Genomic DNA, 57,671 nt, shown 5'->3' on the forward strand with positions numbered 1-57,671 from the left:
GCGCTCGACAAGACGACGTACGAGGGCACCTTCGTCGGCAACTTCTCCGGGCTGGCCCCGGACCGGGACGGCACCCTCGCGGCGGTCTCCGACAGGTCGGTGCTGTTCTCGCTCGACGGGCGGACGCTCGAGCCGCGCGGAACGCTGCCCCTCGCCGACGAGAACGGCGCCGCGCTGGACTCCGAGGGTCTGGTCGTCGACCGGGACGGGACGTACCTCGTCTCCTCGGAGACCGAGCCCTCCGTGCGTCGCCACTCCCGCGACGGCCGCGTGCTCGACCGGCTGCCCGTGCCGGACGCCCTGCGGGTCGCCCCGGCGGGCCGGGCGCCCGTCAACGGCACGTTCGAGGGGCTGACCATGACACGGGACGGCCGCACGCTCGTCGCCTCCATGGAGTACGCCCTCGGTGGAGACAGCGCCGGGATCGTGCGGGTCCAGACCTGGCGGCGGACGCACGACGACCGGTTCCGGCCGGCCGCGCAGTACGCCTACCGCACCGACCCCGGCCTCGGCGTCCCCGAGATCACCGCGACGCCCGACGGCCGCCTCCTCGTCCTGGAGCGCGGCTTCACCGCCGGTGTCGGCAACACGGTCCGCCTCTACCTCGCCGACCCGCGCCACGCCACGGACGTCAGCGGGGTCGAACATCTAACCGGGCAGGATGGGGTGCGGCCGGTCCGCAAGACGCTGCTCGCCGATCTCGCCGACTGCCCCGATCTCGGCGCCACCGCCAAGCAGCCGCAGCCCAACCCGCTGCTCGACAACATCGAGGCCATGGCCGTCACCGGCCGCTTCCACGGCCGCCTGAACGTCCTCCTCGCCAGCGACGACAACCAGAACCCGGCCCAGACCACCCGCTTCTACGTCCTGCGCGTACGCCTCTGAACCCTCACGCCTTGTTGCGGAGGGATGAAATCCGCTTCCGCCCGCGTTGGTGCCTTCCGGAAGATCAGGCCGAAAAACGGAGGGCACCCGCGTGAGCACGCAACGGGGATGGGCGCGACGGCTGTGGGGATACGCCTGGCGCTACCCCAAGGACGTCGTCCTCGCCCTCGGCTCCTCCCTCGCGGGCATGGCCGTCCTGGCCGTCGTCCCGCTGATCACCAAGGTGATCATCGACGACGTCGTCGGCGACAAGACCAAGGGCATGGCCCCCTGGGCCGGTGCCCTCATCGGCGCCGCCCTCCTCGTCTACGTCCTCACCTACATCCGCCGCTACTACGGCGGCCGGCTCGCCCTCGACGTCCAGCACGACCTGCGCACCGAGATGTACGGGACGATCACCCGGCTCGACGGGCGGCGGCAGGACGAGCTGTCCACCGGCCAGGTCGTCGGGCGGGCCACCAGCGACCTCCAGCTGATCCAGGGCCTGCTCTTCATGCTCCCGATGACCATCGGGAACTTCATGCTCTTCCTGATCTCCCTGGTCATCATGGCGTGGCTGTCGATCCCGCTCACCCTGGTCGCCCTCGCCGTGGCGCCCGCGCTGTGGTGGATCGCCAAGCGCAGCCGCACCAAGCTGCACCCCGCCACCTGGTACGCGCAGGCGCAGGCCGCGGCCGTCGCGGGGGTGGTCGACGGCGCGGTCGGCGGCGTACGGGTGGTCAAGGGCTTCGGGCAGGAGGAGCAGGAGACGCGGAAGCTGCGGGAGGTCGGGCGGCGGCTCTTCGCGGGGCGGCTGCGGACGATCCGGCTGAACAGCAGGTACACCCCCGCGCTCCAGGCCGTCCCGGCCCTCGGCCAGGTCGCCATGCTGGCCCTCGGCGGCTGGCTCGCCGTACGCGGTGACGTCACCCTCGGCACCTTCGTCGCCTTCTCCACCTACCTCGCCCAGCTCGTCGGCCCGGTCCGGATGCTCGCCATGGTCCTCACCGTCGGCCAGCAGGCCCGCGCGGGCACCGAACGCGTCCTGGAGCTGATCGACACCGAGCCGGCCCTCGCCGACGGCACCAGGGAGCTGCCCGCCGACGCCCCCGCGACCGTCGAGTTCGACGACGTGTCCTTCGGCTACGACCCCGGCAAGCCCGTCCTCGACGGCCTCTCCTTCGAGATCCGCCCCGGCGAGACCCTGGCCGTCGTCGGCTCCTCCGGCTCCGGCAAGTCGACGGTCTCCCTGCTGCTGCCGCGCTTCTACGACGTCACGCGCGGCGCCGTGCTGATCGGCGGCCACGACGTGCGCGAGCTGACCCTCGACTCGCTGCGCGCCGCCATCGGCCTGGTCCCCGAGGACTCGTTCCTCTTCTCCGACAGCGTCCGCGCCAACATCGCCTACGGCCGCCCCGACGCCACCGACGAGGAGATCGAGCGGGCCGCCCGCGCCGCCCAGGCGCACGGCTTCATCAGCGACCTGCCCGACGGCTACGACACCGTCGTCGGTGAGCACGGTCTCACCCTCTCCGGCGGCCAGCGCCAGCGCGTCGCGCTCGCCCGCGCCATCCTCACCGACCCCCGGCTGCTCGTCCTCGACGACGCGACCTCCGCGGTGGACGCGCGCGTCGAGCACGAGATCCACGAGGCGCTGAGGCAGGTCATGGAGGGCCGCACCACCCTCCTCATCGCCCACCGCCGCTCCACCCTGAACCTCGCCGACCGCATCGCGGTCCTCGACGGCGGCCGGCTCGCCGACCTGGGCACCCACGAGGAGCTGGAGCGGCGCTCGGCCCTGTACCGGCGGCTGCTCACCGACCCCGACGAGCTGGGCGGCGTCTCCCCGGGCCACACCCCGCCCGCCGCGCCGCAGGACGAGGACACCTCGGTCCGCGAGGAACTGGACGCCGAGTTCGACGCCGAGCGCGGGGTCACCCCGAGGCTGTGGACCGGCGACCGCGAGCCGAAGGACACCGCGCTGTCCGGCACCCCGGCCACCCCGGAGCTGCTGGCCCAGGTGGACGCCCTGCCCCCGGCGACCGACATCCCGGACGTCGACGAGGCGCGGGCGGTGCGGCCGGAGGAGTCGTACGGGCTCAGGAGGCTCCTCAAGGGCTTCGGGCTGCCCCTCCTCGTCAGCCTCGCCCTGGTCGCGGTGGACGCGGGGACGGGCCTGCTGCTCCCCGTGCTGATCCGGCACGGCATCGACAGCGGTGTCTCGGAGCTGGCCCTCGGCGCGGTCTGGGCGGCGTCCGCGCTGGCCCTGGTGGTGGTGCTCGCCCAGTGGGCGGCGCAGATCGGCGAGATCCGGATGACGGGCCGCACCGGCGAACGGGTCCTGTACGCCCTGCGTCTGAAGATCTTCGCCCAGCTCCAGCGGCTCGGCCTCGACTACTACGAGCGGGAGCTGACCGGCCGGATCATGACCCGCATGACGACGGACGTCGACGCCCTGTCGACGTTCCTCCAGACGGGCCTGGTCACCGCGTTCGTCTCGGTCGTCACGTTCTTCGGCATCATGGTCGCCCTGCTGGTGATCGATGTCGAGCTGGCACTCGTCGTCTTCGCGACGCTGCCGCCGCTGATCGTGGCCACGTTCTTCTTCCGCCGGGCGAGCGTGAAGGCGTACGAACTCGCCCGCGAGCGGGTGTCCGGCGTCAACGCCGACCTCCAGGAGACCGTCGCCGGACTGCGGATCGTGCAGGCGTTCCGGCGCGAGAAGGACGGCGGACGCCGGTTCGCGGAGCGCAGCGACGGCTACCGGCGGGCCCGGGTGCGCGGCCAGTGGCTGATCTCGATCTACTTCCCGTTCGTGCAGTTCCTGTCGTCGGCCGCGGCGGCGGCCGTGCTGACCGTGGGCGCCGGGCGGGTCGACGCGGGCACCCTGACCACGGGCGCCCTGGTGGCGTACCTGCTGTACATCGACCTGTTCTTCGCCCCCGTGCAGCAGCTCTCCCAGGTTTTCGACGGCTACCAGCAGGCGAGCGTCTCGCTGGGCCGGGTCCAGGAACTCCTGCGGGAGCCCACGTCCACCGAGTCCGCCGGGGAACCCCGCGCCGTGTCCTCGCTGCGCGGCGAGATCGCCTTCGAGGGCGTGCACTTCCGGTACGGCGACGACGAGGCGGCCCTCACCGGCATCGACCTGCGCATCCCCGCCGGGCAGACCGTGGCGTTCGTCGGCGAGACCGGCGCGGGCAAGTCGACGCTGGTGAAGCTGGTGGCCCGGTTCTACGACCCGACCGCGGGCCGGGTCACCGTCGACGGCCGTGACCTGCGCACCCTCGACCTCACCGCCTACCGGCACCGGCTCGGCGTCGTCCCCCAGGAGGCGTACCTCTTCCCCGGCACCGTCCGCGACGCCATCGCCTACGGCCGCCCCGACGCCACCGACGCCGAGGTGGAGGCCGCCGCCCGCGCGGTCGGCGCGCACGAGATGATCGCCCGCCTGGAGGGCGGCTACCTCCACGAGGTCGCCGAGCGCGGCCGCAACCTCTCCGCCGGCCAGCGCCAGCTGATCGCGCTGGCCCGCGCCGAACTCGTCGACCCGGACGTCCTGCTCCTCGACGAGGCCACGGCCGCCCTGGACCTGGCGACGGAGGCCCAGGTCAACCAGGCGACGGACCGTCTGGCGGGCCGCCGTACCACCCTCGTCGTGGCCCACCGCCTGACCACGGCGGCCCGCGCCGACCGGGTCGTGGTGATGGACCACGGGCGGGTCGCTGAGGACGGCACCCACGAGGAGCTGCTGGCCCGCGGCGGGCGGTACGCCGAACTGTGGCGCACCTTCGTCGGCGAGGACACCCCCGTGGGGGCCTGACCGCCGCCCGGCGCAACCATCCGGCGTACGCTGCGCGTCCGTACATCCGTACGTCAATCTGCCGAGGGGTGCGGCACGGGAGGGGACGACTGTGGACTCGGGTGCGATACGACGGCGGCTGGCCCTCGGTCTGTGCGTGCTGACCGCGGCCGGACTCCTCGCGCTCGCCGCGCCGGCCGAGGCCCACGCCGCCGCCGCGCCGTGCCCCGGCCGCAAGGTCAGGACACTGCCCTTCTCCACCGGCTCCGTGCACGTCTACAAGAGCGGCGGTTACGTGTGCGCGGCCACCTACGCCAAGAACCCCGGCCCCCTGCGGACCATGAGCGTCAGCGTGCAGGCGCGCGGCCACCGCCCCGTCCCCCACAAGGGAAAGCACCGCTACCACACCCCGGGCGTGAAGGTCTACGCCGGGCAGCGCTGTGTGTGGGTGAAGGGCTCGGCGGGGCGGGGCTCGGTCGACTCGGGCTGGATCCTCTGCTGAGCGAAGCACCTGGCGCATAGCGCCCGTTACCGAACATCCCCTGGTGTGAAGCGGGTTGACTCCGATAGCTTCCGGCGCACATCTGTTCTCACAGGGGAGGGTGCATGCGCAAGGCGCTCAGATGGCTGCTCGCGCTCACGGTGTTCATAGGCACCTTGAGCACGGCGGGGACGGCCACCGCCGTCCAGCCGGAGGCCACCGACATCAAGGACCGGCTTCTGGCCGTACCCGGCATGAGCCTGATCGAGGAGAAGCCGTACCCCGGCTACCGCTTCTTCGTCCTGAACTACACCCAGCCGGTCGACCACCGCGATCCGGCCAAGGGCACGTTCCAGCAGCGGATCACCGTCCTGCACAAGGACGTCTCCCGCCCGACGGTCTTCTACACCAGCGGCTACGGCGTCTCCACGACCCCCAGCCGCCGCGAGCCGACCCAGATCGTCGACGGCAACCAGGTCTCCATGGAGTACCGCTACTTCACCCCCTCCCGGCCCAGCCCGGCCGACTGGAGCAAGCTGGACATCTGGCAGGCCGCCAGCGACCAGCACCGCATCTTCAAGGCCCTGAAGCCGGTCTACGACAAGAAGTGGCTGTCCACCGGCGGCTCCAAGGGCGGCATGACCGCGACGTACTACGAGCGCTTCTACCCCCGCGACATGGACGGCGTCGTCGCCTACGTCGCCCCCAACGACGTCGTCGACAAGGAGGACTCGGCCTACGACCGGTTCTTCGCCACCGTCGGCACCGAGGAGTGCCGCGACCGGCTGAACGGCGTGCAGCGCGAGGCGCTGGTGCGGCGGGACGTCATGGAGCAGCGGTACGCGAAGTACGCGGCCGAGAACGGCTACACCTTCCGCACCGTCGGCAGCCTCGACAAGGCGTACGAGGCGACCGTCCTCGACTACGTCTGGGGCTTCTGGCAGTACAGCCTGCTGTCGGACTGCGGCACCATCCCCGCGGACGCGCAGAACGCCACCGACGACGAGATCTGGAACACCCTCGACGCCGTCGCCGGGTTCTCCTTCTACACCGACCAGGGCCTGGAGCCGTACACGCCGTACTACTACCAGGCGGGCACCCAGCTCGGCGCGCCGACCATCCGCTTCCCGCACATCGAGAAGCAGTACATCCGCTACGGCTACCTGCCGCCGCGCTACTACGTGCCGCGTGACATCGAGATGCGGTTCCAGCCGGGCGCCATGCGCGACGTGGACACCTGGGTCCGCCACAACGCCCGTCACATGCTGTTCGTCTACGGCGAGAACGACCCGTGGGGCGCCGAGCCCTTCCGCCTCGGCAAGGGCGCCCGCGACTCGTACGTCCTGACCGCACCCGGCGCCAACCACGGTGCCCGCGTCGCGGGCCTCGTGGACGACGAGAAGGCCCTCGCCACGGCGAAGATCCTCGAGTGGGCGGGCGTGGCCCCCGCGGCCGTCCAGGCCGACCCCTCGAAGGCCAGGCCCCTGGCCACGTTCGACGCCAAGCTCGACAAGAAGGGCACGGAGCGGACGCTGCGTCCGTAAGTCCCCCGCGGCGCCCGCTCCTTGTGCCTCACGGTGGCTGCAGGGGGCGGGCGCAGCCCACGGGGAACCGGGTCCCGTACCCCGAGGGCAGACCCCCGGCCGCCGCCGGTGACGCGCTCGGGGACGGTGCCGCGCGGTCGTCGTCCCGCGTGTCCGGCGGCCCCTGGCAGCCCGTCAGCAGCGCCATGGGCAGGACCGGCACGACTCCCCGTAGGTCTAGTACGTCAGGCCGTGCCCGAGGGGGTACAGCACCCGGGACGGATCGTCGGCCCGCTGCACCGGTACCGGGAGCTTCCCGCGCGGCTCCACCGCTCCGGCGATCACCCGGGCGGCGGCCCGCACCTCGACGTCCGTCCAGGAGTACGTCGCGAGGTACGCGCGTACGCCCGGCAGCCGGGCCGCGTCGTACGGGTTGCGCACGGCCACCGCCACCACCGGGCGGCCCGTCGCCAGCAGCCGCTCGACCAGTGTTCTCTGGGGGCTCGTCGCGGTGACGTTGTAGGTCGCCACGACCACCGCGTCCGCCTCCCCGGCCGCCGCGACGGCCCGCTCGGTCACCGCCGCGGACGGCGCGGTCCCGGTGGACAGCGCGGTCGCGGTGAATCCCAGCTCCGTCAGGGCCCGCGCCAGCACACCGGTCGGCGGGCCGGTGGTGCCGGACGGGGAGGCCGGGTCGGCGCCGACGACCAGCAGGCGCGGGGTGTCCTTCGGGACGAGCGGGAGGAGCCCGCCCTCGTTGACCAGCAGGGTCGTGGTCCGCTCGGCGATCCGGTCGGCGGCCGCGAGGTGCTCGGCCGTGCCGACCTTGTCGCTCACGGCGTCCTCGTCGGTCCACGGGTCGTCGAGGAGCCCCAGCTTCGCCTTCAGCCGCAGCACCCGCAGGATCGATTCCTCCAGGCGCTCCTCCGTCAGCTCCCCGTCCTGGACGGCCTTCAGCACCGCGTTCCAGGCCAGGTCCAGCCTGGGCGCGTTCAGCAGCTGGTCCACGCCCGCCTTCAGCGCCAGCACCGGCACCCGGTCGTCACCGTACTTCTGCCGTACGCCCGCCATGTCGAGCGCGTCGGTGACCACCACCCCGTCGAAGCCGAGCTGTTCGCGCAGGATGCCGGTGAGGATGGGCCGCGAGAGGGTGGCCGGGTCGCCGGAGTCGTCGAGGGCCGGGACCAGGATGTGCGCGGTCATGACGGAGTCGGTACCGGCCTCGATCGCGGCGCGGAACGGCGGCGCGTCCAGCGACTCCCACTGCGCGCGGGTGTGCTTGATGACCGGGAAGCCGTAGTGGCTGTCGGTCTCGGTGTCACCGTGGCCCGGGAAGTGCTTGGCGGTCGCCGCGACACCGGAGCGCTGGTAGCCGGCGGTCTCGGCCGCGACCAGCCGGGCCACCGCCTCCGGATCGGCGCCGAAGGAGCGCACGCCGATGACCGGGTTGGCCGGGTTGACGTTCACGTCGGCGACGGGGGTGTAGTCCTGCCGTACGCCCATCGCGCGCAGCTCCTTGCCCGCGATCCTGCCGAGGGTGCGGGCGTCGGTGCGCGAGCCGCCCGCACCGATGGCCATCGCGCCCGGGAAGAGCGTGGCGGGCTTGCCGATCCGGGCGACGATGCCGTGCTCCTGGTCGGTGGAGATCAGCAGGGGCAGGCGGTGCGGGAGGTCCAGGGACGCGCGCTGGAGACCGTTGGAGAGGGCGGCGATCTGGTGCGGGTCACGGGTGTTGTGCGCCCAGGCGAAGTAGATGACCCCGCCCAGCCGGTAGCGGGCGACCAGTTCGGCGGGGGTGCGGACGCCGAACTCGCGGAGGTTGGCGTCGATGTCGGCCTGGTCGGGAGCGGTGGCGGAGTGGCCGTAGGCCCGGGAGACGAAGAGCTGGCCGACCTTCTCCTCCAGGGTCATCCGGGAGATCAGGCGGCGCAGCTTCCGGTCGCCGTGCGCGTGGGCGGGGCCGCCGACCGTGAGGGCCGCGGTGACGCCGGCCGTGGCGGCGAGGACCGTGCGTCTGGAGGGTTTCGCGGTGTTTCCCGTGCTGGTGTCGGGCACGTGCGCTCCTTCCGGAGGAGGTGGTCCGCTGAAGGAAACTTCCGAGGGGTCACCAATATCCGGGAAGTTTCTGCCAGTCAAGGGAACGCACAGTACCCAGCGAGGACGCCGCCGCCGGCGCACGGGAGGGCGGCACGCCGATGGCGGCATACCGTCGGCCGCGCCCGCGGCGGAGAGGGTGGTCGGCGTTCGCGGTCGGCAGCGAGGCCGACACCGTGGCACGGTGACTCTCCGGCGGTCCGGCGGTCCGGCGGTCCGGCGGTCCGGCGGTCCGGCGGTTGGACGCCGGCGGTCCCGGCCGGGTTCCCGGCCCGCCGCGGTTCGGCCGGATCCGGGGCCGGTGGGGGCGGGCGGGGCGCCGCGTCGCATGGTCCCCGCCGCCCGGGGCCCTTTCCCGGACGTTCCGGCGGGCCCGGCTCGAAGCCCTGCCGGGGTCTGGCTCGCGATGCCCCGTCGACCGCCTGGTACGCCCTGCCGAGGACCGGCCCAGGACGGCCCGCCGGTGGACACCCCTGGGCGCCCCACCGGGCCGGGCCGGGCTCCCGCCGGGTTCGGCCGGGCTCCCGGAGGGCCGGGTCCGGTCCCTGTCGGGCCCGGTCCGGCCCCGTCGGGCCCCCGCCGGGTTCCGCCAAGGACTCCCGCCGGGCTCGGCCACGGACTCGGGTCGGCCCGGCCGGACGCCCGGCGGGTCCGGCCCGCGCGGGTCCATCTCATGGACGGTGCCGCGCGGGGGCCGCGGTTGGGCGATCATAAGGACATGCCCGCAGTCGACATCCCCGGTTCCAAGTCCATCACCGCTCGCGCCCTCTTCCTCGCGGCGGCGGCCGACGGCGTCACGACTCTCGTCCGGCCCCTGCGGTCGGACGACACCGAGGGCTTCGCCGAGGGCCTGGTGCGGCTCGGCTACCGGGTCGGCCGCACCCCGGACACCTGGCAGATCGACGGGCGCCCCGAGGGCCCGGCCGTGGCGGAGGCCGACGTCTACTGCCGGGACGGCGCGACCACGGCCCGCTTCCTGCCCGCTCTCGCCGCCGCCGGCCACGGCACCTACCGCTTCGACGCCTCCGAGCAGATGCGCCGCCGCCCCCTGCTGCCGCTCACCCGCGCCCTGCGCGACCTCGGGGTGAAGCTGCGCCACGAGGAGCGGGAGGGCCACCACCCGCTGACCGTCGAGGCGGCGGGGGTGGAGGGCGGTCAGGTCACCCTGGACGCGGGCCTGTCCTCGCAGTACCTGACGGCGCTGCTGCTGCTCGGCCCGCTCACCCGGCAGGGCCTGCGGATCACCGTCACGGACCTGGTCTCCGCGCCGTATGTCGAGATCACCATCGCGATGATGCGTGCCTTCGGTGTGGAGGTGCGCCGCGAGGGCGACACCTTCGTCGTCCCGCCGGGCGGCTACCGCGCCACCACCTACGCGATCGAGCCGGACGCCTCCACCGCCAGCTACTTCTTCGCCACCGCCGCGCTCACCGGCGGCGAGGTCACCGTGCCCGGCCTCGGCGAGGGCGCTCTCCAGGGCGACCTGGGCTTCGTGGAGGTGCTGCGCCGGATGGGCGCGCACGTGGAGATCGGCGCCGACCGCACGACCGTGCGCGGCACCGGCGAACTGCGCGGCCTCACCGTCAACATGCGGGACATCTCCGACACCATGCCGACCCTCGCCGCGATCGCCCCGTACGCCTCCGGCCCGGTGCGCATCGAGGACGTCGCCAACACGCGCGTGAAGGAGTGCGACCGGCTGGAGGCCTGCGCGCAGAACCTGCGGCGGCTGGGCGTGGCGGTCGAGACGGGCCCGGACTGGATCGAGATCCGGCCCGGTACGCCCGCGTCCGGCGTCGAGATCGCCTCCTACGGCGACCACCGCATCGTGATGTCCTTCGCGGTGGCGGGCCTGCGTGCCCCCGGCATCTCCTTCGACGACCCGGGGTGCGTCCGCAAGACCTTCCCCGGCTTCCACGAGGAGTTCGCCGAACTGCGCGCGGCTATCGGCCTCGGCTGACCTCGCGGGCGGTGGCCGCCAACTGCTCCCGCAACGGCGGCGAGCACTCAGCCTCGACGCGGGTTACGGCCCGTGGCCCCGCCGTCCTGGGCCGGTGGGCCTGGACGCCGGCGCCCCGCTCACGCCGAATCGTTGAGCAGCCGTGCCAGATGGTCCCGGCCCGCGCCCAGCAGGCCGGGCAGCGGGGCCGCCGACTCGTACCAGCGCTTCTCGTACTCCCAGCACAGCCAGCCGTCCCAGCCGTGCCGGGACAGCACCTCCACCACCTCGGCGACCGGCAGCACGCCCGCGCCGAGCGGCAGCGGGGTGGCGTCGTCGGCGGAGGCGATGTCCTTGACCTGGACATAGCCGAGGTGCGGGGCGAGGGCCGCGTAGGTCTCCGAGGGCTGCTCGCCGCCCAGCCAGGTGTGCATCACATCCCACAGCGCGCCCACGTGCCGGTGCCCGACCGGGCCCAGGATGCGGATCGCGTCGGCGCCGGTGCGGTGCGAGTCGTGGGTCTCCAGCAGGATGCGCACGCCCGCGTCGGCGGCGAGTTCGGCCGCCACCCCCAGCCGCCGGGCGGCCACCGCGTCGGCCTCCTCCGACGGCCGGCCCACCGCGTCCGCGCCGGGGAAGACCCGGACGAACGGGGCGCCCAAATCGCGGGCCAGGTCCAGCAGGGCGCGGATCTCCGCCAGCACGGGCTCGTCGTCGCCCGGCGCGGCCACCCGCGTGTACCCGGCGAGGCCGAGCGGTTCGACACCGGCCGCCTTGAACTCGGCGGCCACCCGCGCGCGTTCGTCCGGGCCGAGGCCTGGGTGCACCGGTTCCTCCGGGTGCACGCGCAGTTCGACCCCGTGGTAGCCGTGTTCCGCCGCGAGGCGCAGCACATCGGGGAGGGGGAGACCGGGGACGCCGAGAGTGGAGAACGCCAGCTTCATACTCAGCGACCCTACTCGTCACTCCGCCCGCGCCGCAGCTCCAGCCGCCAGTCCTGCCCGACGAGATCCTTGCCGAAGGAACGGTGCGGCTGCTCGGCGACGAGCGCGAATCCGTGCCGCCGGTAGATCCGGCGGGCGGCCGTGAGCACGTCGTTCGTCCACAGCACCAGGTCGTGGTAGCCGGCCCCGCGCGCGAAGCCGACGACCGCCGTGACCAGCCGGTCGCCGATGCCGAGGCCGCGCGCGCCGGGCTCGACCAGCAGCAGCCGCAGCCGGGCCGTGCCGGGCGCCTCGTCCCGTACGCACATCACACACCCCACCGGCCGCCCGTCCAGCTCGGCGATCCACACCCGCTCCCGACGCGGGTCGTGGTCCTGCGCGAAGTCCGCGACGATCCGCGCGACCAGCGCCTCGTAGTCGGTGTTCCAGCCGTACTCGGCGGCGTACAGCGCGGCGTTGCGCTGCACGATCCAGCCCAGGTCGCCGGGGGCGGGCGGGCGCAGCACCACGTCCTCGGGGCGGGGCGCCCGGCCGCCCGACAGCAGCGTCCGCACCGTCAGCAGCGCCTCCGCCAGCCGCGGCCGGTCCTGCGGCGCCACCCCGGCCAGCAGCGAGCCGACCGTCTGCCGGGCCCGCTCGTCCAGCAGGCCGGCGGTCGCCCGCCCCCGCGCCGTCAGCCGGATCCGCCGCCGCCGCGGATCCCGCTCCGACGGACCGCGCTCGATCAGCCCGTCCGTCTCGAACTTGTTCAGGATGCGGGTCAGATAGCCCGCGTCCAGGTGCAGTCCGGTGCGCAGGTCGGCGACGTCGGTACGGGGCGAGTGCGCCAGCTCGTAGAGCACGCGGGACTCGGTGAGGGTGTACGGGGCGTACAGATGACGGCCGTAGTCCAGCGCGCCGATCAGGTGGGTGTAGAAGCGGTTGAAGGAGCGGATGTCTTCGACGGTCATGCTCGCCCCCGATGTCTCCCCGATGGCCGACCCCGTTGAGTGGTCTTTGACTCAGTCAGAGGTTTCTCCGGTTCGAGCGTAAGCGCGGGACCCGCTCCCGTCCACGGCTCGCGCTACTCGGCCGCCCGCCGGTACACGTTCACCAGCGTGCCGGCGTCCGACCTCGTCGTGGAGACCAGCTCGAACGGGAACTTCCCGCCCCCGTCCGGGAAGATCGACTTTCCGCCGCCGAGCACCACCGGCATCACGATCAGCCGCAGCTCGTCGACGAGACCCTCGGTGATCAGCGTGCGGGCCAGGGTCGGGCTTCCCATGAGCAGCAGCCCGCCGTCGTCCCCCTCCCGCAGCTTCCGCAGCTCGGCGACCGCCTCGGACCCCGGGATGCGGACGGAGTTCTCCCAGGTCGGTTCGGTCTCCTCGAGGGTGTCGGAGACCACGTACTTCCGGAGGGAGTTCATCCGGTCCGCGAACGGGTCCCCGGCCCGCTCCGGCCACGCCGACGCCATCGTCTGCCACGTGCGCCGCCCGAACAGCAGCGCGTCGGCGCCCTCCAGCGCCGCGTCGAAGGCCCCGCCGACGATCTCCGGGTCGAAGTACGGGTGCGTCCAGCCGCCGTGCGCGAACCCGCCGTCGGTGTCCTCCTCCGGCCCGCCCGGAGCCTGGACGACGCCGTCGAGGCTGATGAACTCGCTGATGACGATGCGCATGGTGGTGTCTCCCGCGTCGGTGGATGCCGTTCGGAAGATAGACGGCCGCCGCCGCGGAAAGTAATCGCTCCGGTTCCACGGGGGGGCTGTAACTACTAGTATGTATAACAGCCTGTCTCTCCGGCTGTCCGGTTCTCGGAGGAGGTCCCCATGCCCCTGGTCCGCATAGACGCCCTCGGCGCCGACACCCAACGCCTCGCCGCCCTCGGCCGGGCCGTCCACGAGGCCCTGATCGAGGTCATCGGCATCCCGCCGGACGACCACTTCCAGATCCTCACCGCGCACGACGGCGCGACCGGCGCCCTCCGCCACGGCGACTATCTCGGCATCCCGCGCGACGAGGGCATCGCCTACATCGCCATCACCCTCCGCGCGGGCCGCACACCGGACCGCAAGCGCGCCCTGTACCGCCGTATCGCCGAGCTGGCCCGTGTCCACGCGGGCACCGAGCCGCGCAACGTCTTCGTCACCCTCACGGAGAACGAGCCGATCGACTGGTCCCTGGGGGAGGGGGAGGCGCAGTATGCGCCTGGCGAAGCCTAGTCGGACTTGTCTCGCCGCGGCCGGCAGGGCCGCGGCGGTGGTTCCCGCACCGGGTGCCCCACCATCGCCCCATGGCACCGGTGCCACTCATGTCACGCCACCGGAGCCACCGGTGCCGTCCGCGCCGCGTCAGCTCCGCGGCACCCCCGACGACCCCCGCACCATCAGCTCGCCCCGCGCCGTCGCGACCCCGCCCGGCGGCGGTTCCTCGCGGCCCATCGCGATGCGCCCGGCGCGGGCCCCCGCCTCGGCCAGCGGCAGGCGCACCGTCGTCAGGGACGGCACCGCGTCGATGCTGAAGGGCAGGTCGTCGAAGCCGGCGACGGAGACGTCCTCGGGGATGCGCAGGCCGGACTCGCGCAGCGCGGCGCAGGCGCCCAGGGCGACGGAGTCGTTCGCGGCGACCACCGCGGTGATCGTGGGGTCGCGGCGCAGGAGTTCCAGCGTGGCCTCGTAGCCGGAGCGGCGGTCGTAGCGGCCGTGGACCGTCCAGCGGGGGTCCTCCTCGATGCCCGCGGCGGCGAGCGCGGCGCGGTGGCCCTCGAGCCGGTGCCGGGTGGTGGTGCGCTCCTCGGGACCCGCGATGTAGCCGAGCCGCCGGTGGCCGAGGCCGATGAGGTGCTCGGTCAGCTGCTTGCCGCCGCCCCGGTTGTCGAAGGTGAGGGCGACGGCGTCGGTGCCGGGTGCGGGCGGGCGCCCGCACAGCACGACCCGGGTGCCGGCCTCGCTCAGCTTGCGCAGCTTCGCCGCGACGGCCGCGGCGTGCGGCGCGTTCTCCATGGCGCCGCCGGTGAGGACCACGGCGGCGGCCCGCTGCCGTTGCAGCAGGGTGAGGTAGGTGAGTTCGCGCTCCGGCGAGCCGCCGGTGTTGCAGACGACGGCCAGCCGTTCGCCGCCCGCGCGTCCGCCGGGGCCGCCGATCTCGGACTGGATGGCGCTCGCCATGATCCCGAAGAAGGGGTCGGCGATGTCGTTGACGAGGATGCCGACGAGGTCGGACGTCGCGGCGGCGAGCGCGCTCGCGGGGCCGTTGAGGACGTAGTCCAGTTCGTCGACCGCCTTCAGGACCCGCTCCCGGGTCGAGGCGGCCACGGGGTAGTTCCCGTTCAGCACGCGCGACACCGTCGCGGGCGAGACCTGGGCGCGGGCCGCCACGTCCGCCAGGGTCACCGTCATCTCGTCGTCCTCCGGTCGTGCGTCTCGCGCATCTGTCGTACCTCGCCGTACGTCGTCGGCGTTCTCGCCGTCGGTGTGCCGGGCGTCGCGGGGGAGGGCCCTCCCGTCCCGACGTCGTACACGGCCGCCCGGCCGCTCGCGGTTCCGTGCAGACCATAAGCCCGCGGGCCCCACCTGTTCGCCCCCTCGAACAGGCCGAGTGTGCGGTGGTCTTGTCCGGACCCCTGCCGAGAGGCTAGCTTCTCCTCACATAGAAAGCGCTTGCTGTACCGCTCACCAGTCACGGCCAGGGGGCGTACGCGGCGCGCCTCCACCGCGTACGACGCCTGGGAAGGGACCGACGTGACACGCAAGACGGTGCGTATCGCCATGAACGGTGTGACGGGGCGCATGGGCTACCGCCAGCACCTCGTCCGCTCCATCCTCGCCCTCCGGGAGCAGGGTGGCCTCGACCTCGGCGACGGCACCGTGCTGTGGCCCGAGCCGATCCTGCTCGGCCGCCGCGAGCACGCGCTCAAGGCGCTCGCCGAGAAGCACGGCCTGGAGCACGTCTCCACCGACCTGGACGCCGTCCTCGCCGACCCCACCGTCGACATCTACTTCGACGCGCAGGTCACCTCGGCCCGCGAGGACGCCATCCGCAAGGCCATCGCGGCCGGCAAGCACGTCTACACCGAGAAGCCCACCGCCACCGGCCTCGACGGCGCCCTGGAACTGGCCCGCCTCGCCCACGAGAAGGGCATCAGGCACGGCGTCGTCCAGGACAAGCTCTTCCTGCCGGGCCTGCTCAAGCTCAAGCGCCTCATCGACGGCGGCTTCTTCGGCCGGATCCTCTCCGTGCGCGGCGAGTTCGGCTACTGGGTCTTCGAGGGCGACTGGCAGGCCGCCCAGCGCCCGTCGTGGAACTACCGCGCCGAGGACGGCGGCGGCATCGTCGTCGACATGTTCCCGCACTGGGAGTACGTCCTGCACGAGCTGTTCGGCCGCGTGAAGTCCGTCCAGGCCCTCACCGCCACCCACATCCCGCAGCGCTGGGACGAGGAGGGCAAGCCCTACGACGCCACCGCCGACGACGCCGCCTACGGCGTCTTCGAACTCGAAGGCGGTGCCATCGCCCAGATCAACTCCTCCTGGGCGGTCCGCGTCCACCGCGACGAACTGGTGGAGTTCCAGGTCGACGGCACCGAGGGATCGGCCGTCGCGGGCCTGCGCACCTGCCGCGTGCAGCACCGCAGCGCCACCCCCAAGCCGGTCTGGAACCCGGACATCCCCGCCACCGAGGTCTTCCGCGACCAGTGGCAGGAGGTCCCCGACAACCAGGACTTCGACAACGGTTTCAAGGCCCAGTGGGAGCTGTTCCTCAAGCACGTCTACGCAGACGCCCCCTACCACTGGGACCTGCTCGCCGGTGCCCGCGGCGTCCAGCTCGCCGAACTGGGCCTGAGGTCCTCGGCCGAGGGCCGCCGTCTCGACGTGCCGGAGGTCTCCCTGTGACCATCCAGCTCCCGGACGCGACCGGCGGACTGCGCGCCTACGAGCCGCGCGCCGAACCCCTCGCCGTCACCCCCGGCGCCCCCTTCACCTCCCGTACGGTCTTCTCCGCGGCGCACGTCGTCGCCGACCCCTACGCCGACGTCACCCCCGACTCCCCGGCCGCCGTCGACTGGGACGCCACCCTCGCCTTCCGCCGCCACCTGTGGTCCCACGGACTCGGCGTCGCCGAGGCCATGGACACCGCCCAGCGCGGCATGGGCCTGGACTGGGCGGGCGCGGCCGAACTGATCCGCCGCTCGGCGGCGGAGGCCAAGTCGGCCGGCGGCCGCATCGCCTGCGGCGTCGGCACCGACCAGCTCGCGGGGGGCACCCTCGCCGAGGTCCGCGCGGCCTACGAGGAACAGCTGGCGGTCGTGGAGGAGTCCGGCGCCCAGGCCATCCTGATGGCGTCCCGCGCCCTGGCGAAGGCCGCGTCGGGCCCCGAGGACTACCTGGAGGTCTACGGCCACCTGCTCCGCCAGGCCGCCGAACCGGTGATCCTGCACTGGCTGGGCCCCATGTTCGACCCGGGCCTGGAGGGTTACTGGGGTTCGGCCGACCTCGACGCGGCCACCGGCACCTTCCTGGAGGTCATCGCCGCCCACCCGGACAAGGTCGACGGCATCAAGGTGTCCCTCCTGGACGCGCGGCGCGAGATCGACCTGCGCCGCCGCCTCCCGCAGGGCGTCCGCTGCTACACCGGCGACGACTTCAACTACCCCGAGCTGATCGCGGGCGACGAGCAGGGCTTCAGCCACGCCCTGCTCGGCATCTTCGACCCGCTGGGCCCGCTGGCGGCGGAGGCGGTCCGCGTCCTGGACACCGGGAACACGGCGGGCTTCCGCGACCTCCTCGACCCGACGGTGGAGCTGTCCCGCCACCTCTTCCAGGCCCCCACCCGCTTCTACAAGACGGGCGTGGTCTTCCTGGCCTGGCTGGCCGGCCACCAGTCGCACTTCACCATGGTCGGCGGCCTCCAGTCGGCCCGCTCCCTGCCGCACTTCGCCCGCGCCTACGAGCTCGCCGACGGTCTCGGCCTGTTCCCCGACCCCAAGCTGGCGGAGGAGCGGATGAAGACCCTGCTCGCGATGTACGGGGTGACCCAGTGACCGGTCTCGAGCGCTTCAGCATCAACCAGATGACGGTGAGGCAGCTGTCCCTGCCCGACCTGGCCGACGCCTGCACCGGCCTGGGCATCCGCAACGTCGGCCTGTGGCGCGAGCCCGTGCAGTCGTACGGCCTGGAGGCCACCGCCGAACTGGTCCGGGACGCGGGCCTGACGGTGACCACCCTGTGCCGCGGCGGCTTCCTCACGGCGATCGACCCGGCGGAACGGGCCGCGGCCCTCGCGGACAACCGGCGCGCGGTCGACGAGGCGGCGACCCTGGGCACCGACACCCTCGTCCTGGTCTCCGGCGGCCTGCCCGCCGGCTCCAAGGACCTGCGCGGCGCCCGCGAACGCATCGCCGACGCACTGGCCGAACTCGGGCCCTACGCCGAGCGGCACGGCGTACGGCTCGCGATCGAGCCCCTGCACCCGATGTACGCCGCCGACCGCTGTGTGGTGTCGACCCTCGCCCAGGCCCTCGACCTCGCGGAACGCCTCCCCGCCCACCAGGTCGGCGTCACCGTCGACACGTACCACATCTGGTGGGACGACCGCGCCCCCGAGCAGATCGCCCGCGCGGGCGCCACCGGCCGCATCCACACCTTCCAGCTCGCCGACTGGACCACCCCGCTCCCCGAGGGCGTCCTCAACGGCCGCGGCCAGATCGGCGACGGTGCCATCGACATGCGCGAATGGAAGGCGTACGTCGAGGCCGCCGGATACACCGGGCCCGTCGAGGTGGAACTGTTCAACGACGGGCTGTGGGCCCGGGACGGGCGGGAGGTACTGGCGGAGACCGCCGCGCGTTTCGTCGAACACGTGATGGAGTGACCTTCTCCGTGTGATGCTCGGAGGCATGTCGGCACAACTGGGCACGGTCACCGCACTCTGGCGTTACCCCGTCAAGGCCATGCTCGGCGAACGCCTCCGCGCCGCCGATCTCACCGCCCACGGCTTGGCGGGGGATCGGCGGCTGGCGTTGCTGGACCCGGAGAGCGGGGAGTTCGTCACCGCGATCCAGGCGCGGCTGTACCAGACGGTGCTCAGGTGCGCCGCGGCCCTGGACGAGGCGGGCGGCACCCGGATCACGCTGCCGGACGGCGGCGGCACGCACAGCACCGCCCCGGACGTCGACGCCGTCCTCTCCGGCCACGTCGGCAGGCCCGTCACCCTGGCCCCCACACCCGTGCCCGCGTCCCTCTTCGAGGGGGCGCCGGTGCACCTGCTCACGACGGCCACGCTGAAGCGGCTGGCCGCCGAGAACCCGCGTGGTCTCGCCGAGCCCGAGCGGTACCGGCCCAACCTCCTGATCGACACCGGCGGCGACGGGTTCGTCGAGAACCACTGGATCGGCCGCGAGGTGCGCGTCGGCGACGAGGCGGTGCTGCGGGTGGCCGCCGGGACACCCCGCTGCGCCATCCCGACCTTCGTCCACGGGGCCCTGCCCCGCGACCCGGAGGCGCTGCGCGTCATCCGCCGCGCCAACGCCGTCCCCGCCCGGCCCGGAAGGGACCCAGAGCCCATCGCCGGTGTGTACGCGGAAGTGGTGCGGGCGGGAAGGATCGCCGAGGGGGACCCGGTGAGAGCCTGAGGAAGAATCTCGGCACTCGCGTGCAACCCTTCGCCCACCTCGCCGGTCGTATGTGGCATCAGGACTTCTGGAGGGGGATCCGGGGGGATCACGGGGTTCTGACGGAGGGGGAGAAGCCGAGGGGCCCGGTCGCGACCGGGCCCCTCGAAGCATCTGCGGCACGCCTCGTCTAGAAGAACACCCCGCACCGCAGCAGCACGTTCGCGTACGGCCGTGCCTCCCCGGTGCGGACGACCAGCCGGGCCTGCGCCGACAGTTCCTTCAGGCGTTCGTGCGGGACCAGCGTCAGCCGAGGAAAGCGGTCCGCCAGCAGGCGTGCCGCCGCCGGATTGGCGTCCCGGATCTCGGTCGCCGCCGTCGCGCCCTCCACGACGAGTTCGTCCAGCAAGCCCTCCAGCACTTCCCCGAACGACGGCACCCCGGCCCGGAAGGCCAGGTCGACCACGTGCGGGCCGTCCGGTATCGGCATCCCGGCGTCGCACACCAGCACCCCGTGGCCGTGGCCGAGTCCGGCCAGTGCCCCGGCGAGCCGGCGGTTGAGGATTCCGGCCTTCTTCACAGCGCCGCGACCTCCGCCGCGGTCGGGTAGGACTCCTGCGCGCCCGCGCGGGTGACGGCCGCCGCGCCGACGCGGGCCGCGTACGCCGCCGCCTCCGCGAGCGGCTCCCCGGCCCCCAGCCGCCAGGCCAGCGCCGCCGTGAACGCGTCGCCCGCGCCGGTGGTGTCCACGGCCTCGACCTGCACGGACGGCACCCGGGCGACCCCGTCGGACGACGCCACCAGCGCGCCCGCCGCGCCCAGCGTCACCACCACCGACCGGGGCCCCTTGGCGAGCAGCAGCCGCGCCCAGTCCTCGGGCTCCTCGCTCACCTTCGCCTCGCCGAGCAGTACCTTCGCCTCGTGCTCGTTGACGATCAGCGGATCGCAGGCGGCCAGCACCTCCGTGGGGAGCGGGCGCGGCGGGGAGGGGTTGAGGACGAAACGGCTGTCCGGGGAGAGGTTCCGGACGACCTCCACGACCGTCTCCAGCGGGATCTCCAGCTGCGCCGAGACGACCCGGGAGGCGTGGAAGAGGCTGCCCGCCGCGCGGATGTCGTCGGGCGTCAGCCGTCCGTTGGCGCCGGGCGACACCACGATGCTGTTGTCGCCGGACGGGTCGACGGTGATCAGCGCGACGCCGGTCGGGGCGCCGCCGACCAGCACGCCCACCGTGTCGACCCCGGCGGCCCGCTGCGCATCCAGCAGCAGCCGGCCGTGCGCGTCGTCGCCGACCCGGGCCAGCAGCGCCGTACGCGCGCCGAGCCGGGCCGCCGCGACGGCCTGGTTGCCGCCCTTGCCGCCCGGGTGGACCGCCAGGTCGGAGCCCAGCACCGTCTCGCCGGGGCCCGGCCGGCGGTCCACGCCGATCACCAGATCGGCGTTGGCCGACCCCACGACCAGCAGGTCGTAGTCGTTCATCACATCTCTCCCCTGGTAGCGGATCGGGGCGGGCGGTCGCCGCCACCGTACGACGCCCGCCCGCCCGCTGCCGTGTCCCGCCCGCCGAAGCGGGCACGTCGTCTGAGCCGCAGCCGCAGCCGCAGCCGCAGCTGTCTCAGCCGCCGAAGCCGGCCACGTTCTCCTTCGTGACCACCTTGACCGGCACCTTCACCAGTTCCGCGGTCTGCTCGCCGTCGGCCGCCCGCAGCGCGTTGTCCACCGCGATCCGGCCCAGCTCCTTCGGCTGCTGCGCGACGGAGGCGTACAACGTGCCCGCCTCGACCGCCTTCAGGCCGTCCGGCGTGCCGTCGAAGCCGACGACCTGGACGGACTTCCCGGCCTTCGCGCCGAGCGCCTTGATCGCGCCGAGCGCCATCTCGTCGTTCTCGGCGAAGACTCCGTCGATGCCGGGGTGCGCCTGGAGCAGGTTCGTCATCACGTCGAGGCCCTTGGTGCGGTCGAAGTCCGCGGGCTGCTTGGCGACGACCCTGATGCCCGGGAACTCCTTCAGCCCGGCGGCGAAGCCCGCGCCCCGCTCCCGGCTGGCGGAGGTGCCCGCCTGGCCCTGGAGGATGACGATGGTGCCCTTGCCGCCCAGCTTCTCGGCGAGCGCGCGGGCGCCGAGCCTGCCGCCCTCGACGTTGTCGGAGGCGACCAGCGCGGCCGTGTCGGCCTTGTTGACGCCGCGGTCGACGCCCACGACGGGGATGTCCGCCTCGTTGGCGGCGCGGACCGAGGGCCCCGCCGCGTCCGAGTCGACCGGGTTGACGATGATCGAGCCGACGCCCTCGCTGGTGAAGTTCTGCAGCTGGTTGGCCTGCTGGGAGGCGTCGTTCTGGGCGTCCGTCACGGTCAGGTCGACGCCGAGCTTCTCCGCCCGCTCCTCCGCGCCCTCCCGGATCTGCACGAAGAACGGGTTGTTGAGCGTGGACAGGGACAGTCCGATCTTCTCCGTCCTCGCCGCCGACGAGCCACCGTGCAGCAGCGAGGTGGCGCCGACGACCGCCGCGGCGACCACGGCCGCGAGGACGTACGTCAGCGCCTGCCTGCCCCTGTCGCCGCCGCCCCCGGCGGTCACCGGGGTCGCCCCCGCCTTGCGCCGCACCGTGTCCAGCAGCACCGCCAGCGCGATCACGACACCGATGACGACCTGCTGCCAGAAGGCGGAGACGGAGAGCAGGTTGAGCCCGTTGCGCAGCACCGCCAGGATGAGCGCGCCGATCAGCGTGCCGGAGGCCTTGCCGGTGCCGCCCGCCAGCGAGGCGCCGCCGATGACGACCGCCGCGATGGCGTCCAGCTCGTAGCCCTGCGCGGCCTGCGGCTGCGCGGAGGAGAGCCGGGAGGCCAGGACGACGCCGGCCGCCGCCGCGAACAGCCCGGACAGCGCGTAGATCGCCAGCTTCTGCTTCTTCACCCGCAGGCCGGAGAGGCGCGCCGCCTCCTCGTTGCCGCCGATCGCGTACATGGAGCGGCCGATGTACGTGCGGCCCAGCACGAACGCCGTCAGCAGGCCCATGACCACCATGACCAGCACCGGGACCGGCAGCCAGCCGCCCAGCGTGTCACCGAGGTGCGAGACGGACTCCGGGAAGGCGATCGGTGAGCCCTGCGAGATCACCAGGGACAGACCGCGGGCCACCGACAGCATGGCCAGCGTCGCGATGAACGGCGGGAGTTTGCCGTACGAGATCAGGAAGCCGTTGACCAGGCCGCAGCCGATGCCCGTGGCGACGGCGAGGAGCACCGCCAGGGCCACCGGCACGCCCTCGCTGGTCGCGCTCCAGGCGAGGACCGTCGCGGACAGCGCCGCCACCGAGCCGACCGACAGGTCGATGCCCGCCGAGACGATGACGAAGGTGACGCCGAAGGCGAGGATCGCGGTGACGGCCGCCTGGACGCCGATGTTGAGCAGGTTGTCCGTGGTCAGGAAGTCCCCGGACAGCGCGGACAGCGCGACGACGAGGACGATCAGCGCGGTGAGCGCGCCGTTGTCGAGCAGCAGGCGGCGCAGGCCGGCCGGGCCGCCCGAGGTGCTCTTGAGCGTGTCAGTGGCCACGGGGGGCCTCCGTTTCCGTGTTGCTGGGGGTGCTGACGGCGAGCGCCATGACGGCGTCCTGGGTGGCCCGCTCGGCGGGCAGTTCACCGGCGATCCGGCCCTGTGCCATGACCAGGACCCGGTCGCTCATGCCGAGGACCTCCGGCAGATCGCTGGAGATCATCAGGACCGCGGCGCCCGCGGCCGTCAGCTCGTTGATCAGCTGATAGATCTCGACCTTCGCGCCGACGTCGATGCCGCGCGTCGGCTCGTCGAGGATCAGCACCTTGGTGTCGGCGAGCAGCCACTTGCCGATGACGACCTTCTGCTGGTTGCCGCCGGACAGCGTGCGCACCTGCTGGCCGAGGCCCGCCATCCGCACGCCCAGCTGCCGCGCGATGCGCGCGGCGGCCTCGCGCTGCCCCTTGAGGTCGACGAGCCCCGCTCGGGTCGCCCCGCGCAGGGTGACCAGGCCCAGGTTCTCCTCTACGGAGGCGTCCAGCACCAGACCCTGCCCCTTGCGGTCCTCGGGCACGAGCCCGATCCCGGCGGCCATCGCGGCGTTCACGTCGTGCCGCCTGAGCGCGGCGCCCGACACCTTCACCGTGCCCTTGTCGTACGGGTCGGCGCCGAACACGGCCCGCGCGACCTCCGTCCGCCCGGCGCCGACCAGCCCCGCGATGCCGACGACCTCACCGGCCCGCACCTCGAAGCCGACGTCGTGGAAGACGCCGTCCCGGGTGAGCCCTTCGACCGACAGCAGCGCGGGCCCGGCCTCGGCACGCGCGCGCGGGTACTGCTGCTCGATGGACCGTCCCACCATGAGGCGGACGAGTTCGTCCTCGGGCGTGGAGGCAGGCACCTGCCCGACGCTGCGCCCGTCACGGATGACGGTCACCCGATCCCCGAGAGCGGCGATCTCCTCCAGGTGGTGGGTGATGAAGACGATGCCGACGCCGTCCTCGCGCAGGGTGCGCACGATGGCGAACAGCTTCTCGACCTCTTCGCTGGTCAGCACAGCCGTCGGCTCATCCATGACGAGCACGCGCGCGTCCAGACTGAGCGCCTTGGCGATCTCGACCATCTGGAGCCGTGCGATGCCGAGTTCGCGCACCCGCGCGCGTGGGGACACCTTCACGCCCACGCGCTCCAGCAGGACGGCGGCCTCCGCCTCCATCCGCTTCCGGTCGATCATCCCGAGGCGGCGCGGCTGGCGACCCAGGAAGATGTTCTCGGCGACGGTGAGATCGGGAACCAGGTTGAACTCCTGGTAGATGGTGGCGATCCCGAGCCGCTCGGCGTCCTGCGCCCCGTGGATGCGCACCTCCTCGCCGCCGACCAGGACGCGCCCGGCGTCCGGCCGGTGGGCGCCGGAGAGCATCTTGATGAGTGTGCTCTTGCCGGCGCCGTTCTCCCCGAGCAGCACATGGACCTCGCCCCGGCGCAGGTCGAAGTCGACGCCGTCCAGCGCGACCACGCCCGGGAAGGCCTTCCGGATGCCCTCGATACGCAGCAACTCGTGCGGGTCATCGCTCACGACCGGCTCCTGTTCTCAGCGGGGGACTCGCCGCACGAGCGGCGTACGACGAGTCGGGCGGGGAGGGTGACGGACTGCGGGGGCCGCCCCTCGATTCGGTCCACCAGGGCGCGTACGGCGGCCCGGCCCAGCTGGCCCGTCGGCTGGGCGATCGCGGTGACCGGCGGATCGGTGTGCACGAACCACGGGATGTCGTCGAACGCGGCGAGCGCGATGTCGTCGGGAACGCGCAGCCCGCGCGCGCGAACCGCGTCCAGCGCGCCGAGCGCCATCAGGTTGTCGGCGGCGAACACGACCTCGGGCGGCTCGGGCAGATCGAGGAAGCCCTCGGTGACCCGCCGCCCGCTCTCGGCCTGGAAGTCGCCCTGCCCGATGTACTCGTCGGGCAGCGGCAGCCCGTACTCGGCGAGGGCCTCGCGAAACGCGTCCACCCGCTCGCTGCCGGTCGTGGTGGCCGCGGGCCCCGCGATGATGGCGAGCCGCCGGTGCCCCAGCCCGTGCAGATGCGCGACGAGATCCCGCACGGCGGCGCGACCGTCGGCGCGCACGACGGGCACGTCCACACCGGGAATCCACCGGTCGACGAACACCATGGGCGTACCGGCCCGCGCGGCGTCCAGCATCAGCGGCGAGCCACCGTCGGTGGGGGACACGAGCAGCCCGTCGATACGGCGGTCCAGCAACGTCCGTACGTGATGGTCCTGGAGGTCGGGCCGCTCGTCGGCGTTGCCGATGATGACGCTGTACCCGAGGGCGCGGGCCTCTTCCTCCACGGACCGGGCCAGCTCGGTGAAGTAAGGATTCAGCACGTCACTGATGACCAGCCCGAGGGTGCGGGTCTGGTCGGTGCGCAGCGACCTGGCGACGGCGTTCGGCCGGTACCCCAGCGCCTCGACGGCGGCCAGCACGCGCGCGCGTGCCTCGGGGCTCACGGACGGGTGCTCGTTCAGCACCCGCGAGACCGTGGCGACGGAGACGCCGGCCTCGGCGGCGACGTCCTTGATGCTCGCCATCGCCTGTCCACCTCCTCGTGGAAAGCTCATGGAATCGATTACATCGACCTGCACGGAGGATTGGAATCGATTACACGGGGGTTAATCAAGCCCTCGACGGGAGGCCGAGACAGGATCGTGATGTACGGCGCTCAGATGAGCGGCGCCGGGGTCGCGGGCCGGGCACACCGGGATCAGGCTGGAAGCAGGGGAGTCGTCGAGGTCCGCTCGGACCGGAACCGGAGGAGCCATGACGTCCGCGACCCGGAACGACGTCCCCGTCGCACTCGAAGGCGACGGGCTGGAACTGCGCATGAAGCCGCTCGGAGGCGGCATGTCCATCGGCTACCTCACCCTCCCCCGGGGCACGGACATGGGCCCGGCCCTGAAGGGCATGCCCGACGACGCCTGCCAGTGCCCGCACTGGGGCTACGTCCTGAAGGGCCGCATCCGGATGCGCACGGCCGGGGGCGAGGAGACCTACGAAGCGGGCCAGGCGTACTACTGGTCGCCGGGCCACGTCCCGGTCGTCGAGGAGGACTGCGAACTGGTGGAGTTCTCCCCCACGGAGGAGTTCGAGAAGGTCATCAACCACGTGGTGTCGCAGGCCGGCTGAACCGCAGGTGGCTTCAGAGGTTGCCGTGGGGGCCGCCCGCTTCTCGGCCGGTGTCGTGCTTCCGCGACCCGGGTCGGCTCAGCGGCTTGTGGCCGGTGGGCGGGTTCCTCGCTGGGGGTGATCGGAACCTTTGGGCAGCGGGCGGAGGGGAGGCTTCGGGGCGGGGGCTGGTGACGCACTGTGCTGGCCGTGTGGCTGGCCCAGATCTTCCAGTCAGCCGTGCGTGCGGTGCGCGGGACGTAGTCAACCCCACGGTCACAGGCTCACTCCGTTGCGAACAACTCCGCCGCGTCCGCGGCATGCACGGCTCGCTGGGCCCAGAGCTCCAACTGGTCGAGGTCGGTGCAGGTGTCGACGCGCTGCCGGATGTCGTCGGGCACCGAGACCCCGCGCCACTCCAGGATGCGGAGCACCATCTGCCGCCGATCCTCGATACGGCCCTCTTCCCGCCCTTCTTCCCGCCCCTCCTCGCGCACCTGCTCGGCCAGCGGGTGTCGCCAGAAGTACTGGATCGCCGCCATCAGGTCCCTCCACATCTGCTTCGCCCGGGGGTCGGCCAGGCATGAGTCGACGAACTGCACGAAGACCGCGGCACTGTCGGAGTCGATGGTCCGCAGGGCGGATGCCAGGGATTCCAGTATGGCCGGGGCTTGCGGGCCACGCCCGTGTGTCATGGCCGAGAGCACCGCGAGGGGTGCGTCCCTCTCGGCCTGCCGCTCGTCCGCGATCACGGGCACGTTGTCCGGGCCCAGCACGAGCGGCCGTGCCGTGAGTGAGTTCAGGGCCGGCTGCCCCGCTCGCGGTCGTTCACCTTCCCCTGCGACTCGACCACGAGGAGGTACGTCCCCTCGTCCGTCTCCGCCCGCAGCAGCGTGTCCACCCGGCGTTCCACCGGTTCGATCTCCGTCAGATCGACGTTCAGCGCCGCGATCTCCCGAGGCTCGGGGAACGGCACGTGCAGCGCCTCATGCGACGAGCCGACCATCAGGAGGCCTCCAGCTCACACCACACGTACTTCCCCCGGTTGCCGAATCTGGACAACGGCTGCCACCCCCACAGGTCGGAGCAGGCCCGCACCAACGAGAGCCCTCGCCCTCCCTCCAACTCCGTCACCTGGTCGAGGGTCATGGGCGGCTCGGGCGGTTCGGGGTCCGCGTCCCAGGCCCCGATCCGCAGCGTCCCCGGCGGCGCCCAGCGCACCCGTAGCGCGGCCGGCCCTTTGGTGTGCCGTACGGCGTTGGAGACCAGCTCGGTGGCCAGCAGCTCGGCGACGTCAGCGCGGCCGATGAGTCCGTGCATGGTCAGGATCAGGCGGAGGGTGCGTCGGCAGACGGTGACGGCGCGGACGTCGTTCGGGATATAGAGGGAGTACTCCCATGGTTCGTTTTCGGGCATGCGTCAACTCCGGTTGGTCAGTGGGGAGTCATGCGGGGGCGAGTGGTGTCGTTGCCGCAGCCGTCATGGCAGGACGGAGCGGTGCGCTTCCGGAGCCCGGTTTCACTCAGTGAGTGTCGTGTCACCGACGGTAGACCTAATTGTTTAAGTTCCGCAAGTCGATCGCGTACCCTGAACCCCGAACGAGTCGGCCTTGTCAGGCTGTTGGGAGAAGCAGGCGATGGCACTGAGGAGCGAGCCGACGGCGCGACAGATGCGCCTTGCGGTGGAACTGCGCAGGCTCCGCGAGGCGGCAGGCCTCACCGCCCGCGAGGCGGCGACCCTGCTCGGGGTCAGCGCTCCGCAGATAAGCCAGATCGAGGCCGGCCTCACGGGTGTGAGCGAGAAACGGCTGCGCCGCCTCGCGGCCAACTACTCCTGCCCCGATCTGGAGTTCGTCGATGCCCTCGTAGGCATGGCGCGTGATCGGACCACCGGCTGGTGGGAGGAGTATCGGGGTCTCCTGCCGATGCCCTTCCTGGACCTTCCCGAGCTGGAGCACCATGCGAGCTACCGATGGGATGTGGACTTCCTGCACGTGCCGGGCCTTCTGCAGACAGAGGACTATGCCCGGGCGCTCTTCTCCTATGTGAATCCCGAGTTCCCGGAAGAGGAGGTGGAGCGCTGGGTGGAACACCGGATGAGGCGGAAGGTCGTGATCGAGCGCCCCGACCCGATTCCCTACGAGGCTGTGATCCACGAAGCGGCACTGCGTATCAGGGTCGGTGACCGTACGGCAGCGCGGGCTCAGCTGACTCAGGTCCTGGAGCTGTGCGAGGCCTCGCACATCACCGTGCGCGTCGTTCCCTTCGACCTCGACGGCTTCGGCGGAGCCGGTAGCGCGATGGTGTACGCGGGCGGCCCGGTGCCTCGGTTGGACACGGTGGTGCGCGACGGTCTCAACGGTCCTGTGTTCATCGATGCGGAATCCCAATTGGATCGCTATCGAACCCTTTTCCGTAGGGTGAAGGCGGTGTCACTTGAGCCCAGCCGCTCGCGTGACTTCATCCACAAGCTGGCGAAGGAGCTATGAGGACATGACGACCCCCGACATCTGGCGAAAGTCGTCCTACTCCGGTGGTGGACAGGGCGATGCCTGCGTCGAGATCGCCCACCGCCCCACCCACATATCCATCCGCGACTCCAAAACCCCCACCAGCCCCCACCTCACCTTCGCCGCGGAAACCTTCTCCACCTTTCTCCAAGCCCTCAAAGTGCCTCCCCAGGCCTGACCCACCCCCGCTGTCACACCCCACCGGTACCGTCGGATCATGACCAACCAGTCGGGGACCTCGCAGACCGGCGAACGGCGCCTGGCCGTCCTCGAAGGCGTCCTGGAACGCATCACGTACGCCAACGAGGAGAACGGCTACACGGTCGCCCGGGTCGACACGGGCAGAGGCGGCGGAGACCTGCTGACCGTCGTCGGTGCGCTGCTCGGTGCGCAGGTCGGCGAATCTCTCCGCATGGAGGGGCGCTGGGGGTCCCACCCCCAGTACGGCAAGCAGTTCCACGTGGAGAACTACACCACCGTGCTGCCGGCCACGGTCCAGGGCATTCGCCGTTATCTCGGTTCCGGCCTGGTCAAGGGCATCGGCCCGGTCTTCGCGGACCGCATCACCCAGCACTTCGGGCTCGACACCCTGAAGATCATCGAGGAGGAGCCCGAGCGGCTCATCGAGGTGCCCGGGCTCGGGCCGAAGCGGACGAAGAAGATCGCCGACGCCTGGGAGGAACAGAAGGCGATCAAGGAGGTGATGCTGTTCCTCCAGACCGTCGAGGTCTCCACCTCGATCGCCGTGCGGATCTACAAGAAGTACGGGGACGCGTCCATCTCCGTCGTCAAGAACCAGCCGTACCGCCTCGCGGCCGACGTCTGGGGCATCGGCTTCCTCACCGCCGACAAGATCGCCCGGTCGGTCGGGATTCCGCACGACAGCCCGGACCGGGTCAAGGCGGGGCTTCAGTACGCGCTCTCCCAGTCCGCCGACCAGGGGCACTGCTATCTCCCCGAGGAGCGGCTCATCGCCGACGCCGTCAAGCTCCTCCAGGTCGACACCGGGCTCGTCATCGAGTGCCTCGCCGAGCTGGCGACACCGCCCGAGGACGGCGGTGACCCCGGGGTCGTACGGGAAAAGGTGCCCGGCTCCGACGGCGACGCCGCCGAACCCGTCACCGCCGTCTACCTCGTCCCCTTCCACCGCGCCGAACTCTCCCTCTCCGCCCAGCTGCTGCGCCTCCTGCGCACCGGCGAGGACCGGATGCCGGGCTTCCGGGACGTCGACTGGGGCAAGGCCCTGGACTGGCTCAAGGGCCGTACCGGCGCCGACCTGGCCCCCGAGCAGGAGGCGGCCGTCAGGCTGGCACTGACGGAGAAGGTCGCCGTGCTCACCGGAGGGCCCGGCTGCGGCAAGTCCTTCACCGTGCGGTCCATCGTCGAGCTGGCCCGCGCCAAGCGGGCCAAGGTGGTCCTCGCCGCGCCGACCGGCCGGGCCGCCAAGCGGCTCGCCGAGCTGACGGGGGCCGAGGCGTCCACCGTCCACCGCCTGCTGGAACTCAAGCCCGGCGGTGACGCGGCCTACGACAAGGACCGCCCGCTGGACGCGGACCTGGTCGTCGTCGACGAGGCGTCCATGCTCGATCTCCTCCTCGCCAACAAGCTGGTCAAGGCGGTGCCGCCGGGCGCCCATCTCCTCTTCGTCGGCGACGTGGACCAGCTCCCCAGCGTCGGCGCGGGCGAGGTCCTGCGCGATCTGCTCGCCGACGGCGGCCCGGTCCCGGCCGTGCGCCTCACCCGTGTCTTCCGGCAGGCCCAGCAGTCCGGTGTCGTCACCAACGCGCACCGGATCAACGCGGGGCGGCATCCGCTCACCGAGGGGCTGAAGGACTTCTTCCTCTTCGTCGAGGACGACACGGAGGAGGCGGGGCGGCTCACCGTCGATGTCGCGGCCCGCCGGATCCCGGCCAGGTTCGGGCTCGATCCGCGCAGGGACGTGCAGGTGCTGGCGCCGATGCACCGGGGACCGGCCGGGGCGGGCACCCTCAACGGGCTCCTCCAGCAGGCCATCACCCCGGGCCGGCCGGACCTGCCCGAGAAGCGGTTCGGCGGACGCGTTTTCCGGGTCGGCGACAAGGTCACTCAGATCCGTAACAATTATGACAAAGGGAAGAACGGCGTCTTCAACGGCACCGTGGGCGTGGTCACCTCGCTCGATCCGGTCGACCAGCGCCTGACGGTGCTGACGGACGAGGACGAGGAGGTGCCGTACGACTTCGACGAGCTGGACGAACTGGCGCACGCCTACGCGGTCACGATCCACCGGTCGCAGGGCAGTGAGTACCCGGCCGTGGTGATCCCGGTCACCACCGGCGCGTGGATGATGCTCCAGCGCAATCTGCTCTACACGGCCGTCACCCGGGCGAAGAAGCTGGTCGTCCTCGTCGGGTCGCGCAAGGCGATCGGCCAGGCGGTGCGCACGGTGTCGGCCGGACGGCGGTGCACGGCGCTCGACTTCCGGCTCTCCGGCGGACCGTCGGCGGCGTGAGATGGGGCATCCGGGGACGCTGTCCGTGAGCCGGGCAGAAAAATGATCGATCAAACGAGTCGCAAACGTCACACAGCCCTTCCGGATGCGGGATCAAGGGGGCAGGATGAGCAAGTTGGAGGCACTGAGTGCCGCCAATAAGCCCAATGGTCGACCCCGAGTGCACTCTCCTGAGCCAAATGGGGGATGGTAGAGACAGTCAGGGCACCTCGAAGATGAGGCACTACGTCGGTGAGGGAAGACGTGAGCGACAACTCTGTAGTACTGCGGTACGACGGTAACGAGTACACCTACCCGGTGATCGACAGCACCGTCGGGGACAAGGGCTTCGACATCGGCAAGCTCCGCGCCCAGACCGGTCTCGTGACCCTGGACAGCGGCTACGGCAACACCGCCGCCTATAAATCCGCCATCACCTACCTCGACGGCGAGCAGGGCATCCTCCGGTACCGCGGCTACCCGATCGAGCAGCTGGCCGAGCGCTCCACCTTCCTGGAGGTCGCCTACCTGCTGATCAACGGTGAGCTGCCGACCGTCGACGAGCTGTCCGCCTTCAAGGACGAGATCACCCGGCACACCCTGCTGCACGAGGACGTCAAGAACTTCTACCGGGGCTTCCCGCGGGACGCGCACCCGATGGCGATGCTGTCCTCGGTGGTCTCCGCGCTGTCCACGTTCTACCAGGACAGCCACAACCCGTTCGACGAGCAGCAGCGCAACCTCTCCACGATCCGTCTGCTGGCCAAGCTCCCGACGATCGCGGCGTACGCGTACAAGAAGTCGGTCGGCCACCCGTTCGTCTACCCGCGCAACGACCTCGGCTATGTCGAGAACTTCCTGCGCATGACCTTCTCGGTGCCGGCGCAGGAGTACGACCTGGACCCGATCGTGGTCTCGGCGCTCGACAAGCTCCTGATCCTGCACGCCGACCACGAGCAGAACTGTTCGACCTCGACGGTCCGCCTGGTCGGCTCGTCCCAGGCGAACATGTTCGCGTCGATCTCGGCCGGCATCAACGCGCTGTGGGGCCCGCTGCACGGCGGCGCCAACCAGTCGGTGCTGGAGATGCTGGAGGGCATCCGCGACGCCGGCGGCGACGTCGACTCCTTCATCCGCAAGGTGAAGAACAAGGAGGACGGCGTCCGCCTGATGGGCTTCGGCCACCGGGTCTACAAGAACTTCGACCCGCGCGCCAAGATCATCAAGGCCGCCGCGCACGACGTGCTGTCCGCGCTCGGCAAGTCCGACGAGCTGCTGGACATCGCGCTCAAGCTGGAGGAGCACGCGCTCGCCGACGACTACTTCGTCTCGCGCAACCTCTACCCGAACGTCGACTTCTACACCGGCCTGATCTACCGGGCCATGGGCTTCCCGACCGAGATGTTCACGGTCCTGTTCGCCCTCGGCCGGCTGCCGGGCTGGATCGCCCAGTGGCACGAAATGATCAAGGAGCCGGGTTCCCGTATCGGCCGCCCGCGCCAGATCTACACCGGCGTGGTCGAGCGCGACTTCGTCCCGGTCGAGGCGCGCTGAACCGCCACTTCCGAGGGGCGCTGAGCGGATCTCGGCGCCCCTGCCCCGTGCGTACCACCCCCGCGCACGGCGTGACGCGCGCATAGCGAAAGGCGCCCTGGTGCGTCGGTCCCCCCACGGGCCGACGACCAGGGCGCCTTCCCATGTCCCGGTGCGGATTCCCCCCACGGGATCCGGCCGGGCGCCTGTGAGACAGCGCCTGAATCGCTGTGTGAGCACAATGAGCAAAACTCACCGTGCTCGGGTCGTACCTCTTCGCCTTGTGATGCCGTCGGCTGCGGTCTGCCGGGACAGCGCACGCTGGGATGGCCGCTCAAAGCTTCCCGGTGTACGTGCCCCGGCAACGCTCCCCCAAGCTCTCAACTGCGTTCGAGCACGGAGGTACCCCCACCCGGGGAAGTCCCCCAAGACATCCCCAGACGCCAGCCGGCGCCCCCCAAGACGCCTTCTGACATCGCCAACTTAGACCTTCGAATCCCTTCGATGGTTACGTTCACATCACTGTGATCTGCGTCTCTTGCATATGTCCTGTTAGATGCGTAAGAGGCCGATACGTCGAACGGGGCTCAAGCGTAAGGATGATGCGCGAGCCTTGTGAAGAGCTTATGTGAGGCTTGCGCCGGATTGAAGAGGGGTCTCGCGGAAGGTCCGCAGCCGCAAGCTGTTCGTGACCACGAAGACCGAGGAGAAGGCCATCGCCGCGCCCGCGATCATCGGATTCAGCAGCCCCGCCGCGGCCAGCGGCAACGCGGCCACGTTGTAGCCGAACGCCCAGACGAGATTGCCCTTGATGGTGGCGAGGGTGCGCCGGGAGAGCCGGATCGCGTCCGCCGCGACCCGCAGATCCCCGCGGACCAGCGTCAGATCGCCCGCCTCGATCGCCGCGTCCGTCCCGGTCCCCAGCGCGAGCCCCAGATCGGCGGTGGCGAGCGCGGCGGCGTCGTTGACGCCGTCGCCGACCATCGCGACCGTACGGCCCTCGTCCTGGAGCCGCCTGACGACCGCCACCTTCTCCTCGGGCAGCACCTCGGCGATCACCTCGTCGATGCCGACCTCCCCGGCCACGGCCTCGGCGACCCTCCGGTTGTCACCGGTCAGCAGCACCGGCCGGAGCCCCAGGGCGCGCAGCTCGCGCACCGCTTCGGCGCTGGTCTCCTTCACCGCGTCGGCGACCGCGAGCACCCCGTGCGCGGCCCCGTCCCAGCCGACCACGACGGCCGTCCGGCCGGCGCTCTCGGCCCGCTCACGGGCGTCCGCCAGCTCCGGGGGCAGGGCTCCGTCGAAGAGCCGCCCCACCGTCACCTCATGGCCCTCCACGCGCCCGCGTACGCCCCTCCCCGGCACGTTCTCGAACCCCTCGGCCACCGGCAGCTCCCCGGCCCGCTCGGCGGCGCCCGCGGCCACCGCGCGGGCGACGGGGTGCTCGGAGGCGTGCTCCAGGGCGCCCGCGAGCCGCAGTACCTGCTTCTCGTCGGCGCCCTCGGCGACATGGACTTCCTGGAGGGTCATCCGGCCGGTGGTCACGGTGCCGGTCTTGTCCAGGACGACGGTGTCGACGCGGCGGGTGGCCTCCAGCACCTCGGGGCCCTTGATGAGGATGCCGAGCTGGGCGCCGCGCCCGGTGCCCACCAGCAGCGCGGTGGGCGTGGCCAGGCCGAGCGCGCAGGGGCAGGCGATGATCAGCACGGCCACGGCGGCGGTGAACGCGGCGACCGTGTCCCCGGTGGCGCCGAGCCAGCCGCCGAAGGTGGCGGCGGCGATCAGCAGCACCACGGGCACGAAGACCGCGGCGACCCGGTCGGCGAGCCGCTGCACCTCGGCCTTGCCGTTCTGCGCGTCCTCGACCAGCTTGGCCATCCGGGCGAGCCGGGTGTCGGCGCCGATCCGGGTGGCCTCGACGACCAGGCGGCCGGCGGCGTTCACGGTGGCGCCGGTGACGGCGTCCCCGACGGTCACGTCCACCGGCACGGACTCGCCGGTCAGCATGGAGGCGTCCACGGCGGAGGTGCCCTCGACCACGGTGCCGTCGGTGGCGATCTTCTCGCCGGGCCGGACGACGAACCGGTCACCCACCGCCAGCCGCCCGACCGGGATGCGCACCTCGCGTCCCCCGCGCAGCACCGCCACGTCCTTCGCGCCCAGCTCCATCAGGGCCCGCAGCGCGGCCCCGGCGCGGCGCTTGGCGCGGGCCTCCAGGTAGCGGCCGAGGAGCAGGAACGCGGTGACCCCCGCGGCGACCTCCAGATAGATCGTGGCGGTGCCGTCGGTGCGGGAGACGGTGAGGTCGAAGCCGTGCCGCATGCCGGGCATGCCCGCGTCGCCGAGGAACAGCGCCCACAGGGACCAGCCGAACGCGGCGAGGGTGCCGACCGAGACGAGGGTGTCCATGGTGGAGGCGGCGTGCCGGGCGTTGGTCCAGGCGGCCTTGTGGAAGGGCAGGCCGCCCCAGACGACGGCGGGCGCGGCGAGGGTCAGCGAGAGCCACTGCCAGTTGTCGAACTGGAGGGCGGGGATCATCGCGAGCAGCACGACGGGCACGGCGAGCAGCGCGGAGACGACGAGCCGCTGCCGCAGCGCCGACAGCTCCGGGTCCGCCGCCGGGCCGTCCGGCCCCATGTCCTCGGGGTCCGGGGCGGGGGGCGCGGGTTCCTCCGCGGTGTAGCCGGTCTTCACGACGGTGGCGATCAGGTCGGCGACCTCGGTCCCGGCGGGGTAGGTGACCCTGGCCTTCTCCGTCGCGAAGTTCACCGTGGCGGTGACCCCGTCCATGCGGTTGAGCTTCTTCTCGACGCGGGCGGCGCAGGCGGCGCAGGTCATGCCGCCGATCAGCAGCTCGACCTGGGACGTCGGCGGTGCGTCCATGGGAGTGTCCGCGGGGGTGTCCGTGGGGGTGTCTGTGGTGGTCATGTCCGGGCTCCAGACGACGGACCGGACCGTACCCGACCAGTGTGCTCGGTCGGTACGGCCCGGTGTCGAGGGCGGGTGGGTCAGGCGCGGCCGGCCAGCTCGTAACCGGCCTCGTCGACGGCGGCGCGCACGGCTTCCTCGTCCAGCGGCGCCTCGGAGACGACGGTGACCTCGCCGGTGGCGGCGACGGCCCGCACGGACGTCACGCCGGGAAGCTGGGTGAGTTCGGCGGAGACGGAGCCCTCGCAGTGGCCGCAGCTCATCCCGGTCACCTTGTAGACGGTGGTGACGGAACCCTGGGTGTCGGTCTGGGCGCTCATGTCGTTACTCCTCGTCGAGGCGTATGGGGTTGCGGTGGCCCACGGGGGCTCACTTCCCTCACTGTATACCCCTAGGGGGTATGAAGCCAAATGGGTCGGCGTCGGCCGGGCGGATACCGTTCCCCACGTCGGAGCGGAGCGCCGCGGAAGGCGAGGGGCGTATGCGGGCGGTGGTGTTCGAACGGTTCGGGGAGCCGGCCGAGGTGCGGGAGGTGGCGGACCCGCGGCCCGCCGGGCACGGTGTGGTGGTGCGCGTCGAGGCCACCGGGCTGTGCCGCAGCGACTGGCACGGCTGGCAGGGGCACGACCCGGACATCGCCCTCCCGCACGTGCCCGGCCATGAACTCGCCGGAGTCGTCGAGGCGGCCGGCGCCCGGGTGACCCGGTGGCGGCCCGGCGACCGGGTCACCGTGCCGTTCGTCTGCGCCTGCGGCGGCTGCCCGGCGTGCGCGGCGGGCGACCAGCAGGTGTGCGAGCGGCAGACCCAGCCCGGCTTCACCCACTGGGGGTCCTTCGCCCAGTACGTGGCGCTGGACCACGCCGATGTGAACCTGGTCGCCGTGCCCGAGGGAATGTCCTTCGCCACGGCGGCCTCGCTGGGCTGCCGGTTCGCCACCGCGTTCCGGGCGGTGGTGCAGCAGGGCCGGGTGACGGCGGGGGAGTGGGTCGCGGTGCACGGGTGCGGCGGCGTCGGGCTGTCCGCGGTGATGATCGCGGCGGCGGCCGGGGCGCGCGTGGTCGCGGTGGACATATCGCCGCGGGCCCTCGGCCTGGCCCGCGCCTTCGGCGCCGCGGAGTGCGTGGACGGGACACGGGTGCCGGACACCGCCGACGCGGTCCGGGAACTGACCGGCGGGGGCGCCCATCTCTCCCTGGACGCCCTCGGCTCGCCCGCCACCTGCGCGGCCTCCGTGAACGGCCTGCGCCGCCGCGGCCGGCACGTCCAGGTCGGCCTGCTGCCCTCGCCCGACGGCACCACGCCCGTGCCCCTGGCCCGCGCGGTAGCCCTGGAGCTGGAACTTCTCGGCAGCCACGGCATGGCCGCGCACACCTACCCGCCGATGCTGGAGCTGGTCCGCGCCGGCGCCCTGCGCCCCGACCTGCTGGTGACCTCGACGATCCCGCTGGCCGCCGCCCCGGCCGCCCTCGCCGCGCTGGGCACGGCACCGGGGGCCGGGGTGACGGTCATCGAGCCGTGGAGCCGAGCGCGGCCCGCCCGCGGTCTCGCATCGCCATGAGCACCTGGCGGGAGCCGTACCACGCGCGCACCCGCTCCGGGGTGAGGCCGGTGGACGGACCGAAGGTGTACCGGACGGCCTCGGGTCGCCGATGATCTCCCGCATCGCGGCGGCGTCGTGCTCGGTGAACGGCCGCAGCGCGACTCGCTCGCCGGTGAGGACGGGCTTCCCGGATAAGTCCATGGACGGCACCGTGTCCCACGGCGAGGTGGGCACGGAGTCTTTTCCGGTGGCGGGGGTCAGTCCCGTCTGCGCCCCCGGTTGCGGGGCCGGGAGGCGACCCAGGCGCGGATGGTGTCCGCGTACCAGTACGGCTTGCCGCTCTCGACGTGGTCGGGCGGGGGCAGCAGGCCGTGCTTGCGGTAGGAGCGGACGGTGTCGGGCTGGACACGGATGTGCGCCGCGATGTCCTTGTAGGACCAGAGCCTTCGGTCGGTCATGTGGTGCACCTCCCCGCGCGCGCCGCGGCGGCGGCCGGGGGAGCCGTCGAGGGAGCCGGGCGCTGCGCTGGCGATCACTGAGCCTGTGCCCCCTCAACGACGCACGGTGACCGCTCGTGAGCGGTCGTTGACCGGACGTGACAGGTGCGTCACATGCATGGGACATCTGTGACGCAAGGGTGGTGTTTGTGACGAACGCGTGGCAAAAGGTCCTCCCGCTCCCACTCACCCGGCCGGGCGATATCCGGTCGGTCTAGTCCGAATGTCTGGACAAACTATTGACAGGGTCGTCCGCCCGCGACTACAAACCCTCACAGAGCCGCGAAGGCGCGACGCGAAGGGATCTCGATGGCGTACGACCTGATCACCATGGGGCGCATCGGCGTGGACCTCTATCCGCTCCAGACCGGCGTCCCGCTCCCGCAGGTGTCGTCCTTCGGCAAGTTCCTCGGCGGATCGGCCGCCAACGTGGCGGTCGCCGCGGCCCGCCTCGGCCGCCGCACGGCGGTGATCACCCGCACCGGCGACGATCCCTTCGGCACCTATCTCCACCAGGCGCTGCGCGACTTCGGCGTGGACGACCGCTGGGTCACCGCCGTGCCCGGACTGCCCACCCCGGTCACCTTCTGCGAGGTGTTCCCGCCGGACGACTTCCCGCTCTACTTCTACCGCCGGCCCAAGGCCCCCGATCTGGAGATCGACGCCCACGAACTCGACCTCGACGCCCTCCGCGAGGCCCGGATCCTCTGGGTGACCGGCACCGGCCTGAGCGAGGAGCCCAGCCGTACGGCGACCCTGGCGGCCCTCGCCCACCGCGCCAAGGCGGCCGCCACCGTCTTCGACCTGGACTGGCGTCCCATGTTCTGGCAGGACCCGGAGGCCGCCCGCCCGTTCTACGCCGAGGCCCTGAAACACACCACCGTCGCCGTCGGCAACCTCGACGAGGTGGAGGTCGCCACCGGCGTCCGCGAACCGCACGCCGCCGCCCGCGCCCTGCTGGCCGCCGGGGTCCGGCTGGCCGTCGTCAAACAGGGGCCCAAGGGCGTCCTCGCCGTAGACGCCGAGGGCGGATCGGCCGAGGTCCCGCCCCTCCCCGTGAACGTACTCAACGGCCTCGGCGCCGGGGACGCCTTCGGCGGCGCCCTCTGCCACGGGCTGCTCGCCGGCTGGGACCTGGAGCGGATCATGCGGTACGCCAACGCCGCCGGCGCGATCGTCGCCTCCCGCCTGGAGTGCTCCTCCGCGATGCCCACCCTGGACGAGATCGAGGCGGCACTGAGCGCGGGAGCGGTGCTGTGAGGGCGGGCCGGGTGAACGCGCACCACGAGAGCGGCGGGGCGACGGGCGGCGGCACACCCCCGGCCGCCGGGCCGGGCATCCCCGCCGTCGACGTCGCCGAGCTGGTCCGCCTGCGCACCCACCACCCCGAGGCCGTCGCCGAGGCGGCCGCGCGCCGCACCCGCCGGCCGCTCCTCGACGACCACGGCCGCCTGATGATCGTCGCCGCCGACCATCCCGCCCGCGGCGCGCTCGGCGTCGGCGACCGGGGGCTCGCCATGGCCAACCGCGCCGACCTGCTGGGCCGCCTCTGCCTGGCGCTCGGCCGCCCCGGCGTCGACGGCGTCCTCGCCACCGCCGACATCCTCGACGACCTGCTGCTGCTCGGCGCCCTCGACGGCAAGGTGGTCATGGGCTCGATGAACCGCGGCGGCCTCCAGGGCGCCCGCTTCGAACTCGACGACCGCTTCACCGGCCACCGCCCCGAGGACATCCAGCGGCTCGGCTTCGACGCCGGGAAGCTGCTCCTGCGTATCGACTACGACGACCCGGGCTCCCTCAACACCCTGGAGTCCACCGCCCGCGCCATCGACGAGATGGCCGCCCGCCGTCTCCCGGTGTTCGTCGAGCCGTTCATCAGCCGCCGGGATCAGGACGGCCGGCTGCGCAACGATCTGTCGGCCGACGCCGTGACCCGGTCGATCGCCATCGCCTCGGGCCTGGGCGGCAGTTCGGCCTACACCTGGCTGAAGGTGCCGGTCACCGACGACCCCGACGACATGGCGCGGGTCATGGCGACCTCGACCCTCCCGGCGGTGCTGCTGGGCGGCGAGGTGGGGGACGATCAGGACGGCGCGTACGAGAAGTGGCGCGGCGCCCTGCGCCTGCCCACCGTGCGCGGGCTGGTCGTGGGCCGGTCGCTGCTGTACCCGGCGGACGGCGACGTGGCCGCCGCCGTGGACACCGCCGTAGGACTGCTGTGAGGGCCGCATGAGCGACATGCCGAATGAGCTGTACGTGCCGAAGGGCGCCGCCGCCGACGCGGACCACGCGCTCGCCATCGACCCGAAACGGGCCGGCTGGACCTACAGCGGCCTGCGGATCGTCGAACTGCCGCCCGGCGGCGAACACACCCTGCTCGCCGGGGACAGCGAGTGGATCGTGCTCCCGCTCAGCGGCGGCTGTACGGTGCGCACCGAGGACGGGACAGCCCGGGCGGAGTTCCAACTCCAGGGGCGCGACAGCGTGTTCGCGTCCGTCACCGACTTCGCCTACGTCCCCCGGGATGCCCGGACCCAGATCGCCTCCGGCGCGGGAGGCCGCTTCGCCCTGGCAGGAGCGAAGTGCGAGCGACGACTCCCCGCCCGCTACGGCCCCGCGCCGGAGGTTCCCGTCGAGCAGCGCGGCAGCGGCACCTGCGCCCGCACCGTGCGCAACTTCGCCTCCGCCGACGCGTTCGACTGCGACCGGCTGATCGCCGTGGAGGTGATCACCCCGGGCGGCAACTGGTCGTCGTATCCGCCGCACAAGCACGACGAGCACCGGCCCGGCGAGGAGGCGGAGCTGGAGGAGATCTACTACTTCGAGATCGACGGCCCGAACGGCTTCGGCTACCAGCGGGTCTTCCCCTCCCGCGCGGGCGGCGCCGACGTGCTCGCCGAGGTCCGCTCCGGCGACGCCGTCCTCGTGCCGAACGGCTGGCACGGCCCGTCCGTCGCCCAGCCCGGCCACGACATGTACTACCTGAACGTCATGGCGGGCCCGGGCGCGACCCGGGAGTGGCGGATCTGCTTCCACCCGGACCACGTAGAAAGCACAGGGGGGTACCGATGACCACGCGGCTCACCGTCGCCCAGGCGCTCGTCCGCTTCCTCGCCGCCCAGCACACCGAACGCGACGGCGAGCGGCGGCGGCTGATCGGCGCGACCTGGGGCATCTTCGGCCACGGCAACGTCGCCGGGATCGGGCAGGCGCTCGTCGAGTACGCCGACGTCATGCCGTTCCACCAGGGCCGCAACGAGCAGTCCATGGTGCACGCGGCGGTCGGCTACGCCCGCCAGTCGGGCCGCCTGTCCACACACGCGGTCACCACCTCGATCGGCCCCGGCGCCACCAACCTCGTCACCGGCGCCGCCCTCGCCACCGTCAACCGCCTGCCGGTGCTGCTCCTGCCCGGCGACGTCTTCGCCGCCCGCCCCGCCGACCCGGTGCTCCAGCAGCTCGAAGTGCCGTACGCGGGCGATGTGTCGGTCAACGACAGCCTGCGCCCGGTGTCCCGCTACTTCGACCGGATCACCCGCCCGGAAGCCCTCATCCCGGCCGCCCTCCAGGCCATGCGGGTGCTCACCGACCCCGTCGAGACCGGCGCCGTCACCCTCGCGCTGCCGCAGGACGTGCAGGCCGAGGCGTACGACTGGCCGGAGGAGTTCTTCGCCGAGCGCACCTGGGTGATCCGCCGCCCCGGCGCCGACCCGGCCGAACTCGCCGAGGCGGTCCGGGCGGTCCGTGCGGCCCGGCGCCCGCTGATCGTCGCTGGCGGCGGGGTCCACCACAGCCGCGCCGAGGCCGCCCTCGCCGAGTTCGCCGAGGCCACCGGCATCCCGGTCGCCGCCACGCAGGCGGGCAAGGGCTCCCTGCCGTACGACCATCCGCAGGACGTCGGCGGCATCGGCCACACCGGCACCGCCACCGCCGACGAGCTGGCCCGCGCCGCCGACCTGGTGATCGGCGTCGGCACCCGGTGGACCGACTTCACCACCGCCTCGAACACCCTCTTCGCGAGTGCGGACGTCCGCTTCCTCAACCTGAACATCGCCCCCTACGACGGTCACAAGATGGCCGGCCTCGCGCTGGTCGCCGACGCCCGCAGCGGCCTGACCGAGCTGACGGACGCGCTGCGGCTGCACGGCCACCGCGTCGACGACGCCTACCGGGCCGGGTACACGCGGGCCAAGGAGCGCTGGGAGCAGCGCGTCGACGCCGCCTACGCCGCCCACGACCCCGACGCCCGCCCGACCCAGACGCAGGTCCTCGGCGCCCTGGACGCCCTGGTCGACGAGCGGGACGTGATCATCAACGCGGCCGGATCGATGCCGGGTGACCTGCACAAACTCTGGCGGGCCCGGTCGTGCGACCAGTACCACCTGGAGTACGGCTACTCCTGCATGGGCTACGAGATCCCCGCCGCGATCGGCGTGAAGCTGGCCGCGCCCGACCGGCCGGTGTGGGCGCTGGTCGGCGACGGGACGTATCTGATGATGCCGACGGAGATCGTCACGGCCGTGCAGGAGGGCATCGCGATCAAGATGCTGCTCGTGCAGAACCACGGCTACGCCTCCATCGGCGGCCTGTCCGAGTCGGTCGGCGGCGAGCGGTTCGGCACCGCCTACCGTTTCCGCTCCGGCGACGGCACCTACACCGGGGCGCCGCTCCCCGTCGATCTCGCCGCCAACGCGGAGAGCCTCGGCATGCGGGTGCTGCGCGCCCGCACCCTGCGTGACCTGCGCACCGCGCTCGCGGAGGCGCGGGCCGCCGACACTCCCACATGTGTCTACGTGGAGACCGAAACGGCAGACACAGTGTCGGGCGCGCCCGAGGCGCAGGCCTGGTGGGATGTACCTGTGGCCGAGACCGCGACCCGACCGTCGGCGGTCAAGGCACGAGAGCTGTACGACCGGCACGTCTCGACCCGACGCCGCCATCTGTGAAGGAGCAACTGGGCATGACGAAGATCGTCAACCACTGGATCGGCGGGAAGACCGTCGAGGGCGCGTCGGGCACGTTCGGGCCGGTCACGGACCCGGCGACCGGCGCGGTCACCACCAAGGTCGCGTTCGCCTCCGTCGAGGAGGTGGACGCCGCGGTCGCCGCCGCGAAGGACGCCTTCACGACCTGGGGCCAGTCCTCGCTGGCCCAGCGCACGACCATCCTCTTCCGCTTCCGGGCGCTGCTGGACGCGCACCGCGACGAGATCGCCGAGCTGATCACCGCCGAGCACGGCAAGGTGCACTCCGACGCCCTCGGCGAGGTCGCCCGCGGCCTGGAGATCGTCGACCTGGCCTGCGGGATCAACGTCCAGCTCAAGGGCGAGCTGTCCACCCAGGTCGCCGGCCGGGTCGACGTGGCCGCGATCCGCCAGCCGCTGGGCGTGGTCGCCGGCATCACGCCGTTCAACTTCCCGGCGATGGTGCCGATGTGGATGTTCCCGCTGGCCATCGCGTGCGGCAACACCTTCGTGCTGAAGCCGAGCGAGAAGGACCCGTCGGCGTCCATGCGGATCGCCGAGCTGCTCGCCGAGGCGGGCCTGCCCGACGGCGTCTTCAACGTGGTGCACGGCGACAAGGTGGCCGTCGACCGCCTGCTGGAGCACCCCGACGTCAAGGCGGTCTCCTTCGTCGGCTCCACCCCGATCGCCCGCTACATCCACACCACCGCCTCCGCCAACGGCAAGCGCGTGCAGGCCCTGGGCGGCGCCAAGAACCACATGCTGGTCCTGCCCGACGCCGACCTGGACGCGGCGGCGGACGCGGCGGTCTCGGCCGCCTACGGCTCGGCCGGCGAGCGCTGCATGGCCATCTCGGCGGTCGTCGCCGTCGGCGCGATCGGCGACGAGCTGGTGGAGAAGATCCGCGAGCGCGCCGAGAAGATCAAGATCGGTCCCGGCAACGACCCGGCGTCCGAGATGGGCCCGCTGATCACCAAGGTCCACCGCGACAAGGTCGCCTCCTACGTCGAGAACGCGGCGGCCGAGGGCTGCGAGGTCGTCCTCGACGGTTCGGCGTACACCTATGAAGGCGAGGGCTTCGAGGACGGCCACTGGATCGGCATCTCGCTCCTCGACAAGGTCCCGACCAGCGCCAAGGCCTACCAGGACGAGATCTTCGGCCCGGTGCTGTGCGTGCTGCGCGTGGACACCTACGAGGAGGGCGTCGCCCTCATCAACGACTCCCCGTTCGGCAACGGCACCGCGATCTTCACCCGGGACGGCGGCGCGGCCCGCCGCTTCCAGCTGGAGATCGAGGCCGGCATGGTCGGCGTGAACGTCCCGATCCCGGTCCCCGTCGGCTACCACTCCTTCGGCGGCTGGAAGGACTCCCTCTTCGGCGACCACCACATCTACGGCAACGACGGCACGCACTTCTACACCCGCGGCAAGGTCGTCACCACCCGCTGGCCCGACCCGGCCGACGCCCCGGCAGGCGTCGACCTGGGCTTCCCGCGCAACCACTGAGCCGGCCCGGACGCCCCCGGTCCGCCGAGCGACACGGCGGACCGGGGCGCCGGCGGCTCACTGACCGATCGCCGCGTCCCGCTCTTCCCCGACCTGCTCGGTGAGGTCGCCGGTCTCGGCGGCGGGCGGAGCCGTGATCTTCTCGGCCTCGGTGAGCCTGCACTTCCCGGTGTGCTCCGCGCCGACGCTGCCCCGGTAGTGGGCGACCTCGTGCGGAGTCCATGTTCCGCACGCTTCGCTCAGGTGAAGTCCCAGGTCACCACCGTGCAGCCGCCGTTTTCCCGGCCGCCCGCGCTGCGGTACGCGGTGAGTGCCACCTCGTTGTCGGTGTCGACCCCCACCCACATCCCGTAGCAGCCCCGCTCCCGCCCCAGCTCCGCCGGCCGCCGAACCAGCGCGCGTCCGACGCCCCGCCGCCGGGACGGTTCGGCCGCCCCCAGTTCGTACAGGAACATCTCGGTGCCCTTGTCGGGGTGGACGGTCTCGACGCCGCTGACGAAGCCGACGGGGACGTCGTCCTCGTACGCGAGGAACAGGTGGTGTCCGGCCGCGGCGAGGAAGCGTTCCGCCCACTCGGGACGCACGGGGTGGTCGAACAGTGGCTCGGCGGTGGCGAGTTCCGTCACCGTCGTGGCTCGGCGAATGTCCATGCGGCCGTTCGTACCACGGGCGCGGTACGCGCGGGCGGGCTCGTACTCCTCGGGGAGGGGGTGGGGCTCCGCCCACAAGCTGTCTGCCGCCGACAGGTCGGCCCCGTACCGTTGAGGCATGGATCTCCGACTGCCCGTGCTGCGGGGGCCGCTGTCACGGCGGCCGCGCCGGCTCGCCGCCGCCGCGGCCGCCGTCGTGGTGCTCGCCGGCGCCGGTACCTGGTCGGCCGTCGCCTCCGACGAGGCGCCCGCCGTGCAGCGCGCCGACCGGGTCATGGCCATGGGCGACGGGGTGCGCATCGACACCTCGTACTTCACCTCCGGCCCGGGCGGCCGTCGCCCCGCCGTGCTGCTCGGGCACGGCTTCGGAGGCAGCAAGGACGACGTACGGCAGCAGGCGGAGGACCTGGCCCGGGACGGGTACGCCGTCCTGACCTGGTCGGCGCGCGGCTTCGGGAAGTCCACGGGGAAGATCGGCCTGAACGCCCCCCAGGGCGAGGTCGCCGACGTCTCGAAGCTGATCGACTGGCTCGCCGGGCAGCCCCAGGTCCAGCTCGACAAACCAGGCGACCCGCGGGTGGGCATGTCCGGCGCCTCGTACGGTGGCGCCATCGCCCTGCTGGGCGCGGGCCACGACGACCGGGTGGACGCCATCGCCCCGGCCCTCACGTACTGGAACCTCGCCGACGCCCTGTTCCCGGACGGCGTGTTCAAGAAGCTGTGGGCGGGCATCTTCGTCAACTCCGGCGGCGGCTGCGAGAAGTTCGAGCCCGTGCTGTGCCGGATGTACGAGCGGGTCGCCGAGTCGGGCGAGCCCGGTCCCGAGGCGCAAAAGCTGCTGGAGGAGCGCTCGCCGTCGGCGGTCGGCGACCGCATCAAGGTGCCCACACTGCTGGTGCAGGGCCAGTCCGACTCCCTGTTCCCGCTCGGCCAGGCCGACCAGGCGGCGAAGGCGATCCGCGCCAACGGCGCCCCCGTCGACGTCGACTGGATCGCGGGCGGCCACGACGGCGGCGACATGGAGACGAGCCGCGTCCGGACGCGTGTGCGGACCTGGTTCGACCGCTACCTGAAGGACGACGAGAGCGTCACCACCGGATCCGGCTTCCGGGTCACCCGCACCCTCGTCGCCGGCACCGGCACCGGCGACGGCGAGCCCCGGCTGAGCGGCGCGACCGCGGACCGCTACCCGGGGCTGGGCAGCGGAATGCGCCCGGTCGCCCTGACCGGTCGCGAGCAGAGCTTCGCCAACCCGGCCGGCGCCAGCCCGCCCGGCGTCTCCTCCCTGCCCGGCCTCGGCGGCGCGGGCGGTCTCGCCCGGCTGTCCGCGCTCGGCATCGGCGTGTCCCTGGACTTCCCCGGACAGTTCGCCGCGTTCGAGTCGGCGCCCCTGCGCGACGACCTCCAGATCACCGGCTCGCCCACGGTCACGGTGCACGTGAGGTCGACCAGCGAGGACGCCGTGCTCTTCGCGAAGCTCTACGACGTCGGCCCCGGCGGCGGCCGGGCGGCGGTGCTGCCCTCCCAGCTGGTGACCCCCGTCCGGGTCGAGGGCGCCAAGGCCGGCAAGGACGTCACCCTCACCCTGCCGGCCATCGACCACGAATGGGACGACGGCCACCGCCTGCGGCTGGTCCTCGCCTCCACGGACCTCGCCTACGCCTCCCCGGCCGCCCCGGCGACGTACACGGTCTCCCTGAAGGGCGACCTCAAGGTCCCGAGCGCGCTCGGCGAGTCGAGCGCCGAGGGCACGCTGCCCGCCTGGGTGTGGTGGCTGCCGCTCGCCGGCGCGGGCACCGCGCTGGCGCTGGTGCTGACCGGCCGGCGCCGCACGGTGGCCCCCGCCCCGCCCGACCCCGCGCTGGCCGACGTCCCCCTCCAGATCACGGGCCTGACCAAGCGGTACGCCAAGTCCACCGACCGGTACGCGGTCCGGGACCTGTCCTTCCGCGTGGAGCAGGGCCAGGTGCTGGGCCTGCTCGGCCCCAACGGCGCGGGCAAGACGACGACCCTGCGCATGCTGATGGGCCTGATCCGGCCGGACGGCGGTGAGGTCCGCGTCTTCGGCCACGCCATCGGCCCCGGCGCCCCGGTGCTGTCGCGGGTCGGCGCCTTCGTCGAGGGCGCGGGCTTCCTGCCGCACCTGTCCGGCCGCGAGAACCTGGAGCTGTACTGGCGTGCCACCGGCCGCCCGCCCGGGGACGCCCACCTGGACGAGGCCCTGGAGATCGCGGGCCTCGGCGAGGCCCTGGCCCGCCCGGTGCGCACGTACTCCCAGGGCATGCGCCAGCGCCTCGCCATCGCCCAGGCCATGCTCGGCCTGCCCGACCTGCTCATCCTCGACGAACCGACCAACGGCCTGGACCCGCCCCAGATACGCGAGATGCGCGAGGTCATGATCCGGTACGCGGCCGCCGGGCGCACCGTGATCGTCTCCAGCCACCTCCTGGCGGAGGTCGAGCAGACCTGCACCCACCTGGTGGTGATGGACCACGGGCAGCTCGTCCAGGCCGGCCCGGTGGCGGAGATCGTCGGCTCCGGCGACACCCTGCTGGTCGGCACGGCCGCCCCCCTGGAGGAGGTCGTCGTCGAGAAGGTCGCCGCCCTGCCGGGCGTGGCCTCGGCCGCGCGCACCGACGAGGGTCTCCTGGTCCGGCTCGGCGCCGACGGCACCGCACAGCGCCTGGTCGCCGACCTGGTCCGGCTGGAGGTGCCCGTGGCGTCGGTCGGCCCGCACCGCCGCCTGGAGGACGCCTTCCTCACCCTGATCGGAGCCGAGGCATGAGCACGCTCACCGAGCGGACCGAGGCGGCGTCCGGCTACCGGGCGGGCCGCACCCTGCCCCTGCGGGTCGAGCTGGTCCGCCAGCTGAAGCGCCGGCGCACGCTCGTCATGGGCGGGGTCCTGTTCGCCCTGCCGCTCGTCCTGCTCGTCGCCTTCCAGATCGGCGGCGAACCGGGCGAGGGCAACGACCGGATCAACCTCATGGACGCCGCCACCGCGTCCGGGGCCAACTTCGCCGCGGTGAATCTCTTCGCCTCCGCGGGCTTCCTGCTCGTCATCCCCGTGGCGCTGTTCTGCGGTGACACCGTCGCCTCCGAGGCGGGCTGGTCGTCGCTGCGCTACCTGCTCGCCGCCCCGGTGCCGCGCGCCCGTCTGCTGTGGTCCAAGCTGGTCGTCGGGCTCGGTCTCAGCCTGGCCGCCCTCGTCCTGCTGCCTGCCGTCGCGCTCGCCGTCGGCACGGCCGCGTACGGCTGGGGCCCGCTGCAGCTGCCCACCGGCGGCACCCTGCCCACCGGCACCGCCGCGACGCGCCTGCTGATCGCCACGGCGTACATCATGGTGTCCCAACTGGTCACCGCCGCCCTGGCCTTCTGGCTGTCGACCCGGACGGACGCGCCGCTGGGCGCGGTCGGCGGCGCCGTGTTCCTGACCGTCATCGGCAGCGTGCTCGACGAGATCACGGCGCTCGGCGACTGGCGGCACTTCCTGCCCGCGCACTGGCAGTACGCCTGGCTCGACGCCGTCCAGCCGCGGTTGCAGTGGACGGACATGATCCAGGGCACGGCCCTGTCGGTGACGTACGCGCTCGTGCTGGTCGCCCTGGCGTTCCGCGGTTTCGCCCGCAAGGACGTGGTGTCCTAGCGTCCGCCGGGCCGGACGCGTGACCTGGTCACAGGGCGGGCCCAACGGCCGGCGCATCGTCGGCGACAACCACCCGTATGGCGCCGCCGCTGCCCGACCGTCCCTGAAGATCAAGCGCCACGCGATGACGGCGGCGTAAGCGGACGAGATCGAGGCGCTCAACAATGCGTCCGCCAGCCGCCGTTCGTAGAGGCTGTGCGCCCGCCCTCGACCCGCCCCGCACTCCGGCTGCTGCGCCGACGGCGTACGACAACGCGTGCGCGGGGAGCACCTGCCGCCAACGCCGGGTGATCAGCTGGACGGCGCTGAAGGTGTTGCACACCCCGGCGCGCCCGTGATCACATGCCCTCAAATGTCCAATAAAGGGACATTCAGCCTCAATCGAGGGGCGACGGTCCATGCCGGTTGCCCTCATCGACAGATGGAGGACCGATGCCTCATCTCATGTTCCGCTCGGCGGCCACCGCCCTGCTGGCTTTCGCGCCGGTCGCCGCCGCCGCGCCCGCGCAGGCCGCGTCGCAGCATGTCTTCCCCTGCGCCGTTGGCGTCCAGAACGTCAGCAACGCCACGACCAGCACGATCAGCGTCAGTGTCACATGCGCCCAGACGCGAACCGTCGATGTGCGCATCACCGCGGGCGGTACCGAGCTCATGAGTCTGCAGCAGACCGTTCAGGCCGGCGTCCAGCAGAGCGTCACCGTCACCGTGCCCCGGGTTCAGCAGGCCTGCGCCACGCTGCGGACCGACGGCGAGAGCACCACGCTCTGCACCCCCTGACGCTCTCCGGGCCGACGACGTCTCATGGGCGCGGTCGGCCCGCCGTCCATCCCGCGGCGCTGCGCCGCGACAGCCTGCAATAAAACACATATGAATCAATTAGTCACGCTCCGATTGGTGTGCCGGAAATGCAGCGGTACGTGTTTCCTGTGTTATCGTCTGTGACTGTCCGAGCACGGACCGTAATTGGCCCGAGCGCGCGAAGAAATCGGAGAAGTGATGGACAAGCTGAAGAAGGCCGCGGCCGTGGCGGTCATGGTCGGCGGCATGGCTCTCGGTGGCGGGGTCGCCCACGCCGGTGACGGCCACGACTACAAGGACGCGGGTGACGTCATCATCGGCAACCTGCAGGCTGTCGAGTGCAACCAGGAGTTCGACGGCGGCGTGGCCTTTGTGCCTGCTCAGGTGACGGTCACCGGTGACAACACCCAGGTGATCGGCAACTTCTGCACGGTGGTCGGTCCTGTCGAGGACTGATTCCGCAGCATTGTGAAGATCGGGTCTCGCGCCTTTGGTGCGAGACCCGCTTTGCGTTGGACCGGCGCGCTCACTCCCGTGGCTTTTCTTCGAATGGCTGATCGGTATTTCTGGTGGCCGGTGAGCATGCCCGGAGAGAGATGAGGCGTGCAAGCATCAATCATTACCCATATGGCGTATCGGAAAATGCCGCTTCGAGTGAGCCGTATGTTATGGTCTGTAACTGTTCGAGCACGGTCCGTAATTGGCCCGAGCGTGCGAAGAAATCGGAGAAGTGATGGACAAGCTGAAGAAGGCCGCGGCCGTGGCGGTCATGGTCGGCGGCATGGCTCTCGGTGGCGGGGTCGCTCACGCCGATGGCGGCCACGACTACAAGGACGCGGGCGACGTCATCCTCGGCAACGTGCAGATCGTGGAGTGTGACCAGGACTTCAACGGTGGCGCCCTCTTCGTGCCCGCTCAGATCACGGGCACCGGGGACAACACCCAGGTGATCGGAAACTTCTGCACGGTGGTCGGTCCTGTCGAGGACTGATTCCGCGGCATTGTGAAGATCGGGTCTCGCGCTTTCGGCGCGAGACCCGCTTCTCGTCCTGGCCGTGCCGGCTGCCCCGATCGGGGTCCGGTGCTGTTCTTCCCGTCTTTCGCAATCCTCGGTTTCCTCTGTAGTCCCGGTCCGGCGCCAATCATTACCCCATATGGCGTATCGGGGAATCCAGTATTGAGTGGACTGCGTGTTATCGTCTGTATCTGTCCGAGCACGGTCCGTAATGGATCCGGGCGCGCCAAGAAAATCGGAGAAGTGATGAAGAAGTTCCAGAAGGCCGCGGCCGTAGCGGTCATGGTGGGTGGCATGGCACTCAGTGGCGGAGTCGCTCACGCCTGTGACAAGGACAAGTCGGAGGAGAAGCCGTCCGGCATCGCCATCGACAACCTGCAGCTCGTGGAGTGCGACCAGGAGTTCAACGGCGGCCTCATCTTTGCGCCCGTTCAGGTTACGGTCATCGGGGACAACACCCAGACGATCGGCAACTTCTGCACGGTGGCCGGGCCTGTCGAGGACTGATTCCGCGGCCTCGTGAAGAATTCGGGCCTCGCGCCTCAGTGTGCGGCCCGCTCTTCTCGTAATCGCCTGTGGTCAGCCCGTGGAGATGCACATGCGCAGGTTCAGGAAAGTCATGCTGATGGCCACTGCTATCGGCAGTGCCGGTGTGACGGGCGCCGGAACAGCTCAGGCCGGCGACGCCGGTGAGGAACCGTCCGGTGCGGGCAGCGGCAACACGCAGTTCCTGAAGTGCGAACAGACATTCAACGCCTCTCTGGTTGTGGTCGACGCGCCGATCACCGCATCGGGCGTCAACGTCACGAAGATCGGCAATTTCTGCTCGCATGTGGGTCCAGGTCGCTGAGCGGCTGATCGTCCGGCGGTAGGTCCAAGGGGTGAGTCCGGCGATGTGGACGCGTCTTGAATGGGCCGGCCGAGAGATCCGTCGGTAGAGCCACCGGATTCCTCCACTCGTGTTGCGCATTCGCCCCGATATCGGCAGCGGTCATCCTCTCGATGGCCGCTGCCTCTTTTTCGCGTGGCGGGAGTGACGTGCCGGGATTGAGCCCCATCATCCGATCAGTTCACTTCACATCAGCTGCATACAGGGCCATGCGGATGAAGTTGGATGACTACTCGTCCGTAAGGGTGTCATCTGCTTGATGGTGGATTTCCTGCTGATGCAGTATCGGTTCTCATCCTTGTGCTGAAGAGACATGTGAGTTGAATCCCGCCTCGGAGGAAAGATGGCCGATGTGATCATCCTGCCGCGTTGTCCGGAGACAGGAAAAGCGTCGTTCCGTACTGAATCCGAGGCGAGGCTCTGGCTGATCAAGCAGCCACTGCTGAGGAAGATTCCAGACCGTATCTACCGATGCTCGGACTGCCGGTACTGGCACTTCACCGGATCCCATCACTGGACCAGCCAGAAGATCAAGAGGAGGCGGAACTACGGGAGGCGGGAAGCCGTCTCGGGGCACAGCCGTAAGACGAGGGGAAAGGGCTGACGAGAACCAGTCCTCACCCGTCCCGCAGTGGGCATCGGCCCGTCATGCCTGGCCCTCATCCCAGTTCCTGTCACCAGCACGCACGAGCTGGCCTTGGACCTTCCTTCGCATCCAGGGCCGGCATTTCCCCTTCAAGCAGGAAGACGACGAGAATGCGAAAAAAACTGAGCAGGGGAATGGTCGTGGCCGCCGCCGCGACGGGCATCCTGCCCATGTACGGTATCCAGGCGTTCGCGGTCTCGCACTCCGAGGTTTCCGCAAGCGCCTGCGGTGAATCCAGCGGCGTGCAGACCACGGTGGACCCGTCCTCCGGGGACTCGTGCACGAGCGGCCCGGCCTCCGGCTCCGGTGACGACCGCGACGGTTACGGCCACGACAGTGATGACGTCGACAAGGCCGGTCACGGGGACGCCGGCGGCTCCGGCAACGTCGGCGCCGACGACTCCAAGACGCCGGGTGGCCAGGGCGCCTCCTCCACGCAGCACTCCACCGCGCCGTCGGCACAGACGGCACCGCTGACGTCATCGGCCACCTCGGGCGAAGAGAGCGGATACGGCGACGACGACGCCGGCCACGGCCAGGGCCACGACGAAAGCGGCCACGGAGAAGGCGACAGCGGCGGCGACGTCGGTTACGGCCATGAAGAAAGTGGCTACGGCGAGGAGGAAGGCGGCTACGGCGAGGAGGAGGGCGGCTACGGCGACACGCCGACGACGAAGCCGCCGGCGGAGACGAAGCCGCCGACGTCACCGTCCACCACGCCGCCGGCGGAGACGAAGCCGCCGACCACGCCGCCTGTGTCGTCCCCACCGCACACCGAGCCCTCGGTCGAGCCGCCCTCTCTTGCCGAGACCGGCGGCGGCCAGCAGGTGCTGGCGGCTTCCGGCGTCGCCGCGCTGCTGCTGACGAGCGGCGCCGTCCTGTACCGACGAGGCCGGACCGCGTCCCGCCGGTAGTACAGCGCTCAGGGTGCCGGACGTACCGCGTCCGGCACCCTGGTGCGTTCCGGCCTCCCCCGGAATCACCCTGGACCTCCTCGGCCGCGGCTCACTCGTGCGGGTGGTCGGGGTGTGCGCAGGCGAAGAACCCAGTCGACAGAGTGGGCATACATATGACTGATCAACGGGGCGGATACGGGTAAACCAGTGGCAGCGCACGCTCCGGCTGCTGCACGGTGAGCGGAGAAGAGGGGCAGCCATGGCCGCTCGGCAACGGCGCCGCGGAAGATGGGCCGTGTACGTCGCGGCCGCTCTTCTCGCGTCGGCCGCTCTGGCACAGGTACCCGGACTCGCCGTGGGCGCCGGGGTGGAAGAGGCCGCCGAGACGCCTGTTCCGGCGATGCCTGTTCCGACGGCTCCGGTGCCGGCAGTCCCCGTGCCGACGGCTCCGGTGCCGGCAGTCCTGCCGGCGGCCCCCGTGCCGACAGTCCCCGTGCCGACAGTCCCCGTGCCGGCGGCTCCGGCGGCTCCCGTCGTCCCACCCGCACTGTCCGCATCCCCCGACCCGCAGCCCGCCTTCGGCGCCTACCTCCACTACAGCCCTCTCGGGGTGCTCCGTATGGCCGAGATCAGCCGGTGGCTGGACGGCCGCCACCCGCGCGTGGGGCGCACCTATCTGCCGGGCGACCGCTGGAGCAACATCGAAGGCGCCCCCGGCTTCCTCGACGCGTGGGCGAACTGGCGCCGGGCGAGGGCCGACCGGATGTTCGTCCTCAACGTGCCCATGCTGGAACGCAACGAGGACGGCCTCTCCGACGCCGAGGTCCGTGCCCTGCTGCGCCGGGGCGCGGCCGGGGAGTTCGACCCGCACTACCGCCGTCTGGCCGAGCGGTTGGTCGACTTGGGGGTGCCGGACACGGTCCTCGTGCTCGGCTGGGAGATGAACGGCGTCACGTACACCCACCGATGCGGGCCGGACCCGGAGGCCTGGAAGACGTACTGGAACAGAATCGTCACCACCATGCGCGCGGTGCCGGGTCAGCGATTCCGGTTCGACTTCGCACCGAGCCGCGGGCGTGACGCCGTCCCCTGGACCGACTGCTATCCGGGGGACGCCACGGTCGACATCATCGGCATGGACGCGTACGACCAGCCACAGGGGCTGTCCTTCGACGGACAGGTGACGGAGCCGTACGGCCTGCGGAAGCACGTGGAGTTCGCGAAGGAACACGGCAAGCCCATCTCGTATCCGGAGTGGGGCCTGTTCCGCAACGGCGACAACCCGGAGTACATGCGGCGCATGCTCGCCTGGATGGACGTGCACAAGCCGCTTTACCACTCGATCACCGACTACTGCCCGCACGGCGTGTGGCAGTGCGGGCGGAACCCGAAGGCGGCCGAGGTGTACCGGTCCGTGCTCTCCGGCCGCTCCGAGTCGGTGCCGGTGCCGAGTCCCGTGCCGACGCCCCGGCCGGAACCGACGGCGCCGCCCCACCCGGACTGCGCGCCGCTGAACCTGGGCGACTGGGTCGAGTACTGGCTCGGCGGAAGGCTCTGCATCCGCGTCGACTGGTGGTCGCGCTTCCGGTGACCCCGTTGTCCCCGCCGGCCGGACGGCGGCGGAGGGCTCAGGTCCCGCCGCCGCGCCGTTCCTTCCAGCCGCGCACCAGTTCCCTGGCCCGGGCGCGCGCGGCGACCTCGCAGACGACCACCGGCATCAGCGGGGCGGTGCGCCGCCGGGCCAGCAGCAGCCGCTGGTTGACCACGGGCTCGGGGCGCCAGCGGCGCTTGTACGGTTCGTCGCCGCGCAGCAGGCTGAGCGTGTCGCGCTCACCGCTGACGGCGTGCCGGGTGCCGGCGTCCAGCAGCATCACGGCGATGTCCGCCTTCCGCTCGCGCAGCCGCGGATGGACGCCGTACAGATAGCAGCCCGCCAGGCGAGGCGACAGCAGCGTCAGGTCGACGGCCACCACCTCGCCGTCCAGCAGGAACTCGGTGACCACGGCATCTCCTGAGCGCACCAGCGCCCCGGCCGCGCGCACGACGTGCGTGGCGAACCGTTCCCGGAGGTGCTCCGGCGTCACGCCGCGGCCCTGCCACTGCAGCCGGTGCAGTGCGAGGAGCCGCCGCAGCGCCGCGCCCGTCTCGTCGGGGGGCGCGGTCCGGCGCGTCACACCGAGCGCGGTCAGTTTGCGCAGGTGGGCCCGCGCCCGCCGGGCCTTCGCCCCGGGCAGCCGGGCCGTCAGCTCCTCCATCGGCACGGCGGGCAGTTCCAGGCACAGCGAGTCGCGCACCCGGCGGCGCGGTCCCCGCCAGTACGCGTAGACGCTTTCGGCCGCGCCGCCCGGACGGACCTCGCGGAGGTCGATCAGTGCGGTGCGGGCGGCCGCCGACAGCGCCTCGGCGAGCGCGGCCGCCGCACGGTCGGCGTGCTCGTCGTCGAGCAGTACGTCTCCGTAGTCGGAGATCGCCCCGCCCAGCGGGACGAGCCGGGGCAGCGTCCGCCCGACCCGCATCAGCGGCGCCGCCGCTCGCAGTTCGCCGCCGTCGCGCACCAGCACCAGCCGCAGCCGGCCGGGGGTTCCGTACGACGTCCACCACGAGTGCAGCCAGGCGTGGCTCTGGAACGGAGTCGCCGCGGCACACCTGCGGTAGAGGCGCTCCCAGGCGGGGCCCAGCGCGGCGAACTCCCGCTCGTCCGTGCACAGCGCGGCCCGCAGCGTGCCGGCGTCGGTCCGCAGCACCGCGCTCACAGCTGTCCCTGCGCGTCGGCGGCGGGAGCCGGACCGGGCACGGTGGCCGGGCGCGCGCCCTCGGCGGCGGCGCGCCGGGGACGGACCAGCAGCGCGAGGCCGCCCAGCAGGCCGCCCGCGCTCGCGCCCACCAGGCCGGTCAGCGCCGGGGACGCCGAGGACGGCTCGGTGGGCTTGACGGCCCGTGAGAACGGCAGGAGCGCGACGTGCGTGGCGACCTTGGCGTCGTCGGCGTGCCGGGTCAGCGAGCGGGCGACCGCGTTGGCCATGTCGGCGGCGAGACCGGCGCGCTCGGACGTGGCCGTCACGGCCACCATCGGCGCGTCCGGCGAGGTCGCCGACCGCACGCTCTCCCGCAGTGTCCTCACCGGCACCCCCGCCCGCACCTGGGCGTCCCCGAGCACCGCGGGCTGCGTGGCGACCCGGCCGTACGCCTGGGCGAAGCCGAGCGCCGTCTGCGGGTCCGACGTCGTGGTCGGTACGGCGATGACGTACGCCGTGGCCGAGTAGGCGGGCGGCGTGAGGGCGCCGTACGCGCCTCCGGCGAGGCCTCCGGCGAGGGTGCCTGCCACCAGCAGGGACCACCGCGGCAGCGCGCTCAGGCGCCGGAGCGCCGGGAGGCGCCGGGCCGGGGGCGACGGGGGTGCGGCCTTGGAGGTGATGGAGGTCATCAGGGGGTCACTCCCAGGGGTGACGGGGACGAGCAGGAGAGGGCGGCCGCGTACACGTCCATGAGTCGTGCGGCGCTGCGCGTGATGCAGTAGTGGCGGGCGGCGGCCGAGGCAGGGCGGGCCGGCGGGTGCGGCCGGCCGGTCTCGGCCCCGGTCCGGGTCTCGGCCAGGGCGCGGGTCTCGGCCAGGGCGCGGGCGAACGCGTCCGCGTCGCCCCGCACCCGGCGAGCCCCGGCGGTGAGACGCGGCGGGAGATCCTCGACGGCGGGACAGGAGGCGTACAGCACCGGCAGCCCCGCCGCCAGGCCCTCCACGACGGCGAGGCCGAAGGCCTCCTCGGGGCTCGGCGAGACCAGCACGTCCATCGCCGAGGTCAGCGACGGCAGATCGGGGCCGGAGGTGCCGTCGGGCAGGTAGGGCCGTGCGCCCGTGAACAGCACCCGGTCGGTCACCCCGGCCCTTTGGGCGGTGCGCCGCAGCACGTTCTCCTGCGGGCCGTCCCCGACCAGCAGCAGCCTGTAGTCGCGGGGGAGCCGGGCGAGTGCGCCGATCAGGACGTCGAACCGCTTGCCCGCGGTCAGCCGGCCGATGCCGCCGACGACGTACACGTCCTCCGGCAGCCCGAGCCGGCGGCGGGTGCGTTCGCGGGCGACCGGGTCGAAGCGGAAGCGGGCCACGTCGATGCCGTTGGGCACGATCTCGATGCGCGGCTCGGGTACGCCCCAGCGCGTGAGCCGGTCGGCCACCGTGGGGGAGACCGCGACCGTGGCGTGGCCCAGCCGTTCGCTGGCCAGGTACAGGGCGCGCACGCCGGCGGTCAGGGCGCGGCCCTCCATCTGCGAGTCGCCGAGGGAGTGTTCGGTGGCCACCACGGCCCGGACGCCCGCCAGGCGGGCGGCGACCCTGCCGTACACGCAGGCCCGGTAGAGGTGGGTGTGCACGAGGTCGTAGCGGCCGGACCGGATCAGGCGGGCCAGGCGCGGGACGGCGGTCAGGTCGCGGTTGCCGGCCATGCCCAGGTGGACGACACGGACGCCGTCCGCCGACAGGCCCTCGGCGACCGCGCCGGGGTTGGTGAGCGTCACGACGTCGCAGTCGACGGGCAGGTGGCGCAGCAGCAGCCGCAGTTGCTGTTCCGCACCGCCGACGCCGAGGCCGGTGATGACGTGCAGGGCCTTCAGCGCGGGCATCGCGGAGTTCACACCCCTTCGACGGCACGGTGGCGCAGCCGGTGCAGCCCGCGCTTGAGGTGCAGCCGCCAGGCCGTGTCCCGCTCGCCGACGTGCACCCGGGGCAGGGCGAGCGGGCCGGCCAGGTGGCCGGGGTCGGTGGCACAGGCGTAGGCGTAGCCGGCTTTCTCCACGGCGTCGACGACGCGGTGGTCGACCTTCCCGTACGGGTAGCAGAAGCCGCTGACGGGTGCACCGGTCATGCCGGAGAGCAGGTCTCCGCTGTCGTTCACCTCGGCGTGGAGCAGCGCGTCGTCGGCCCGGGTCAGGTCCACGTGCGTGAGGCCGTGCGAGCCGATCTCGATCCCCTCGGCGGCGGCCTGCCGGATGCCCTCCGCCGACAGCAGCGGCTTGCGCGGGCCGAGCGGGTCCCAGGCGTTGTCGCCGCCCAGCCTGCCCGGCAGCACGAACAGGGTGGCGCCGCAGCCGTGGCGGTGCAGCAGCGGCAGGGCGTGGGTGAGGAAGTCGGCGTACCCGTCGTCGAAGGTCAGCCCCACCAGGTCCTGCCCCGCGCCCCGGGCGCGCGCGGCGAGCAGCTCCCGCACGCCGACGCCGCGCAGGCCCCGGCGGCGCAGCCAGCCCAGCTGCCGGTCCAGGCGGCGGGGCGAGACGGTGACGCGGTAAGGGTCCTGGGAGCAGTCGC

49 protein-coding genes and 1 pseudogene (1 of these 50 running past the window's edge) are annotated in these 57,671 nt (G+C 72.1%); 30 read left to right on the forward strand and 20 right to left on the reverse strand.

Annotated elements, in window-relative coordinates; genetic code table 11:
• The 4 genes from VE614_RS16385 to VE614_RS16400 form a co-directional block, all read left to right on the forward strand.
• On the forward strand, positions 1-885 hold an 885-nt coding region (locus VE614_RS16385; RefSeq protein WP_324937113.1), incomplete at its 5' end, for an esterase-like activity of phytase family protein.
• 91 nt (positions 886-976) lie between these two features.
• Positions 977-4,684 carry an ABC transporter ATP-binding protein gene (locus tag VE614_RS16390; protein ID WP_324937115.1) on the forward strand — a complete coding sequence of 1,236 codons (3,708 nt, stop codon included), beginning with the start codon at positions 977-979 and terminating at the stop codon, positions 4,682-4,684.
• A 91-nt stretch (positions 4,685-4,775) separates the two neighbouring features.
• Entirely contained in the window at positions 4,776-5,165 is a 390-nt protein-coding gene (locus VE614_RS16395; protein ID WP_324937117.1) for a hypothetical protein, read from the forward strand.
• Between the two features lie 104 nt (positions 5,166-5,269).
• Entirely contained in the window at positions 5,270-6,688 is a 1,419-nt protein-coding gene (locus tag VE614_RS16400; protein ID WP_324937119.1) for a S28 family serine protease, read from the forward strand.
• A 216-nt stretch (positions 6,689-6,904) separates the two neighbouring features.
• Here VE614_RS16400 and VE614_RS16405 read toward each other — a convergent pair whose 3' ends face one another.
• Positions 6,905-8,722, reverse strand: a complete 1,818-nt coding sequence (locus VE614_RS16405) for a glycoside hydrolase family 3 protein (protein ID WP_324937121.1) — start codon at positions 8,720-8,722, stop codon at positions 6,905-6,907.
• A gap of 757 nt (positions 8,723-9,479) precedes the next feature.
• Here VE614_RS16405 and aroA point away from each other — a divergent pair.
• The gene (gene aroA / locus VE614_RS16410; protein WP_324937123.1) at positions 9,480-10,721 is read left to right on the forward strand and encodes a 3-phosphoshikimate 1-carboxyvinyltransferase; all 1,242 of its coding nucleotides are present in this window, start codon (positions 9,480-9,482) and stop codon (positions 10,719-10,721) included.
• Between the two features lie 119 nt (positions 10,722-10,840).
• On the opposite strand, the gene VE614_RS16415 is transcribed toward aroA, so the two are convergent.
• The 3 genes from VE614_RS16415 to VE614_RS16425 form a co-directional block, all read right to left on the reverse strand.
• The gene (locus VE614_RS16415; protein ID WP_324937125.1) at positions 10,841-11,644 is read right to left on the reverse strand and encodes a sugar phosphate isomerase/epimerase family protein; all 804 of its coding nucleotides are present in this window, start codon (positions 11,642-11,644) and stop codon (positions 10,841-10,843) included.
• A gap of 11 nt (positions 11,645-11,655) precedes the next feature.
• Positions 11,656-12,594 carry a helix-turn-helix domain-containing GNAT family N-acetyltransferase gene (locus tag VE614_RS16420; RefSeq protein ID WP_324937127.1) on the reverse strand — a complete coding sequence of 313 codons (939 nt, stop codon included), beginning with the start codon at positions 12,592-12,594 and terminating at the stop codon, positions 11,656-11,658.
• A gap of 113 nt (positions 12,595-12,707) precedes the next feature.
• Positions 12,708-13,301: a dihydrofolate reductase family protein gene (locus VE614_RS16425; RefSeq protein ID WP_324937129.1), complete on the reverse strand. Its 594-nt coding sequence runs from the start codon at positions 13,299-13,301 to the stop codon at positions 12,708-12,710.
• 150 nt (positions 13,302-13,451) lie between these two features.
• Here VE614_RS16425 and VE614_RS16430 point away from each other — a divergent pair, with 150 nt between their 5' ends.
• Positions 13,452-13,844 carry a tautomerase family protein gene (locus VE614_RS16430; RefSeq protein ID WP_324937131.1) on the forward strand — a complete coding sequence of 131 codons (393 nt, stop codon included), beginning with the start codon at positions 13,452-13,454 and terminating at the stop codon, positions 13,842-13,844.
• A gap of 129 nt (positions 13,845-13,973) precedes the next feature.
• Here VE614_RS16430 and VE614_RS16435 read toward each other — a convergent pair whose 3' ends face one another.
• Positions 13,974-15,020, reverse strand: a complete 1,047-nt coding sequence (locus VE614_RS16435) for a LacI family DNA-binding transcriptional regulator (protein ID WP_324937133.1) — start codon at positions 15,018-15,020, stop codon at positions 13,974-13,976.
• Positions 15,021-15,362: 342 nt separating this feature from the next.
• Between VE614_RS16435 and VE614_RS16440 the strand changes: the two genes are divergently transcribed.
• From VE614_RS16440 to VE614_RS16455, 4 genes are read left to right on the forward strand one after another with little or no spacing between them, the layout of a single operon-like run.
• Positions 15,363-16,514: a Gfo/Idh/MocA family oxidoreductase gene (locus tag VE614_RS16440; protein WP_324937135.1), complete on the forward strand. Its 1,152-nt coding sequence runs from the start codon at positions 15,363-15,365 to the stop codon at positions 16,512-16,514.
• Complete coding sequence (locus VE614_RS16445) at positions 16,511-17,662, forward strand: dihydrodipicolinate synthase family protein (protein WP_324937137.1); 1,152 nt, start codon at positions 16,511-16,513, stop codon at positions 17,660-17,662. Before VE614_RS16440 ends, VE614_RS16445 begins: the two co-directional genes overlap by 4 nt.
• Positions 17,663-17,691: 29 nt before the next feature.
• The gene (locus tag VE614_RS16450) at positions 17,692-18,492 is read left to right on the forward strand and encodes a sugar phosphate isomerase/epimerase family protein (RefSeq protein WP_324937372.1); all 801 of its coding nucleotides are present in this window, start codon (positions 17,692-17,694) and stop codon (positions 18,490-18,492) included.
• A 25-nt stretch (positions 18,493-18,517) separates the two neighbouring features.
• Positions 18,518-19,252, forward strand: coding sequence for an MOSC domain-containing protein (locus tag VE614_RS16455; protein ID WP_324937139.1), 735 nt, complete (start codon positions 18,518-18,520; stop codon positions 19,250-19,252).
• A 169-nt stretch (positions 19,253-19,421) separates the two neighbouring features.
• Here the strand turns inward: VE614_RS16455 and rbsD are convergent, their stop codons facing one another.
• The 5 genes from rbsD to VE614_RS16480 form a co-directional block, all read right to left on the reverse strand.
• Positions 19,422-19,811: a D-ribose pyranase gene (gene rbsD, locus VE614_RS16460; protein WP_324937142.1), complete on the reverse strand. Its 390-nt coding sequence runs from the start codon at positions 19,809-19,811 to the stop codon at positions 19,422-19,424.
• The gene (locus VE614_RS16465) at positions 19,808-20,710 is read right to left on the reverse strand and encodes a ribokinase (protein ID WP_324937144.1); all 903 of its coding nucleotides are present in this window, start codon (positions 20,708-20,710) and stop codon (positions 19,808-19,810) included. The genes rbsD and VE614_RS16465 overlap by 4 nt, the downstream gene beginning before the upstream one ends.
• 136 nt (positions 20,711-20,846) lie before the next feature.
• The gene (locus tag VE614_RS16470) at positions 20,847-22,787 is read right to left on the reverse strand and encodes a substrate-binding domain-containing protein (protein WP_324937146.1); all 1,941 of its coding nucleotides are present in this window, start codon (positions 22,785-22,787) and stop codon (positions 20,847-20,849) included.
• Positions 22,777-24,303 carry a sugar ABC transporter ATP-binding protein gene (locus tag VE614_RS16475; RefSeq protein ID WP_324937148.1) on the reverse strand — a complete coding sequence of 509 codons (1,527 nt, stop codon included), beginning with the start codon at positions 24,301-24,303 and terminating at the stop codon, positions 22,777-22,779. Before VE614_RS16475 ends, VE614_RS16470 begins: the two co-directional genes overlap by 11 nt.
• The gene (locus VE614_RS16480) at positions 24,300-25,316 is read right to left on the reverse strand and encodes a LacI family DNA-binding transcriptional regulator (protein ID WP_324937150.1); all 1,017 of its coding nucleotides are present in this window, start codon (positions 25,314-25,316) and stop codon (positions 24,300-24,302) included. The genes VE614_RS16475 and VE614_RS16480 overlap by 4 nt, the downstream gene beginning before the upstream one ends.
• A 229-nt stretch (positions 25,317-25,545) precedes the next feature.
• Between VE614_RS16480 and VE614_RS16485 the strand changes: the two genes are divergently transcribed.
• The gene (locus VE614_RS16485) at positions 25,546-25,911 is read left to right on the forward strand and encodes a hypothetical protein (RefSeq protein ID WP_324937151.1); all 366 of its coding nucleotides are present in this window, start codon (positions 25,546-25,548) and stop codon (positions 25,909-25,911) included.
• A 263-nt stretch (positions 25,912-26,174) separates the two neighbouring features.
• Here the strand turns inward: VE614_RS16485 and VE614_RS16490 are convergent.
• Both VE614_RS16490 and VE614_RS16495 read right to left on the reverse strand, forming a co-directional pair.
• Positions 26,175-26,896: pseudogene (locus VE614_RS16490) on the reverse strand (hypothetical protein).
• Positions 26,896-27,306 (reverse strand): ATP-binding protein, encoded by a 411-nt coding sequence (locus tag VE614_RS16495; RefSeq protein ID WP_324937153.1) that lies wholly within the window; start codon positions 27,304-27,306, stop codon positions 26,896-26,898. Before VE614_RS16495 ends, VE614_RS16490 begins: the two are co-directional and overlap by 1 nt.
• Before the next feature lie 220 nt (positions 27,307-27,526).
• Between VE614_RS16495 and VE614_RS16500 the strand changes: the two genes are divergently transcribed.
• From VE614_RS16500 to VE614_RS16515, 4 genes are all read left to right on the forward strand, one after another.
• Positions 27,527-28,378, forward strand: a complete 852-nt coding sequence (locus VE614_RS16500) for a helix-turn-helix transcriptional regulator (protein ID WP_324937155.1) — start codon at positions 27,527-27,529, stop codon at positions 28,376-28,378.
• 4 nt (positions 28,379-28,382) lie between these two features.
• Positions 28,383-28,577: a DUF397 domain-containing protein gene (locus VE614_RS16505; protein WP_324937157.1), complete on the forward strand. Its 195-nt coding sequence runs from the start codon at positions 28,383-28,385 to the stop codon at positions 28,575-28,577.
• A gap of 39 nt (positions 28,578-28,616) precedes the next feature.
• A complete protein-coding gene (locus VE614_RS16510; RefSeq protein ID WP_324937159.1) occupies positions 28,617-30,890 on the forward strand; it encodes an ATP-dependent RecD-like DNA helicase in 2,274 nt (757 codons plus the stop codon).
• Positions 30,891-31,133: 243 nt separating this feature from the next.
• Positions 31,134-32,423, forward strand: coding sequence for a citrate synthase (locus VE614_RS16515; protein WP_324937161.1), 1,290 nt, complete (start codon positions 31,134-31,136; stop codon positions 32,421-32,423).
• Between the two features lie 603 nt (positions 32,424-33,026).
• Here VE614_RS16515 and VE614_RS16520 read toward each other — a convergent pair.
• A complete protein-coding gene (locus tag VE614_RS16520) occupies positions 33,027-35,330 on the reverse strand; it encodes a heavy metal translocating P-type ATPase (RefSeq protein ID WP_414719580.1) in 2,304 nt (767 codons plus the stop codon).
• Between the two features lie 80 nt (positions 35,331-35,410).
• Positions 35,411-35,650 carry a heavy-metal-associated domain-containing protein gene (locus VE614_RS16525; protein ID WP_324937163.1) on the reverse strand — a complete coding sequence of 80 codons (240 nt, stop codon included), beginning with the start codon at positions 35,648-35,650 and terminating at the stop codon, positions 35,411-35,413.
• Between the two features lie 161 nt (positions 35,651-35,811).
• On the opposite strand from VE614_RS16525, the gene VE614_RS16530 reads away from it, so the two are divergent.
• A complete protein-coding gene (locus VE614_RS16530; RefSeq protein ID WP_324937165.1) occupies positions 35,812-36,888 on the forward strand; it encodes a zinc-dependent alcohol dehydrogenase family protein in 1,077 nt (358 codons plus the stop codon).
• 239 nt (positions 36,889-37,127) lie between these two features.
• Here VE614_RS16530 and VE614_RS16535 read toward each other — a convergent pair whose 3' ends face one another.
• On the reverse strand, positions 37,128-37,328 hold the full coding sequence (locus tag VE614_RS16535) for a helix-turn-helix transcriptional regulator (RefSeq protein ID WP_324937167.1): 201 nt from the start codon (positions 37,326-37,328) through the stop codon (positions 37,128-37,130).
• Between the two features lie 348 nt (positions 37,329-37,676).
• On the opposite strand from VE614_RS16535, the gene iolC reads away from it, so the two are divergent.
• The 5 genes from iolC (at position 37,677) to mmsA (ending at position 43,836) form a co-directional block, all read left to right on the forward strand.
• Positions 37,677-38,627, forward strand: a complete 951-nt coding sequence (iolC, locus tag VE614_RS16540; RefSeq protein WP_324937169.1) for a 5-dehydro-2-deoxygluconokinase — start codon at positions 37,677-37,679, stop codon at positions 38,625-38,627.
• A gap of 77 nt (positions 38,628-38,704) precedes the next feature.
• Entirely contained in the window at positions 38,705-39,589 is an 885-nt protein-coding gene (locus tag VE614_RS16545; protein ID WP_324937377.1) for a Cgl0159 family (beta/alpha)8-fold protein, read from the forward strand.
• 16 nt (positions 39,590-39,605) lie between these two features.
• Positions 39,606-40,439 carry a 5-deoxy-glucuronate isomerase gene (gene iolB / locus VE614_RS16550; RefSeq protein ID WP_324937378.1) on the forward strand — a complete coding sequence of 278 codons (834 nt, stop codon included), beginning with the start codon at positions 39,606-39,608 and terminating at the stop codon, positions 40,437-40,439.
• Positions 40,436-42,313: a 3D-(3,5/4)-trihydroxycyclohexane-1,2-dione acylhydrolase (decyclizing) gene (iolD, locus tag VE614_RS16555; RefSeq protein WP_324937172.1), complete on the forward strand. Its 1,878-nt coding sequence runs from the start codon at positions 40,436-40,438 to the stop codon at positions 42,311-42,313. The genes iolB and iolD overlap by 4 nt, the downstream gene beginning before the upstream one ends.
• A gap of 14 nt (positions 42,314-42,327) precedes the next feature.
• Complete coding sequence (gene mmsA / locus VE614_RS16560; RefSeq protein ID WP_324937174.1) at positions 42,328-43,836, forward strand: CoA-acylating methylmalonate-semialdehyde dehydrogenase; 1,509 nt, start codon at positions 42,328-42,330, stop codon at positions 43,834-43,836.
• Positions 43,837-44,075: 239 nt separating this feature from the next.
• Here the strand turns inward: mmsA and VE614_RS16565 are convergent, their stop codons facing one another.
• The gene (locus tag VE614_RS16565; RefSeq protein WP_324937176.1) at positions 44,076-44,486 is read right to left on the reverse strand and encodes a GNAT family N-acetyltransferase; all 411 of its coding nucleotides are present in this window, start codon (positions 44,484-44,486) and stop codon (positions 44,076-44,078) included.
• Between the two features lie 118 nt (positions 44,487-44,604).
• Between VE614_RS16565 and VE614_RS16570 the strand changes: the two genes are divergently transcribed.
• The 9 genes from VE614_RS16570 to VE614_RS16610 all read left to right on the forward strand — a co-directional run bounded on the left by VE614_RS16570 (position 44,605) and on the right by VE614_RS16610 (position 53,966).
• On the forward strand, positions 44,605-47,271 hold the full coding sequence (locus tag VE614_RS16570; protein ID WP_324937178.1) for a CocE/NonD family hydrolase: 2,667 nt from the start codon (positions 44,605-44,607) through the stop codon (positions 47,269-47,271).
• Positions 47,268-48,131 carry an ABC transporter permease gene (locus tag VE614_RS16575; protein WP_324937180.1) on the forward strand — a complete coding sequence of 288 codons (864 nt, stop codon included), beginning with the start codon at positions 47,268-47,270 and terminating at the stop codon, positions 48,129-48,131. Before VE614_RS16570 ends, VE614_RS16575 begins: the two co-directional genes overlap by 4 nt.
• A gap of 432 nt (positions 48,132-48,563) precedes the next feature.
• Positions 48,564-48,908, forward strand: a complete 345-nt coding sequence (locus VE614_RS16580) for a hypothetical protein (protein WP_324937181.1) — start codon at positions 48,564-48,566, stop codon at positions 48,906-48,908.
• Positions 48,909-49,127: 219 nt separating this feature from the next.
• A complete protein-coding gene (locus VE614_RS16585; RefSeq protein WP_324937183.1) occupies positions 49,128-49,385 on the forward strand; it encodes a hypothetical protein in 258 nt (85 codons plus the stop codon).
• A gap of 277 nt (positions 49,386-49,662) precedes the next feature.
• Complete coding sequence (locus VE614_RS16590; RefSeq protein WP_324937185.1) at positions 49,663-49,920, forward strand: hypothetical protein; 258 nt, start codon at positions 49,663-49,665, stop codon at positions 49,918-49,920.
• Between the two features lie 270 nt (positions 49,921-50,190).
• The gene (locus VE614_RS16595; protein WP_324937380.1) at positions 50,191-50,451 is read left to right on the forward strand and encodes a hypothetical protein; all 261 of its coding nucleotides are present in this window, start codon (positions 50,191-50,193) and stop codon (positions 50,449-50,451) included.
• Positions 50,452-50,563: 112 nt separating this feature from the next.
• Positions 50,564-50,794, forward strand: coding sequence for a hypothetical protein (locus VE614_RS16600; protein ID WP_324937187.1), 231 nt, complete (start codon positions 50,564-50,566; stop codon positions 50,792-50,794).
• 825 nt (positions 50,795-51,619) lie between these two features.
• A complete protein-coding gene (locus VE614_RS16605; RefSeq protein WP_324937189.1) occupies positions 51,620-52,393 on the forward strand; it encodes a hypothetical protein in 774 nt (257 codons plus the stop codon).
• A gap of 241 nt (positions 52,394-52,634) precedes the next feature.
• Positions 52,635-53,966: a glycoside hydrolase family 26 protein gene (locus VE614_RS16610; RefSeq protein ID WP_324937191.1), complete on the forward strand. Its 1,332-nt coding sequence runs from the start codon at positions 52,635-52,637 to the stop codon at positions 53,964-53,966.
• A gap of 37 nt (positions 53,967-54,003) precedes the next feature.
• Here the strand turns inward: VE614_RS16610 and VE614_RS16615 are convergent, their stop codons facing one another.
• The 4 genes in view from VE614_RS16615 to VE614_RS16630 are tightly spaced (at most 17 nt apart) and all read right to left on the reverse strand, a layout consistent with a single transcriptional unit that may run on beyond the window.
• Positions 54,004-55,128 carry a GNAT family N-acetyltransferase gene (locus VE614_RS16615; protein WP_324937193.1) on the reverse strand — a complete coding sequence of 375 codons (1,125 nt, stop codon included), beginning with the start codon at positions 55,126-55,128 and terminating at the stop codon, positions 54,004-54,006.
• Positions 55,125-55,799 carry a lipopolysaccharide biosynthesis protein gene (locus tag VE614_RS16620; protein WP_324937195.1) on the reverse strand — a complete coding sequence of 225 codons (675 nt, stop codon included), beginning with the start codon at positions 55,797-55,799 and terminating at the stop codon, positions 55,125-55,127. The genes VE614_RS16615 and VE614_RS16620 overlap by 4 nt, the downstream gene beginning before the upstream one ends.
• The gene (locus VE614_RS16625; RefSeq protein WP_324937382.1) at positions 55,799-56,980 is read right to left on the reverse strand and encodes a glycosyltransferase; all 1,182 of its coding nucleotides are present in this window, start codon (positions 56,978-56,980) and stop codon (positions 55,799-55,801) included. Before VE614_RS16625 ends, VE614_RS16620 begins: the two co-directional genes overlap by 1 nt.
• A gap of 17 nt (positions 56,981-56,997) precedes the next feature.
• On the reverse strand, positions 56,998-57,671 hold the 3' portion of the coding sequence (locus VE614_RS16630; protein ID WP_414719581.1) for a polysaccharide deacetylase family protein. The gene runs 103 nt beyond the window's last position; 674 of the gene's 777 nt are visible here — the last part of the coding sequence; the start codon falls outside the window, past its right edge — the gene reads right to left on this strand; its stop codon occupies positions 56,998-57,000.

The sequence above is a fragment of the Streptomyces sp. genome (genome assembly GCF_035645055.1).
Classification (GTDB): domain Bacteria; phylum Actinomycetota; class Actinomycetes; order Streptomycetales; family Streptomycetaceae; genus Streptomyces.

Bases quoted from the DNA above. Each gene is read 5' to 3' on its own strand.
- VE614_RS16400 (WP_324937119.1), top strand. From the start codon at position 5,270: ATGCGCAAGGCGCTCAGATGGCTGCTCGCGCTCACGGTGTTCATAGGC.
- aroA (WP_324937123.1), top strand. From the start codon at position 9,480: ATGCCCGCAGTCGACATCCCCGGTTCCAAGTCCATCACCGCTCGCGCC.
- VE614_RS16415 (WP_324937125.1), bottom strand. From the start codon at position 11,644: ATGAAGCTGGCGTTCTCCACTCTCGGCGTCCCCGGTCTCCCCCTCCCC.
- VE614_RS16420 (WP_324937127.1), bottom strand. From the start codon at position 12,594: ATGACCGTCGAAGACATCCGCTCCTTCAACCGCTTCTACACCCACCTG.
- VE614_RS16425 (WP_324937129.1), bottom strand. From the start codon at position 13,301: ATGCGCATCGTCATCAGCGAGTTCATCAGCCTCGACGGCGTCGTCCAG.
- VE614_RS16430 (WP_324937131.1), top strand. From the start codon at position 13,452: ATGCCCCTGGTCCGCATAGACGCCCTCGGCGCCGACACCCAACGCCTC.
- VE614_RS16435 (WP_324937133.1), bottom strand. From the start codon at position 15,020: ATGACGGTGACCCTGGCGGACGTGGCGGCCCGCGCCCAGGTCTCGCCC.
- VE614_RS16450 (WP_324937372.1), top strand. From the start codon at position 17,692: ATGACGGTGAGGCAGCTGTCCCTGCCCGACCTGGCCGACGCCTGCACC.
- VE614_RS16455 (WP_324937139.1), top strand. From the start codon at position 18,518: ATGTCGGCACAACTGGGCACGGTCACCGCACTCTGGCGTTACCCCGTC.
- VE614_RS16465 (WP_324937144.1), bottom strand. From the start codon at position 20,710: ATGAACGACTACGACCTGCTGGTCGTGGGGTCGGCCAACGCCGATCTG.
- VE614_RS16480 (WP_324937150.1), bottom strand. From the start codon at position 25,316: ATGGCGAGCATCAAGGACGTCGCCGCCGAGGCCGGCGTCTCCGTCGCC.
- VE614_RS16485 (WP_324937151.1), top strand. From the start codon at position 25,546: ATGACGTCCGCGACCCGGAACGACGTCCCCGTCGCACTCGAAGGCGAC.
- VE614_RS16495 (WP_324937153.1), bottom strand. From the start codon at position 27,306: ATGCCCGAAAACGAACCATGGGAGTACTCCCTCTATATCCCGAACGAC.
- VE614_RS16500 (WP_324937155.1), top strand. From the start codon at position 27,527: ATGGCACTGAGGAGCGAGCCGACGGCGCGACAGATGCGCCTTGCGGTG.
- VE614_RS16505 (WP_324937157.1), top strand. From the start codon at position 28,383: ATGACGACCCCCGACATCTGGCGAAAGTCGTCCTACTCCGGTGGTGGA.
- VE614_RS16510 (WP_324937159.1), top strand. From the start codon at position 28,617: ATGACCAACCAGTCGGGGACCTCGCAGACCGGCGAACGGCGCCTGGCC.
- VE614_RS16520 (WP_414719580.1), bottom strand. From the start codon at position 35,330: ATGACCACCACAGACACCCCCACGGACACCCCCGCGGACACTCCCATG.
- VE614_RS16525 (WP_324937163.1), bottom strand. From the start codon at position 35,650: ATGAGCGCCCAGACCGACACCCAGGGTTCCGTCACCACCGTCTACAAG.
- VE614_RS16530 (WP_324937165.1), top strand. From the start codon at position 35,812: ATGCGGGCGGTGGTGTTCGAACGGTTCGGGGAGCCGGCCGAGGTGCGG.
- VE614_RS16535 (WP_324937167.1), bottom strand. From the start codon at position 37,328: ATGACCGACCGAAGGCTCTGGTCCTACAAGGACATCGCGGCGCACATC.
- iolC (WP_324937169.1), top strand. From the start codon at position 37,677: ATGGCGTACGACCTGATCACCATGGGGCGCATCGGCGTGGACCTCTAT.
- iolB (WP_324937378.1), top strand. From the start codon at position 39,606: ATGCCGAATGAGCTGTACGTGCCGAAGGGCGCCGCCGCCGACGCGGAC.
- iolD (WP_324937172.1), top strand. From the start codon at position 40,436: ATGACCACGCGGCTCACCGTCGCCCAGGCGCTCGTCCGCTTCCTCGCC.
- mmsA (WP_324937174.1), top strand. From the start codon at position 42,328: ATGACGAAGATCGTCAACCACTGGATCGGCGGGAAGACCGTCGAGGGC.
- VE614_RS16565 (WP_324937176.1), bottom strand. From the start codon at position 44,486: ATGGACATTCGCCGAGCCACGACGGTGACGGAACTCGCCACCGCCGAG.
- VE614_RS16570 (WP_324937178.1), top strand. From the start codon at position 44,605: ATGGATCTCCGACTGCCCGTGCTGCGGGGGCCGCTGTCACGGCGGCCG.
- VE614_RS16575 (WP_324937180.1), top strand. From the start codon at position 47,268: ATGAGCACGCTCACCGAGCGGACCGAGGCGGCGTCCGGCTACCGGGCG.
- VE614_RS16580 (WP_324937181.1), top strand. From the start codon at position 48,564: ATGCCTCATCTCATGTTCCGCTCGGCGGCCACCGCCCTGCTGGCTTTC.
- VE614_RS16585 (WP_324937183.1), top strand. From the start codon at position 49,128: ATGGACAAGCTGAAGAAGGCCGCGGCCGTGGCGGTCATGGTCGGCGGC.
- VE614_RS16590 (WP_324937185.1), top strand. From the start codon at position 49,663: ATGGACAAGCTGAAGAAGGCCGCGGCCGTGGCGGTCATGGTCGGCGGC.
- VE614_RS16595 (WP_324937380.1), top strand. From the start codon at position 50,191: ATGAAGAAGTTCCAGAAGGCCGCGGCCGTAGCGGTCATGGTGGGTGGC.
- VE614_RS16600 (WP_324937187.1), top strand. From the start codon at position 50,564: ATGCTGATGGCCACTGCTATCGGCAGTGCCGGTGTGACGGGCGCCGGA.
- VE614_RS16610 (WP_324937191.1), top strand. From the start codon at position 52,635: ATGGCCGCTCGGCAACGGCGCCGCGGAAGATGGGCCGTGTACGTCGCG.
- VE614_RS16620 (WP_324937195.1), bottom strand. From the start codon at position 55,799: ATGACCTCCATCACCTCCAAGGCCGCACCCCCGTCGCCCCCGGCCCGG.